The organism is Geminicoccus sp., assembly GCF_035556675.1.
Taxonomy (GTDB): Bacteria; Pseudomonadota; Alphaproteobacteria; order Geminicoccales; family Geminicoccaceae; genus Geminicoccus.
Map to the genome: position 1 here is coordinate 1 of NZ_DATMFZ010000054.1, position 45654 is coordinate 45654.

Genomic DNA, 45654 nt, shown 5'->3' on the forward strand with positions numbered 1-45654 from the left:
CCGGACGGGCAGCTGCTCGGCAAGATCCTGGTGCCCGAGGTGGTGGCGAATGTCTGCTTCGGCGGGTTCAAGCGCAACCGGCTCTATATCTGCGGCACGACCTCGCTCTATGCGGTGCATGTCACCGTCACCGGAGCGCAGGTGCCTTGATCGGGCGGGGGGCCGCGGCCAGGCCGGCCGCAGGCCTCCTCTTGGCGGCCGTCCTGCTGGGCGGCTGCCAGGGCCAGATCGAGGGCGTGAACCGTCACGTTCCGCCGAGCGGGAGCACGCTCGCCTATGGCTGTGACGATGGCACCCAGCTGCAGGTGACCTTCACGGGGCTGGAAGCGGCGACGATCGAGCATGCCGGCGTGTCCCGCGAGTTGCACGGCGTATTCTCCGAGCAGGGCGCCAAGTACAAGGCCGGCGACACCATCCTGCGGATCGAAGGCGACCAAGCGATCCTCGAGAACGTGGACGGCACCCGCCACTGCACACGAGGCGGGTGACAGCACTCCACCGGTCCCGGTGGGGCGTGCAGCACCGGTTGACGGCGATGGTATGACAGGTTCACATTCATACCAAGAGATCACCGTCATGCCGGGCAGCATCCGGATGGCAGGCAGATGACCCCGCCTGGGCGGGGCCACCAGGGAGGCAGACAGTGGCAAGCGCTCGGGCCACCGAGATCGCGCCCGTCGAATCACGGGCGGATCATGCCCCGATCAGGACGCGGCGGCTGCACGAGGAAGTGGCGGCCAGGATCGAGGCGACCATTAATGCCGGGGCGCTCGGGCCGGGCGACAGCCTGCCGTCCGAGCGCGAGCTCATGGGCCGCTATGGCGTGGGCCGACCTGCTGTGCGCGAGGCCCTTTTGTCCTTGCAGCAGCGCGGGCTGATCGAGCGGCGCAACGGCGAGCGGGCGCGGGTGGCCTCGCCCAGCGCTGCGGACGTGGTCTCGCAGATGACCTTGCCGGTGCGGCGGATGCTGGCCCGGCCCGAGAATGTCCGGCACTTCCAGGAGGCGCGCTGGCTGTTCGAGACCGGGGTCGCCCGGCAGGCGGCGCTGCGCGCTACGCCGGAACAGGTCGCCACGCTGGAGGCGGCCCTGGAAGCCAACCGTGCGGTGTTGGGCGATCCGGTCGAGTTCGCCCGTACCGACGTGCTGTTCCACCTGCGCCTCGCCGAGATCCCGGACAATCCGATCTTCACCGCACTGCACGAGGCCCTGGTCGGCTGGCTCACCGAGCAGCGCCGGGTGACCCTCACCAGCCCGAAGGCATTCGAGGTGGCATTCGCGGCGCACGAGCGGATCTTCAAGGCGGTGGCAGCGCACCAGCCGGACGAGGCGGCCCAGGCGATGGCCGATCATCTGACCGAGGTGGCCGGCCTCTACTGGAACAAGGCAGGAAGGAAACGATGAGCGACGGGTTGGTGGTGATGGTCGAGTTTCGCCTGAAACCGGTCGCAGTCGACGAGTTCCGTGCGCTCGTCACCGCGAATGCCCGGGCCTCGGTCGCGGACGAGCCCGGCTGTCGCCGTTTCGATGTGGTCACTTCGCCTGAGGATCCTACCGAATTGCTGCTCTACGAGATCTATGACGACCGCGCGGCGTTCGAGCGTCACCTGGAGACGCCGCACTTTCTGACCTTCAAGGAGCGCTCCGCCGACCTGGTCGAGCGTTCGACGGTACGGCTTCTGGAGCTTGCCGAGCATTGCAAGCCGAGTTCGGGAGCCCCGCGATGAGCCATGCGACCATGCGCGAGATGTGCGAGGATGCCGGGCCGAAGTTCGGCCATTTCGTCGTCGAGTTCGCGACCCCCGGGATCGGCCACATCCTGAAGAATGCCGGCTGCGACTTCGTCCTGTTCGACTGCGAGCATTCCGGCTTCGGCTTCGAGACGGTGAAGTCGGCGGTCCGATACCTGGAGGCGGCCCGCCTGCCGGCCATCGTCCGGGTGCCGTCGCGCGAGTACCAGCACATCGCGCGCGCGATGGACATGGGCGCGGAGGGCATCATGCTGCCGATGGTGTCCACGCCCGAGGAGGCGCAGAGCATCATCGACGCGGTGAAATACGTGCCGGAAGGCAAGCGCGGCGTGGCGCTCGGCATTGCTCATGACGCCTATCGTGGCGGCGACGTGCTGGCCAAGCTGGCCGCCCAGAACCGGCGCTCGGTGGTGTTCGCCCAGATCGAGACCAAGGAGGGCGTCGACAACGCCGACGCGCTCGCCGCCATGCCCGGGATCGACTGCCTGTGGGTCGGCCATTTCGACCTGTCCTGCTCGCTGGGCGAGCCCGGCCAGTTCCAGAGCCGCACCTTCCTGGACGCGATCGACACGGTCGCGCAGGCCTGCCGGCGGCACGGCAAGCGGCTCGGCCGGCTGGTGCCGGACGTCGCGACCGGAATCGAGTATCACGGCAAGGGCTTCGACTTCCTCTGCTATGCCGGTGACGTCTGGACCTATCAGGCGGCGGTGAAGAGCGGGATCGACGGGCTGCGCGCGGGCTGCGTTTCGGCGTCTGCAGCGGAAAAGCCCCAGAAGAAGAACGCCGAGAAGGGCAAGTGAGCATGGCCGACAAGTTCAGGGTGGCGCTTTCCTCCGACTTCCGGAAGGCGGACGGCTCGCCCACCTATCCCTCCTTCGATCTGTCGCCGCTGGTCTCCGATCCACGGATCGAGATCGGCTATGTCGATCCGGTGGACGGCGTGATGCCGGCCGAGGGGCTGGCGGGCTATGACGTCCTGATCCTGCTGGTGCCGAAGTTCACCCGCGCCAGCGTGCCGAAGGACGGCAGGCTGGCCGCCGTCTGCCGGTTCGGCGTGGGCTATGACAGCGTCGACGTCGCGGCCTGCACGGATAATGGCATCGCCCTGGTGATCACCCCGGACGGCATCCGCCGCCCGGTCGCGGTATCGATCGTCACCTTCGTCCTCGCACTGTCGCAAAAGCTCCTGATCAAGGACAAGATGACCCGCGAGGGGCGCTGGAACGACCGCTCCGAACACATGGGCATGGGCATCGTCGGGCGGACCTTCGGCCAGCTCGGCATCGGCAATATCGGGGCCGAGGCGATCCGGCTGCTCAAGCCGTTCGAGATGAAGCTCATCGCCCACGACCCCTATGCCGACCCGAAGGTCGCGGCCGAGCTGGGTGTGGAGCTGGTGGGCTTCGACGAGCTGTTCCAGCGCTCGGACTTCGTGTCGGTATCGGTGCCGCTGTCGGAGGCGACCCACCACATCGTGGGCGAGCGGGCACTCAAGCTGATGAAGCCCAGCGCCTATCTGATCAACACCTCGCGTGGCCCCACCGTCGACCAGAAGGCGCTCTACCAGGCGCTGGTGGACGGTACCATTGCCGGGGCCGGGCTGGACGTGTTCGAGGTCGAGCCGGTCCCGGCCGACGAGCCGATCCTCCAGCTCGACAACGTGATCGTCTCGCCGCACGCCCTGTGCTGGACCGACCAGTGCTTCGCCGGCAATGGCGCCGGCGATGTGGCGGGGGCGCTCGCGATCCTGAACGGCCAGAACCCCAGGGGCGTGGTCAACCGGGAAGTACTGGAGGACCCGCGCTTCAAGGAGAAGCTCGCGAAGGCGAAGGCGCGGTCGGCTTGACATAAGCGGCGGCCCAGACGGGCCGCATGATTTTCAGGGAGGCAGAACAAGATGATGCAACGTCGTCGTTTCCTCGAAGCCACCGCCATGGCCGGCGCGCTCGTCGCCCTGGCGCGGCCGTCGCTCGCCGCCGAATCGGCAGCGCAGAAGGCGGTCGAGGCCGCCAAGCAATATGCCGGCACCGAGATCTCGATCGTCTGGGAAGCCGGCCTGCAGGCGCTGGACCCGCTCAACTTCAGCGGGCCGCTCTGGGAGAAGGAGACCGGGATCAAGGTGAAGGTCGTCGAGGTGCCGACCTCGGAGATGTTCACCAAGATCCTGCAGGAGCACCGGGCCGGTACTGGCGCCTATGACGCGTTGAACGTCATCCCGGCCTGGATGCCCGACCTGGTCCGCGCCGGTGCGCTGGAACAGCTCGACGAATATGTCGACAAGTACGGCTATCGCGACGAGTTGCAGGACATCGCCCCGGTCTACCGGGACAACCAGATGACCGTGGACGGCAAGATCTACGGCCTGCCGGACGACGGCGACGTCTTCATCATGTACTATCGCACCGACATCCTGGGCGATCCGAAGATCCAGGAGGCGTTCAAGGCCAAGTATGGCTACGACCTGCCGGTGCCGCCCAAGACCTGGAAGGAGTTCGACGAGGTCGGCGCGCTGATCACCGAGGTGACCGGTGGCAAGCCCTATGGCGCCGCGTTCATCCGCGACCCTGCCCAGGGCCAGTTCATGTTCCAGGAGCGGTTCCGCAACGAGGGCGGCATCTTCTTCGACGCCGAGACCATGAAGGCCCAGGTGAACTCTCCGGCCGGCGTCAAGGTGTTCTCCGACTGGGTCGCCGAAAACAAGTGGATGCCGCCCGGCATCGAGAATTTCGGCTTCGTCGAGAATCTGGCCGCCTTCCTGCAGGGCGACACGGCGATGACCCTGTCCTGGCCGCCGTATGGGCGCTGGGCCGCGGGCTATGGCACCGACGAGGCTGCGCTGAACTGGGTGCCGAAGAGCACGATCGCCGGCAAGGTCGGCTATGCGGTGACGCCGGGCGGCCATCCGGAGCTGGCGTCGGGCTTCGCCCTCTCGGTCTCGGCCTCCTCGGCCAACAAGGATGCGGCCTATCTGTTCATCCAATGGCTGAACTCGCGCGACATCTCGATCCAGCGCGTCCAGCTGCCGTTCGCCCTGCGCGACCCGTTCCGCGAGGACCACTTCACCAGCGAGGAGTACAAGAGCCGCTGGCCGGAAGCGCCGCAGTACCTGGCGGCCCTGCAGGAGGCGGCGAACACCGGCATCCTCGACCTGTCGATCCTGCAGACCGACCGGTACGAGGAGGCGATCCGCCAGGGCATCTCCCGGCTCTGGTCTGGCGAGGATCCGCAGGCGATCCTGGACGACGTCGCGGCGCAATGGGACGCGACTACCGAGCGGGTCGGCGTCGACAAGCAGAAGGCGGCCTATGCCGATTGGGCGTCCAAGCCCAACGCCTATCCGCCGAAAGCCTGAACGGATAAGGGATGCCGCCCGGCCCGCCGGCCGGGCGGCATCTTGCCGTTTCTTGATGCTTTTCCGGATTCTTCATGACGCAGCCTTTGGCCAGCCTGGCGGCCCTGACGCTTGCCTATATCCTCAGCCAGTTCTTCCGCACCTCGCTGGCCGTCATTGCGCCCGAGCTGTCGCGCGACCTGGATCTCACCACCCAGGACCTGGGCTTTCTGTCCAGCGTCTGGTTCATCGCGTTCGCCGTGATGCAGATCCCGGTCGGCATCGCGCTCGACAAGTACGGCATCCGCAAGCTGGTGGCGCCGATGGTGCTGGTTGCGGCCCTGGGTGCCCTGCTGCTCGCGATGGCGCCCAACCTCGAGGTCGGCATCGCCGCCCAGGTGGTGATCGGGATCGGTTGCGCGCCGGTCTACATGGGCACGCTGGTGCTGCTGACCCGCTGGTACGAACCGGCGCGCTTCGCCAGCCTGGCCTCGCTGGTCCTGGCGCTGGGGAGCCTCGGCAACCTGATGGGCACGGCACCGCTGGCCTGGCTGGCCGGCCTGATCGGCTGGCGCCTGGCGCTGGTGGCGGTGGCCGCGATCGTGGGCCTGTCCGCCCTGCTCGTCTGGCTGTTCGTCCAGGACACGCGCGACGGCAGCCCGGCCCCGGCCTCGGGCGAGCATCCGCTGCGGGCGCTGATCGGCACGTTCAAGGTCGCCCGCAAGCGCGAGCTCTGGCCGCTCATGCCGATGGCCCTGATCGGCTACGGCGTGATGGTCACGGTGCGCGGCCTGTGGGGTGGGCCCTATCTGGCCGACATGTTCGGCCTGGATGCGATCGAGCGCGGCAACGTGCTGCTGCTCATGTCGATCGGCATGATCGCAGGCCCCTTGCTCTATGCCTCGATCGAGCGCCGTACCGACCGGCGCAAGCTGCCGGTGCTGGCGGGATCCTGCATCACCCTGGCGGCACTGGTCGCCCTCATGGTCACCGGCAGCCTGCTGGTGGCGACCATCGCCCTGGTGCTGGTCGGCTGCTTTGGCAGCGTGTTCAACATGGTCATGGCCCAGGGGCGCCGGTTCTTCGCACCGCAGGAAATGGGGCGCGGCCTGACCCTCCTGAACGGCGCCTGCTTTGCCGGGGCCGCCCTGCTGCAGGCGCTGACCGGCCAAGTCGCGGCCAGTGCTGCGCCGCCCGTCTGGACCGCAGTGTTCCTCAGCCTGGCGGCGCTCCTGGCGATCGCCACGGGCTTTCTCGCCTTCAGCCGTGACCGCCGGCTCGCGGAGCTTCGATGACCCAGCCAAACGTCCACCGCCACGACCGCCGGTTCGGCTACGCGATGATCGCGCCGGCCGTGGCGATCATCCTGTTCATCGGCCTGTTCCCGCTGATCTGGACCCTGCTGGTCAGCGTCCAGAACATCTCGATGATCGACGAGGACACGAGCTTCCAGGGCCTGCTGAACTACCAGCGCCTGATGTCCGACACGCGGTTCTGGGAAGCGCTGGGCCACACCCTCCTGTTCACCGCGGTGGCGCTGCCGCTGGAACTGATCCTGGGCCTGGCGCTGGCATTGCTGTTCCTGGAGGAACTGCCCGGCCGGCCGGTCTTCGTGGCGCTGCTGGTGCTGCCCACGGTGATCTCGCCGATCGTGGCGGGTGCCGCCTGGCGGCTTCTGTTCGACAACCGGTTCGGGCCGATCAACCAGGTGATCTCCTGGGTGGCCGGCGAGCCCGTGACGATCCTCTGGCTGAACGACCCGAATTTCGTCTACGCGGCGATCCTGATCGCCGAGGTCTGGCAGTGGACGCCGTTCATGTTCCTCCTGCTGTTCGCCTCGCTGACCAATGTCGACCCCTCGCTCGGCGAGGCTGCACGGATCGACGGGGCCGGCTTCTGGCGTACGCTCTGGTCGATCACCCTGCCGGTGATCCGCCCGGTGATCGTGATCGCGCTGCTGATCCGCGGCCTCGACCTGTTCCGGATCTTCGACGTGATCTGGGCGCTCACCAAGGGCGGGCCGGGCACGCGGACCGAGACGATCTCGATCTATGCCTATGTCCAGGGCTTCCAGCAGTTCGAGACCAGCTACACCGCCGCCATGGCCTTCGTGATCATCGTGATCCTGACGATGCTGGTGATGGCGGCGCTCAAGCGCGTGGAGATCGCCCGATGAGGACGGCCATCCGCTTCACCGTCGCCATGATCGTGACGGTCCTGTTCCTGTTCCCGATCTACTGGCTGTTCACGATCTCCTTCAAGACGCCGGACGAGATCTTCAGCTATCCTCCAGTCTGGTGGCCGTCGAGCCTCCAGCTCTCGAACTACACCGTCCTGTTCCGCGACGGCGACGTAATGACGATCTGGAACAGCCTGGTGGTGGCCTCGGTCTCGACCGTGGCGGCCATGCTGATCGGCACGATGTGCGCCTATGCGATTGCGCGCTTCCGGACGGGCGGCGACCATTTTTCGATCTGGGTGCTGTCCCAGCGCATGGTGCCGCCGATCGTGGTCGTGTTCCCGATCTTCCTGCTCTACGTCAAGCTCGGCTTAGTCGACACTTATCTCGGGCTGATCATCCTCTACACCGCATTCAACCTGCCCTACGTGGTCTGGATGATGCGCGGCTACCTGCAGGAGATCCCGCGCGAGATCGAGGAGTCGGCACTGGTCGACGGCTGTACCCGGCTGCAGGTGTTCACCAAGATCGTGCTGCCGCTGGCCCGCACCGGCCTGTTCGCCACCGCCGTGTTCACCTTCGTGTTCGCCTGGAACGAGTTCCTGTTCGCGCTGGTCCTGACCCGCAGCGCGGTCACGACCTTCCCGGTGCAGCTCACCCATTATTTCGGCGGCCAGTCGAACTTCTGGGCGAAGATCTCGGCGATGAGCGTGCTGGGCACCGTGCCCATCTTCCTCGCGGTGGCGTTCCTGCAGCGCTACCTGGTCCGCGGGATCTCGCTGGGTGCCGTCAAGGGTTGAGGGGAAAGACGCATGACGAGCAGCACTGTCAGCCGGGCGGTCGCCCTGTTCGGCACCGAGGAGCCGGTCGCGGCCACCCGGACGCTGAGGGCCGGCCCGCTCGCCTGCACTCTGGACGCCGGCAACCTGCGCCATGTCAGGCTCGGCAGCCGCGAGGCGATCCGCGCCATCTCCATGATCGTGCGCGACCGCAACTGGGGCACCTATGGGCCCGAGATCGCCGATCTCGAGGTCCAGGAGGACCCGGACGGCTTCCGGGTCACCTACCGCGCCACCTGCTCGGACGGCACGCAGACCTTCGCCTATGATGCGGAGATCACCGGTCGGGCTGATGGCTCGCTGACTTTCCGGGTGCTGGGCGAGGCGCTGACCGACTTCGTCACCAATCGGGCCGGCTTCGTGGTGCTGCACGGAGTGGAGGGCATCGCCGGCGAGCCGGTCCGGGTCGAGCATGTGGATGGCAGTATCGAGGAGAGCCGCTTTCCCGACCTGATCGACCCGATCCAGCCGTTCAAGGACATCCGCGCGCTCAGCCACGAGGTCTACCCGGGCGTGCGCGTCACCTGCCGCATGGAGGGTGACGCCTACGAGATGGAGGACCAGCGCAACTGGCTGGATGCCTCCTACAAGACCTATATCCGCCCGCTAGCTCTGCCCTGGCCCTACACGTTGGAGAAGGGCGAGCGGCTCGACCTGCAGGTGACGCTCTCGGTGGAAGGCACGCTGCCGGCTTTAGAGGCTGCGGCCCAGGACGAGGCGATCCAGGTCCAGGTCGAGCCCGAAGTGATCGGCCAGATGCCGAAGCTGGCGCTGGTGGTGCCGGCCAATCTGGCGCCGCTGGCGCTGAACCATGCGGAACTGCTCGGCCGTGCCGCCTTCCCGGTCCATGCCTGCTCGCTTCTGGAAGGCGTCACCGTCGATTCGCTGGACATGGTGGTTCATCAGCTGGAAGCGTTCGGTGCGCTGGGCGAGCCGGAGGAGCGCCTACTGGAGGCGGTCCTGCCTTGCCGGGATGCGCTCGGCCGGCCGATCGACGACCCGACCACGCTCGCCCGCGACCTCGACCTGCTGGCGACCGCGGTGCGCCGCTCGGGCGTGGACTTCCGTCGGATCGCACTTTCGCCCGCCTGCGACCTGAAGTCGACCACGCCGGGCGGCATCTGGCCGGCGGCACCCTCCTTCGAGGCGATCCTGGCCGGCGCCAGGGCGGCCTTTCCCGGCTGCGAGATCGGCGGCGGCTTCTTCGGCAGCTTCACCGAACTCAACCGCAAGCGGCCGCCGCAGGGCCTGTTCGACTTCCTGGGCCACGCCATCTTCCCGACCGTGCATGCCGGCGACGACCTTTCGGTGACCGAGGGGCTGGAGGCCCTGCCCTCGCTGCTGCGCTCCGCGCGCGCGATCCTTGGCGAGACAACACCCTATGTACTCTACCCGACCGCCGTCTCGATGCGGCACAACCCCTATGGCGCGACACCAGCCGAGAACCCGGAGCAGGGCCGCACCGCCATGGCCAGGGTCGACCCGCGCGATCGGGCGCTGCTGGGGGCTGCCTGGTATGCGGGCCTGCTCGCCCATGCCGCGCAAGGCGGCCTGGACACGCTGTGTCTGGCCGCGGCGGTAGGCCCGTCCGGGCTCGTCATCACGCGCCAGCCCTACCCGCAGCCCTGGTTCGACGCGCACCGGGGGGCGATCACCCCTGCCTGGCACGTGCTGACCGGTCATGCCGCCCTGGCCGGGGCCAGCCTGCGGCAGGCCCGTTCCGCGGCACCCTCGGCCATCCAGGTCCTGGCAGCGGAGAGCGCCGCAGGACTGACGGTCTGGCTGTGCAACCTGACCGGCGCGCCGCGTCAGGTCCGGCTGGACGGGCTGGATGCCGGCCTGGCGGAGCTGGCGGTTCTGGATGCGGCCGATTTCGAGCGGGCCTGCCAGGACGCGGATTTCCTGGTCGACAGCGCCGTGCCGCTGCCACCGGGCGACCTCTCCCTGGATGCTTATGCCGTGGTCAGGATCCTGGTCAGGCGCTGAGCCGGCGGGCATTGGCCCGGGCCCGGCGTCGGAACGGCGTCTGCATCGCGTGTGCGGTACGGGCCATGACCCGCTGGATCTCGCGCGTGAGCTCGTGATCGGCGCGCTGTGCGGCACCGAGGTCGAAGCTGAGCGCGCGCTGCCACCACCAGCGCTGCCAGGCCATGGTGAGCGCCGGGGTCGCGAGCATCGCCTTGCCTGCGGCCTCGGTGATGGCGGCCAGCTTCTCCGTGACCATCAGCGTGGTCTCCGGGTCTTTTGCGACGCCATGCGGATCGGCGGCCATCCGGCCGAGCCTGGCCATGATCGTCGTCCCGGACGCGGTCAGCAGCGCTGTCAGATTGGAAAGGTCGCGCATCCGACCGGCCATGCCTGGAACTCCTGTGGTGGTGTGCTAACGCCTCAGCACGACGCCGGAACGCGCGGCTCCGGAACCGCGGGATCGACCCCGAGTTCCCGACGGTACCCCGGTAGGATTCAAGGACGGAGGGAGCGGATGAGGCGGAGAGCGGGTGCTGTCCTGGCTGCCGCAGCCATGCTGGCAAGCGTTGCCGCCATCGGGGCGGCAGCGTGGCGGATACCGCCGAACGCCCCTGCCCGGCAAGCCACCGTGCCACCCCCGCCGGCACTCAAGGCCGAGCGCTACCTGGCCCTCACCATGTACCACGAGGCGCGCGGCCAGAGCCGGGACGCGATGCGTGCGGTCGGCTGGGTGGTCCTGAACCGGGCGCGCGACGCGGAGTTTCCCGACGGAATCCGCGAGGTCGTGGTCGAGCCGACCCGGTCGGGCAAGTGCCAGTTCGGCTGGGCCTGCGGCGATCTCAGCGTGGACCCGGCCGAGCCGGAGGCTTGGCGGCAGGCGGAAGAGCTCGCGGGCGAACTCCTGTTCCAGCCCAGCCACGACCCGACGGCGGGGGCACTCTGGTTCTGGGAATCCTGGCGCGAGCGGCCGGGCTGGCTGGGGCCGGACGTACGCGAGACGCTGCAAGTGGGCGGCCACAGCTTCTTCGCGCCAGGCGACATGAGCTGATCCGAGGAGGACTGGCCGGCCGCCTTGCCGGCCCGGCATTGCCATCCTAGGCTTTGCCGCATCTGCTCATCGCATCCGGGCTGCCATCGATGACCCCCATCCGCTCCGGCTTCACCGACCTGATCGGCAACACGCCGCTGGTCCGGCTGCGGGGTCCCTCCGAGCGCACCGGCTGCGAGATCCTGGGCAAGTGCGAGTTCATGAACCCGGGCGGTTCGATCAAGGACCGCGCAGCGCTCGCGATCATCGAGGACGCCGAGGCCAGGGGCCAGATCCGCCCGGGCGGGATCATCGTCGAGGGTACGGCCGGCAACACCGGGATCGGTCTCGCCCACGTCGCCTCGGCGCGCGGCTACCGGACCGTGATCGTGATCCCGGAGACCCAGAGCCAGGAGAAGATGGACGCGCTGCGGCTGGCGGGTGCCGACCTGCGCCCGGTGCCGGCGGTGCCCTACAAGGACCCGAACAACTATGTGAAGCTGTCCGGGCGCCTCGCCGAGGAACTGGCGGCCTCGCATCCTGAGGGCGCGCTCTGGGCCAACCAGTTCGACAATGTCGCAAACCGGCAGGGACATTATCGCACGACCGGCCCGGAAATCTGGCAGCAGACCGGCGGCCGGATCGACGCCTTCACCTGCGCGGTCGGCACGGGCGGCACGCTCGCCGGGGTCGCGGACTATCTGAAGGAGCAGAAGCCGGACGTCCGGATCGTGCTGGCCGATCCGATGGGTGCGGCCCTGTATTCCTGGATCAAGACCGGCGAGCTCAAGAGCAGCGGCAGCTCGATCACGGAGGGGATTGGCCAGGGCCGGGTGACCAGGAACCTGGAAAATGCGCGCATCGACGACGCCCTGCAGATCACCGACGAGGAGGCCCTGCCGATCCTGTTCGCGCTGGCCCAGGAGGAAGGGCTGGTGCTGGGCGGCTCCTCGGCGATCAACGTCACCGCAGCGATCCGGGTCGCCGAGGCGCTGGGGCCCGGCCACACGGTGGTGACGGTGCTGTGCGATGGTGGCGCACGCTACCAGTCGAAGCTCTACAACCCGGCATTCCTGCGGGCGAAGAACCTGCCGGTGCCGCCATGGATACCCGAAGGAACGGATCGATGAGCCCCCTTCCCGCCCTGGTATCGGTGGACTGGCTGATCCGGCACCAGGGCGACCCGGATGTCCGCATCCTGGACGCGACGTTCTATTTGCCGAACCTGAACCGCGACGCCCACGCCGAGTATCTCGAACGGCATCTGCCGGGGGCGGTGTTCTTCGATGTCGAGGTCATCGCGGATCATTCCAGCGGCCTGCCCCACATGCTGCCCTCCCCTGAGCAGTTCGGCCGGCAGGTGGGCGAGCTCGGCATCGACAATGCGGACCGGGTGGTGGTCTATGACTCCAACCGGTTCCTGGCCGCGGCCCGGGCCTGGTGGATGTTCCGGACGATGGGCCACCAGGACGTGATGGTGCTGGATGGCGGCCTCGCTGCCTGGCAGGCGGCGGGCCAGAAGCTGGAGTCCGGCGAGGTCCGCCCCCCGGCCAGGCGCTTCGTGGCGCATTTCCGGCCGGCGCTGGTCCTGGACCTGGACGGGGTGCGCACAGCACTGGACGAAGGCAGCAGCCAGGTCGTCGATGTCCGCTCGCCCGGCCGGTTCCGCGGAACCGATCCCGAGCCGCGGGCCGGGCTGCGCTCGGGCCACATGCCCGGTGCCGTGAACCTGCCCTACGGCGAGCTGATCGACACGGATGGCCGCCTCTTGCCGAACGACCGGCTGCAGATGGCGCTGGACGGTGCCGGGATCGACCTGCGCCTGCCGGTCGCCGCCAGCTGCGGCTCGGGCGTGTCGGCGGCAGTGCTGGCACTGGCCGCCTACCAGCTCGGCAAGGAGGACCTCGCCGTCTATGACGGGTCATGGACGGAATGGGGCGGCCGGCAGGATACTCCGGTCGTCAGGGAATGATCGGGGCCTGGGGAGCCGCGTCCATCGGCAGGTGACCGGTCAGGCGCGGGTCCGGGTCCAGGTCGAGGGCGAAACGGTAGGGTACGAAGCCCGAGCGCCGGTAGAAGGCCAGTGCGGAGCGGTGGTCGTAGTTGCAGGTATGCACCCAGAAGCGGCGGATCGGCTGGCGATAGGCCAAGGTGATGGCGTTCTCCATCAGCCAGCGACCGGCGCGCGTGCCGATCAGGGCGTCGGTCAGGCCGAAATAGCTGAGCTCCACCTCCCCTTCCTTGCGGAAGTCCAGCTCCAGCATGCCTTCCGGGCTGCCGTTCAGCTCGACCACCCGCACCTCGACCTTCGGGTCGTGGACGATCGCGGCCAGCTCCGCATCCGCCAGGAGCCGCCGGCCGTACCAGAGCCAGGGCTCGCCTACCTTCGCGAACAAAGCGCGGTACCAGTCCAGGTCCGGGCGCTCGACATGGCGCAGGACCGCGCCGTCGGGCGGCGCTACCTCGCGCGGCGCGGGCCGCTCGGTCATCTCCAGGCACACCACCACCGAGGGCAGCATGCCCTTGGGCAGCAGGTAGAAACCGGCTTCCAGCTCCAGCTCGGTCACGACGCCTCCAGCTCGATCACCTGCCCGTCATAGGCCGGGCGGACATGCTCCGGCAGCCGGGCGCACCAGGTGGCATAGTCAACCTCGTGGTTCATGTGGGTGAACCAGGCCCGCTCCGGCCGGAGCCGGTCGATCCAGCCCATGGTCCGCTCCAGATGGGCATGGGTCGGATGCGGGCGCTCGCGCAGGCAGTCGACGATCCAGTAGCGCACGCCCGACAGCGCGGCAAAGGCCGTATCGTCCAGCCAGTCCACGTCGGTGGAATAGGCGAAGTCACCAATCCTGAAGCCCCAGCTCTCCCCCTGGCCGTGACGCTGGCGGAACGGCACCAGCGTGGTGGCACCGATCCGGAACGGTCCGTCGAACGGGCGCGGGTCCATGGACGGCCTCCAGAAGCCGCCGTTCGGATGGCGGTCCGGATAAAAGGCATAGTCGAACCGGGCGCGGATCTGCGCCAGGACATCGGGGGCGCCATAGGCCGGCAGCTGGGCGTCCATGGCGTTGTTGACGCCGCGGATGTCGTCGATGCCGTGGGTGTGGTCGGCATGGGCGTGGGTGAAGACCAGCGCGTCCAGCCGGTCGACATCGGCACTCAGGAGCTGCATGCGCAGGTCCGGCCCGCAGTCGAACAGGATCAGGCTGCCCCGGTCCTCCACCAGGATCGAAGCGCGCAGCCGCTTGTTCCTGGGATCGGTGGACAGGCAGACCGGGCAGCGGCAGCCGATCTGCGGCACGCCCGACGAGGTGCCGCAGCCGAGCACGGTGATCCTCATGCGGCGGGCTTGATCCGCGGGAACAGGCGCTCGGCATTGGCGCTGGTCACCCGCTCCACCTCGGCCACGCTCAGGCCCAGCACCTCGGCGAGCTTCGCCGCCACATGGGCGACATAGGCCGGCTCGTTCGGCTTGCCGCGCTTGGGCACCGGGGCCAGGTAGGGCGCGTCAGTCTCCAGCACCAGGGAATCCAGCGGCATCTGCCGGATCGTGTCGCGGATCAGATCGCTCCTGGGGAAGGTCAGGATCCCGCCGATGCCCAGATGCAGGCCCATGGTCACCGCGCGCTCGGCCAGCCGCCGCGACGACGAGTAGCAGTGGATCACGCCGGTAAACGGCTGGCGGCGCATCGCCTCCTCCAGCAGGTCCATCGTGTCGTCGTCGGCATCGCGGGTATGCACCACCAGCGGCAGGCCGGTCGCCTGGGCGACATGGATGTGCAGGAGGAAGGAGCGGCGCTGCGCGTCGCGCGGGGCGTTGTCGTAGAAATAGTCCAGCCCGCTTTCGCCGATCCCGACCACGCGCGGATTCTCGGCGGCCTTCAGCAGCAGGTCAGGGTCCGGGAAGCCCTCCTTGCCGGCCTCGTGCGGATGGACCCCGATCGTGCAGAACACGTTCGGGTGGTCATGCGCGATCGCGCGGATCTTCTCGAAGGCGGAGAGCTTCGTGCCGATCGTGATCATCCGGTCGACACCGGCCGCTGCGGCGCGCTCCAGCACCGCCGGCAACTGCTCGGTCAGTCCGGGATAGTCCAGGTGGCAGTGGGTATCGACGATCGTCATGCCGGTTCCTGCCACTTCGGGAACACGCCCTCCGGCTTGGGCAGCTTCGTGCCCGGGACGAGCGCCGCGCCCGGATCGGTGACGTGGACCAGCAGCCGCCGCTCCGCCGGCACCGCCAGCTGGTCCAGAACCTTGGTCGAGGCCGTCGGCATGAAGGCCTGGGTGAGGATCGCGATCCGGCGGATCGTCTCGACCAGCACCCAGAGCACCGTGTTCATCCGGTCGGGATCGGTCTTGCGCAGGGTCCAGGGCGCCTGGGTGTCGATCCAGCGGTTGGCGTCCGCGATCACCGCGAAGATCGACTCCAGTGCCTTGTGCGGTGCCTGCACGTCCATGTCCGCGCGCACCCTCGCCACCAGCCCGGCCGCGGCATCGAGCAGCTCATGGTCGGCCGCGGTCAGTACGCCCCTGGCCGGTACCGCGGCGCCGGCGTTCTTCTGGATGAAGGACAGGACGCGCAGGCCGAGATTGCCGTAGTCGTTGGCCAGGTCGGCGTTCATCCGCCGGATCATCGCCGCGCGACTGTAGTCGCCGTCCGCACCGAACGGCACCTCGCGCAGCAGGAAGTAGCGGGTCTGGTCCAGGCCGAACGTCTCGATCAGCTGGAGCGGGTCGATCACGTTGCCGACCGATTTCGAGATCTTCTGCCCCTCGTTGGTCCACCAGCCATGGGCGAACACGCGCCTGGGCGGCGGCAGGTCGGCGGCCATCAGGAAGGCCGGCCAGTAGATCGCGTGGAAGCGCAGGATGTCCTTGCCGACCACATGGACATCGGCCGGCCAGAAGGTCCGCCAGGCCTCGGTATCGTCGGGGTAGCCGACCGCGGTCAGGTAGTTGGTGAGCGCGTCCAGCCAGACATACATGACATGGTCGGGGTCGTTCGGGACCGGCACGCCCCACTTGAAGGTCGTCCTGGAGACCGAGAGGTCGCGCAGGTTCGACTTCACGAAGCTGATCACTTCGTTGCGCCGCGACGGCGGCAGGATGAAGTCCGGGTTCGTTTCGTAGAACTGGAGCAGCCGGTCCTGCCAGGCGGACAGGCGGAAGAAGTAGGACGGCTCCTCGACCCACTCGACCGGTGCACCGGTGGGCGCCTTGCCGTCGGTGATCTCGCTCTCGTCGAAGAACGCCTCGTCGCGCACCGAGTACCAGCCGGCATACTTGCCCAGATAGATCTCGCCCTTCTCCACCAGCACGTTCCACAGATGCTGGACGGCACGGTAGTGGCGCTTCTCGGTGGTGCGGATGAAGTCGTCGTGGGAGAAGCCCATCGCGTCGGCCAGGCGACGGAAGCGCTGGCTGACCTCGTCGGTGAAGGTCTGCGGGTCCTTGCCGGCGGCCTGGGCGGCCTTCTCGACCTTCTGGCCGTGCTCGTCCGTGCCGGTCAGGAACCACACCTTCTTGCCGTCGAGCCGGGCGAACCTCGCGAATGCGTCGCAGGCGAGCGTGGTGTAGGCGTGGCCGATATGCGGGCTGTCGTTGACGTAGTAGATCGGCGTGGTGATGTAGAAACGCTCGCCCGCGCTCATGTCGATCGGATCCTTCGGAAGGCTCGCCGCTGCCGCGCTCACCAGGGCTCCGGCAGGACCAGATGCTCGGCCGTCTCACCCGCCAGCACTGCCGCCGCCGCCAGGGATGCGGCATCGGAAGAAAGGCTGAGCGGCTCGAACCGGGCCGCCAGCCGGGCGAGGTTGTCCCACGGCGTACCCCAGTCATCAAGCGGTCGCCGCGCCGCCACGGCGGAAAGTGCGGCGCGTTCCCCCTCGTCGCTGCCCGCCGGAATTGTGCCCGCGGCGGTCTGCAGGGCGCGGTAGAGGATGGCCTGCGGCACCTCGAACGGGGCCTGGGCGCCGGTCGCCTGCAGCGCCTGGGCGATCCGCTCGGCGAGCCCGCTCAATGACCCGCCCCGGGCCGTGGCCGCGCAGGCGGCCAGGACGTCGTGATAGCGCTCCAGGAAGCCCACTTCGTCCAGCCACAGGGCGCGGCCGATCGAGCCGCGGGCGAATGGCAGGAGTGCCCGTCGCGCGTCGGCCGGCCGGTCGGGCAGTGCCTGGCCCAGCAGGCGCTCCACGACCGCGTCGTCCAGCCGCTTCAGGCGCAGGCGCACGCAGCGAGACGCGATGGTCGGCAGGATCCGGCCCGGGACATGGTTGATCAGGAGGATGACCGTGCCGGAGGGCGGCTCCTCCAGCAGCTTCAGGATCGCGTTGGCGCTCTGCGGGTTCAGGTCGTCGGCGGCATCGACGATCAGCACCCGGCGCCCGCCCAGGCCGGCGGTCGCCCCGAATTCCTCCTTCAGGTCGCGCGCCTGGTCGACCTTGATCACCGCCCGACGGCCGCGTGAAGCCTCGACCTCCAGGACATGCAGGTCCGGGTGGCTGCCGCCGGCCAGCATCCGGAACACCCGGTCGGCCGGCTCGCTGCGCAGCAGCTCGTCATGGGTGGCGCCCAGCAGGGCGCGGGCGAACCGCCAGGCCAGGGTCGCCTTGCCGATGCCGCGCGATCCGCTCAGCAGCCAGCCATGGGCAACGCGTCCGGATGCCAATACCCTCGCCAGCTGCCGGGCCGGCTCGTCCTGGCCCAGCAGCTCGACCGCAAGGCGCGGCTCGGGCAGGCTCATGTCCGCTCCCCCAGACGCGTGCCGATCTCCTGCCAGATCCGCTCCGCCACCTCGTCCGGCGGCAGGCTGGCGTCGATCACTGCCACCCTGGCCGGCTCGGCCCGGGCGATCGCCTGGAAGCCCGCACGGACCTTCTCGTGAAAGGCCGTGCCCTTGGCCTCGAAGCGCCCACTACCGCCGGCCGCGGCGCGGCGCGCGGCCGCTGCCGGCACGGGCAGGTCGAGCAGGAGGGTGAGGTCGGGACGCGGCTTTGGCAGCAGCAGGTCGTGCAGGCGGTCGACCAGCTCGATGCCGAGCCCCCCGGCCACGCCCTGATAGACGCGTGTGCTGTCCAGGAACCGGTCGCAGAGCACCCAGGCGCCCGCCTGCAGGGCCGGCATGATCACCCGCTCGACATGGTCGGTGCGTGCCGCGGTCATCAGCAGGAGCTCGGTCCGCGCCGACCAGCGGTCGGCCGTGCCGGCCACGGCCAGGTCGCGGATCCGCTCGGCCCCCTCGGTGCCGCCGGGTTCGCGGGTGGTGACCACGCGATGTCCCTGCGCTTCCAGCCGGCGCGCCAGGAGAGGCAGCTGGCTGGACTTGCCGACGCCCTCGCCGCCTTCGAAGGTGATGAAGCAGCTCACGGGATCAGACCAAGCTCCCCACATAGAACATGCCGAGGCTCCAGATCCGGCGGAACCAGGAGGCCTCGGGCACGTCGTCGCCGGCGACCAGCGGGACCACGACCGGCTCCTGGCCAGGTGCGGAGACGGTCAGGTTGGCCAGCGGCTGGCCTTTGGTGACCGGCGCCGGCACCGGATCGTCCCAGGCGGCCTTCATGGCGAGCCCGGGTGCGGCGCCTCGCGGGACGGTCATGGCGACGTCCTCCGCCGGGACCAGAGGCACGGTCGGCTGCTCGCCGAGCCAGACCCTGGCCTGCTCGACGGTCTGGCCCGCACGGAACAGGACCTGCTCCTCGAATTCGCGGAAGCCGAACTCCAGCATCCTGGCACTTTCCTGGGCGCGCTCCTTTTCCGAGCCCAGCCCCGCCATGACCAGGATGATCCGCCGTCCGTCGCGTTGCGCCGAGGCGACCAGCCCATAGCCCGCCTCCTCGGTATGACCGGTCTTGAGGCCGTCGACCCCGGGCACGCCGCTGCGCAGGAGCGGGTTGCGCGAGAACTGGCGGATGTTCTGGTAGGTGAACTCCTCCTCCGAGTAGATCGAGTAATAGTCCGGGAATTCCACGATCAGCCGCCGTGCCAGGATGGCGAGGTCGCGGACCGTCATCCAGTGGTCCGGGTCGGGCAGGCCGTTCGAGTTGGCGAAGTTCGAGCCGGTCAGGCCGATCGCCCTCGCCTTCTCGGTCATCTGCCGGGCGAACGCCGCCTCGCTGCCCGCCAGCCCCTCCGCGATCACGACGCAGGCATCGTTGCCGGACTGGATGATCACGCCGCGGATCAGGTCGCCGACGCGGATCCGGTCACCGACCTTGACGAACATCTTGGAGCCGCCGGTGCGCCAGGCCGCTTCGCTGACCGGCAGTTCGTCCTCCTCGCTGAGCCGCCCGGCCCGGATCGCGTCGAACACCATGTAGGCGGTCATGAGCTTGCTCATCGATGCCGGCGGCAGGCGCAGGTCGGGCTCCTTGGCGAACAGGACGCTGCCGGTGCGGTAGTCGAGCAGGATCGCCGCGCGCGCCTTGGTCTCGAACGCGATCGGCTGTGCGGTGGCCGGTGGCACCAGTCCCGGTGCTGCGGAGACCAGCAGGGCCAGGCCCAGCAGGATCAGGCTCCGCAGGGCGAGCAACGGCAGGAGACGACGCGCCAGCACGAGATGGGTCATGAAGCCTGCCCTCCGCAGGATCGGTAAGCCAGCTCAGGTCCCGCAGATCGTGGCCGGCCGGGACGGACCGGTGTTTTCGGTGAGGAAGGCCTGGGGATGGCCGGCCGCCTGCACACGGGCCAGCAGCCGCCGGGCACTCGCGGGATCGGTCTCCGGCCCGACCCGCAGCCGCAGCAGCGCCTCGCCCCGCACGAACACCGGTTCCAGCAGGACGTCACCCAGCGCCGCCATCTGCCGCTTCACGCGGTCCGCCCGGCTGGGGTCGGAGAACGCGCCCACCTGGACGAACAGGGGATCCCCCCGCGATGCGCAGGTCGGGGGCACCGATTCGGCTTCCACCGCTTCGCGCACCTCGATCGTGCTCGCGCGAAACGGTGCCGCCTCCGCCCGGCGCGCCCGGGTCACCGCCGGAGCGCTCGCCTCCTGGTAGAGTTTGCCGTCTTCTGCGGCGGATGCGACCTGGGCCGGTTCTGGCGGCGCACCCACCGCATCCGGGGCGATCCGGACGAACTGGACCCTGACCGGGGCCAGGCCCTTGCCATGAAAGCCCAGTGCCCGGGCAGCCGCCTCCGACAGGTCGATCTCACGGCCATCCACGAATGGGCCGCGGTCGTTCACCCGGACCTCGATGGTCCGGCCATTCTCGAGATTGGTCACCCGCACGATCGAGGGCAGCGGCAGGGTCGGATGGGCCGCGGAGATGACTTCCTTGTCGAAAACCTCGCCGTTCGCGGTCGGCCGTCCGTGGAACTGCTCGCCATACCAGGAACCGGTACCCGTGCGGTCGTAGGACGGATCATAGGCCGGGTAGTACCATCGTCCCGCGACCTTGTACGGCTTGCCGATCTTGTAGGTGCCGGCAGGTCCCGCGACCTTCGGGCCAGGCGCCGGCGGCGGCGGCTCACTACCGGAGCAGGCCGCCAGCAGCAGGAGCAGGCCGGCGGCCAGCCAGTTCCGCGACGAGGACCGGCCGGTCGCCAGGTGCGGCATGCGCCGGCTGATGGTTGCCTTACGGGTCACGACGATCAGGCAGCCTTCAACTGGTCGGAGAGAAGCCCGACGGACAGAGCGAAATAGTCCGAGCGGTTCCAGATCTTGATCACCTGGAAGTTGTGGTAGGTCAAGAAGGCCCGGCCGCCCGGGCCGTCCATCCGCAGCAAAACCGCCGGGATGTCGGAGTTGGGCAACGGGCCGCCCGCGATGGTGCGCACGCCCGCTTTGGCGAACGCGGCCAGGGTATCACGGCGCCCGTCCGGCAGATCGGCGGGTGCCTGCACCTCGCGGCCCCAGAGTTCGCCCTGACGCCAGCCCGAGCGCGCCAGCAGGTTGGACATGGACGCGAGCACGTCGGGTACCGACGTCCAGATGTCGCGCCGGCCGTCGCCGTCCCAGTCCAGCGCATGGCGCAAGTAGGTGGACGGCATGAACTGGGCCTGGCCCATGGCGCCAGCCCAGGACCCCTTGAGATCGTCCAGGTCGACATCGCCCGAGTCCAAGATCCGCAGGGCCGCCATCAGCTCGCCACGAAAGAACTCGGAGCGCCGGCCGTCATGCGCCAGGGTGGCGAGTGTCGAGATCACCGACCAGCCGCCGGTATTGCGCCCGTAGGAGCTCTCCAGCCCCCAGAGCGCCACCAGGGTCGGGTTGGGCACGCCGAAGCGGAAGCGGATCTGCTCCAGGAGATCCCAATGGGTCGCCAGCATTTCCTGGCCGCGCCGCACCCGGTTCGCGTCGATCACCCGGCCGATATAGCCGGCAAAGGTCATCTGGCCCTCCGGCTGGCGCCGGTCCAGCTCGATGACCTGCTCCAGCCGCTCGGCCCGGGCGAGCGCTGCCCGGGTGGTGGCGGGCGCGATGCCGAGCCTACGCGCCTCGCGTGCGATCTGGTCCAGAAAATCCGGCCATGACTGCTGGGCAGCCGGGACCGGCCGGGACCGGCCTGCTGCCAGGAGCAGCGCAAGGGTGCCGATCCCGCCTTGCCAGACCGTGCGGCGGCTGCAGGCCAGGTCATCGCTTGTCGCCACGTGATCTCCCTCGTCCACGGTCGCTCTCCAACTCGGAGGACCTGCGGTGCATCGTCGGATTTCCGGCTTCTAGGGGCGAAGCCGGAGCGATGCCAGAGGTTGAAGATCAGTAGACGATGGTCACCATGCCGGTCACTTCGTCGCGCAGGATCGCGATCGGCGGTGCCGGCGATGCCGCGGCGGGTGTGCTGGCTACGGCGGCACCTGACGCGGAGGCGGGCGGAGCACAGGGCCGGCCGCTGCCGGGCGGGCAGGCCGCCAGCACGGTGACGCTGACGCCCAGGGTCGCGGTGGCCTGGCCGGCCAGGATGGACAGCGGGGCCGCCGGTACGGCCGCCGCTGCCACGGCCGCCGCTGCTAGAATGGTGCGCAAGGTCGTTTCCTCGTCGGCCCTTCGGGCGGGGCCACGGGAAGATGCTAGCGCAGCTCGTCGGGGATTTCCTCAACGGGTCCTAACCATGGCCGGCCGCCCTCCAGCTCCGGCGAGGCCGACCGCCAATGATTGCGATGGGTTAGCAGACGTTTCTCAGAAGATGATCGTGACCAGCAACGAATCGGCATAGGTACCGGGCTGCGTGCCCGGTACCGGGGGGATCACGCCATAGGCCGGCAGGTCGACCGCAGCACTGCCGTCCAGGGTCGCCGCGACCGGCGGGCCGATCACGGCGCCGTCGCCCCAGGGCAGCATGCCGCCCGGCGCCGCGAACACGAAATAAGGGATGACATCGCGGCCAGGCCCGGCGAGACGGCGCTCCACGCCGCCACCGCCCGCGGACAGCCCGACCTGGACGGTCTGCGGCTCGTCGCAGCGAATGGTCACCTTGCCGGTGGCCTGATTGGTGCGCGCCGTGTCGATCACGCCGAACGACAGAGCGGCGATCTGGACCCCGCAGCCGGCGCGGGCCGGACCACCGCCCGCCAGCAGCACGGCCACCCCGAGCATGATCGGCCACGGCCAGTTCATCGGCACCGCACCTCGCCAAGGAAGGGCATCGGATCGTCGCCGGCGTCCTCCGGCAGCACGCAGGTGACCGTTTCGCCCGCCACGGCCGCCGAAACCGCCACCTCGCCAGCACCGATCCCGGTGACATGCGCCAGCCCGTCCCGCCCGACCAGGGCCAGCACCGCGCCCGCCGGGCCGGCCAGCTCCAGGCCGCCCGGGAGCGGCTGGCCCTTCCCGACGACCAGCCGCACCGTCGCCTGCCGTTCGCGGCGAATGCCGAAATCGACGGTCATGCCACTGCGGTCGGCCGGTACCGCGTCCACCTGCGGGTCGCTCACCTGGGCGTCCAGCGGCAGGTCTTCGACCTCGACCCGCAGCCGGTTGGGCTGGTAGGGCAGCAGCCCCGGCAGGAGCAGCCGGCCGTCCGCATCGGTCCGGCCGACCTCCCGGTTCTCCAGGTAGACCCGTACGTCCGGCATGTCCGGCAGGTACACCATGCCGAACGCCCGGCCCAGGCGGCGCGACGCGTCGAACCGGCCGTCCACCACGGCGAGCGAACCCGACAGGTTCGGGCGGATGGCGCTGTTTTCCTTGCCAAGTTCCGCATCGATCCGCGTCGAGAGCTTGCTCCAGTCGTAGCCGAGGCTGCCCGCAAGGCGCGAGGAATCGTCGTTGCCGGCCCGGGCGGCGACCTGCCAGTCCACGCCCAGGTCGCTGTCGCCCTTGTTGCGCCGGTACTGGACTTCCGCGGACGTGCCGGACGCATCGCGGGCCGAGCCAGCGATGGCACTGTCGCGCCGGTTGATCGGCAGGACATAGTTCAGGAAGAACACCGCCTCGTCCGACGGGTCGATCAGCTTGGCCGCGGTGAGCACGAGCGAACCGGGGCCGAGCCTGGAGGACCAGGAGGCGCTGGCCGACAATGTGTCCTCGGCCGTGCGCTCGTCGCGATGCACCAGGAAGAGGCCGAGATTGCCGAGCGTGCCCAGGTCCAGGCCGACCCGTGCCTGATCGATCCGGCTGGGCTGGGCACCGTTCTCGGCATCGCCCAGCTCCTGCCAGTCGTCGCTCGCAAAGCGCGTGCCGATGCCGAAGCTGAACGGGCGGCCGAGATATTCGTAGTCGAGCTGCCCCAGCCAGCCCGTGCCGCCGTCCTCGGCCAAGCCGATGCCGACCCCGCCGCTCAACGTGCCGAACCGGCCGATCGCCACCGTGCCTCCGGCAGCGGCGTTCTGCAGGTCGGGCGATGCCTCAAGATGGAACTCGCCGGTGAAGCGGTCGGAAAAGCCGTAGCGATGGGTCAGGGAAACGAACGGGTCGCCGTATTCGAAGCTCTCCAGTCCGTAGTCCTCGCGCACCAGACCGGCCTCGTAGGCATAGTCGTGCAGGCCCGCGCGCAGCATCCGCGCGCTGACGTAATAGGGCTGGGTGACCACGCGCTGCCGGCCGAGCAGGTCGGTGACGGTGACCTGGAGCTCGCCTGCCCCGGTGATCACCGGCAGCTGGTCGATCTGGAACGGACCTGCCGGTACCTCCCCGGAAAAGCGCTGGAGGTCGTCGACATAGACATCGACCACCGATGGATTGTCGGCGAGCCCGCCGATGGTCGGGAGCGGAAAGGTGATGAAGGACGGGTCGGTGCCGAAATTGCTGGCCCACTGGATGCCACCATAGCGGAAGGGACGGCTGAACGCGCCGCCCACGGCCAGCGCGTCACCCAAGCGGAGCGATGCGCGCCGCTCCAGAAAGTCGCGCGAGTAGCCGGTTTCCAGGCGCACGAACTCGCCATCGGAGGAGAAGGCATCGGCCGCCAGCAGGCTGGAGGTGAGCACGCCCCCTGCCCCGAACAAGCCGGCCTCGAACAGGCCGTCCAGGCGGCTGCGGATGCCATCCCCCGCGAGATACTGCACGTCATAGTCCAGGAAGCCGCCAAAGCCGGTCACCACCGGCGGGCGCTCCGCGCCCTCACCTGCGAGCCGCACCGGGTCCAGGGCCACCGGCGGCACGGACAGGGCAAGCTCCAGGTCGACCTCGTCGATCTGGAGCTCCCCACCCGGGATCGCGTCGATCGGATAGAAGGACTGGCCATTCAGGGTGAGCACCAGGTCCTGGTCTACCACAAGGCGCCAGCGCAGTGCTTCGGCCAGCTCGACCACGAGCCGGCCGGTCGCGGTCTCGCGGGCGAAGATCGCGGCATCGCTCACCTTCTGGCCGTTCACCGTGACCGCATAGAGCTGCTCGACCCAGGCGCGCTCCGGCTCGATCGGCGGCAGGATCGGGGCGCGGTGCAGTTCGGCAGGCGGCGGTCCCGGCCGTTCCGGTGTGGCCGGCGGCATGTCCACCCGGGTGGGTGGCACGGCAGCAGTGGTACGGCGCACCGCGAACTGGTCGAGCGTACGGCGCTGATCCGCCGGCTCGACCGGTGCCGCCGCGGGGCCGGCTGCCGGCGCCCACGGCGCGGATGGCGGAGGCGGCGGTTCTGCCGCCAGCACCTCCAGGGGCGGCAGCTCGGCAGCGGCGGGCAGCGAAGCGGGTGCCGGCCCGCGCAGGGGAACGATGAAGACATTGCGTCCGGGCTCGACCGGCCGGCGCGCGGGCGAAGCTGGCAGGAGCGGGACCGGCTCCTGCGCATTCAGTCCCGACCAGACGGTCGCGAGCAGGATCGCCGCCCAGACCTTACTGGCCCGGCGCGGCCAAGCGTTCTTCGAGCGTGCCAAGATTGGTTTCCGCGACCACCGTCAGGGAACTGCCGGAAGCGGTGCCGGGCAGCGGCCAGCTGCGTGCACGGCCGGGCAGCAGGTAGAAGGGCTCGTTCATTTCGACCACCGATGCCCCGGTCGCGGTGCGGACCTGGATCGTGCTCACCTGGACATGGGCCTGGCCGGCATTGCGCAGGCCGAGCAGCGGCCCATCCCGCCCGGCATCGATGCTCCAGACCGGCGCCGCCAGCGCGCCCGCAGGCTTCTGGAAGACCGGGACGTTGAACCCCAGCGCGAACTGGACCCCGCCCAGCGCAGCACTGCCGGCCGCGGGTGTCGGCACTTCGGAGATCAGCAGGCGGAAGCTGCGCTCCGTGGTCGGCCGGGAGCGGTCGCGCAGGGCGAGACGGATCACCTGCTGGCCACCCGCCTTCAGGCTGAAGACCGGCGGCACGGCCAGCAGCTCCGGGGCCGGCTCCAGGGCGGAAGCCATCGGCGAATCCAGCCAGCGCATGGCGCTGACCTGCAGGACGCTCGCCGCCATACCGTCGTTGCGCACCACGATCGTGGCCGTGCCGGTCTGGCCGAGCTCCAGCCGGGTGGGCGAGACCGACAGGTCGCCGGCCTGCGCCGGCATCGCCGGGGCCATCACCACCAGACCCAGCAGCCCTGCGGTCAGGCGGCGACGGAGGCTGCGGGAGCCGAGTTCCGGGTTCGCCATCACACTCACGGGAAGGTGAGCGTCACGTTCACGGTATCGGCGTAGTTGCCGGCCGGGAGCGTCTGGTTGCCGGGGATGCGGCCGTAGACCGGGATGGTCCCGCCACCCGCCACCAGCCGGATCTCGGTATAGGCGTTGGTGCCGGTGCCGAACAGCGCCGTGCGGTTGGAGTTGCGGTAGAGCTGGTAGTTCAGCTCGTTGCTCCCCGACTTCATGCGCCGGGCGGTGATGCTGCCGCTGCCACCGCCGTCCAGCTCGAAGACCAGGTTGCCGACCGGGCAGTTGGCGAACCCGATCTGGCCGTCCGTGTCGAGATTGGCGGTCTGGCCCGAGGTGTAGGTGCCAAAGCTCATAGTGCCGCCGGTGAGCGAGCAGCTGGTCTGCACGACTGCCGAGACCGCGAGCGTTCCGGTGGTGGTCGGAGCCGGAGCCGGCCTGGGAGCCAGGGCTAGGCCGACACCCAACAGGCCCGCGGCCAGGCAAGCTGCACGCGTCATGGTCCGATCTCCTTGAACCGCAATCGAACACGGACAATCATTAATTCAACCTGGAGTTATATCCTGCCGGAAAGCGTGCGCTGGCAAGCGACTTGCCGTGGGCGGATTCAAGCCATGCAGGAATGATCGTCCTGACGCGCCCCGCCGGCCCGCTCGCCCCAGAAGCGCACGGTCGAGAGCAGCTTTGGCCGGTCGATCGGCTTGGTGAGATAGGCATCCATGCCGGCGGCACGGCCGGCGGCCTCGTCGCCGGCCAGGGCATCGGCGCTGAGCGCCACCACCGGCGTGGACCGCAGGCAAGGGTCGGCGAGCTCCCGGATCTGCCGGGTCGCGGTCAGCCCGTCCATGCCCGGCATCTGCACGTCCATCAGGACCAGATCGACGCCGCCCGACGCCACCATGGCGACCGCCGCCGCACCGTCACCGACGCTGCTCACCCGATGCCCGGCCCTGCCGAGCACGATCGAGGCCAGCTTGACGTTCACCGGATTGTCGTCCGCGACCAGGACATGCATGGGCCGGCCGTCATGTTCCTGCACATCGTGCCGGGTCCAGAATCCCGGCCGTGCAGGTGGCTGGACCAGCCGGATCAGGATCTGCATCAGCTCATCGTCGCTGAACGGCTGGGCGAGATAGGCGTCGAACCCCTGCTCACGGGCCTGGGCGGCATCGCCGCGCAGGCCGGAGCCGGCGATCCGCAGGGTCCGCACCGTCTGGCCGGCCTGAGCCCGCAACCGTTCCAGAAGCGCCCGGGCATCGCCGGTCTCGACCATCTCGCTGACGATCGCCAGGTCGAAGCGGGCGCCGCGGGTGCCGGCCTCCTGGATCTCGCGCAGCGCATCGGCCATGCCCGCAGCACCACGCACCGCCAGCCCCCAGCCAGCGGCAACCATTCGCAGCCGTTCCCGCAATGCCGCCTGCGGCTCCACCACCAGCAGCTCGAGGCCGGCCAGGCTGACGGGCTCCGGGCCAGCCGGTGCGTCGGGGGCGAGCCTTGCCGGCAGCTCGATGCGGAAGCTGGCACCACGCCCGGGTGCTGCATCCACCGCGAGCCGGCCGCCCATCGCGCGGATCAGGCGCAGGGTCACCATCAGGCCCAGGCCGCTGCCGCCGAACTGCCGGACAGTGGCGGCACCGTCCTGGCCGAAACCGCTGAACAGCACGCCCATCCCGGCCGGATCGAAGCCCCGCCCGGTATCGCTGACCGTCAGGAGCAGCCGGTCGCCCGCCGTCGCCGGCGCGTGGTCGAGCACCACGGCGACTTGGCCGGCATCGGTGAACTTCACCGCATTGCCGATCAGGTTGACCAGGATCTGGCGCAGCCGCCCGGGGTCGCCCCGCAACCGTTTCGGCACGGCAGGGTCGATGGCGAGCGCCAGGCCGATGCCCTTGGCCGCCGCCTTCGGCCGGAAGGGAGCAACTGCCCGGTCCAGGATCAGGCGAGGGTCATAGGCGGTGTCGAGGAATGGCAGCCGGCCCGCCTCGGCCCGCGCCAGGTCGAGCATGTCGTTGATCACGGTCAGCAGCGATTCGGCCGAGCCGGTGATCGCCTCCACGCAACTGCGCTGCTCCGGGCTGAGCTCGGTGTCGGCCAGGAGCCGGGTCATCCCGAGCACGCCGTTCATCGGCTCGCGCAGCTCGTGGCTGAGTGCCGCCAGCACGGTCAGCGGCCGCCTAGCTCGCCGGCAGCGCCGCCGCCGGCTGCCGACATGACCCGCCATCCTGCCGTCGCCCCACCCAGTGCCCATGCCGCCCTCCGGTGCTCCATCTGGAACCGGCATAGCGGTTATCGCGTAAAAGTTGAACATTCTGCAAACGCAGTGATTGAAATCACTGCTTTATAGGATTATGTTCATAAAGCCGGGGATGGCCCGGTCAATAAGGACCAGCAAGATGGCCAAGCAGAAGCGGAACGCCCAGGTCGATCCCGCCAACCCCAATTCCAACCAGACTGTCGTGCGCCGGTCGGGGCTGAGGAAGCCCAGGTTCGCGTTCGACGATCTGGAGGCCCGTCAGGAGTGGCTGTGGAAGCTGGCGTTCAACGCGTTCGAGCAGCGCGTCGCCAGCGCCGACAAGCCGGCCGACACCCGGTTCATGCTCCACCTGAGCGAATTGCTGGGCCTGGGTTCGGCCGCGAACGACAACGGCAAGGGGCGTAGCGGGCTCGGCGACTTCCTCGATGCCATGTCACCGGAGGAGTTCGCCGAGTACAAGCAGCAGGATCGGCCCGGCTGAGACTTCCACACGGGCTTTCCTGCCGACGGCGCCGCGGATGGCAGCATCCGCGGCGCCGTCGCCGGTTCAGGCGGGACGCACGATCAGGTCCAACCCATCCTGGTAGTAGAGGGTCAATCCGTTGGCGAAGCTCACGAACTTGAACCCGGTCACGTCCGCGCCCGACGCGGTGACATGGGGACCGGCCTCGCCCTCGCCGACGATCGCCTCGTGGGCGACCAGGCCCATGGCTCGCAGGCCGCTGTCATTATAGAGGACTACCTCGCCCCCGATGTCCTGGACGAGATCGCTCAGCGCCAGTTCGACTACCGGCAGGCTGTCCAGGTCGGCACCAGGATCGCCGGCAACGTCCATCGGCCCCAGGTCCACCTCGTCCGCAAGCCATTTGATCGCCGTGTCGCTCATCGTCTGACGCCCTGTCCAACCATACCCGAACCCGGGCGGCCGGCGGATCGACCGCCGCGGCCCGGCCTGCGCCTGTTGTCGCACTGATATGGTTAACGAAACGTTGCCACAAGCCGACGGACCCCGGCTCGGTGGCCAAAGCCGCCGCTAACAATGTCTACACATACTCGAATATGCCCGGATCCGGATACACCTAGGATTGTCTCGGCCGGCGACGCACCCGGGCGGGCAGGTGGCGAAACGGCAGCAGGCCGGGATCGGCGGTGTTGACGCCCGGTGCCGCCACCACCAGCACCTCCGCCGCGATCGGCTCGAACTCCGCCCGGAAATGCACGGAACTCTTCAGGGCCAGGATGCGCTGCGCCGCCGGCTCGACGCCCAGATGGCGGAAGATCGCCGCGTCCGCCGCCTGGACGCGCCTGGTCGAGACCAGCACGCCCGGCCCGTCCGGGCTGCCGGCGCGCAGGAGCGCCATCGGCCCCAGATCCATCCGGCTGCCCCGATACATGGGCCCGGTCGCGGTGAAGCGGCCATTGCCCAGGCGCTGCACGTACCAGTCGCCGGTGACCGGAGTCACGCCGCTGGGGCCGAAGCGCCCGCCCAGCGGCAGGCCGCGCAGCCAGGCACCCGCACCCGCCGCATGTGCGGCCCGGGCCGCCTGCGGATCGGCCAGCAGCGCCAGCATCGCGTCCTCCGCCCGTGCCGCGATCAGGGCCGCGAGCAGGCCGGTCGTGTCGGAGGTGCCGCCGCCGCCTGGATTGTCCTGCGTGTCCGCCAGCACCACCGGCCGGCTGCGTCGCTCCCCGTCCAGCGCCGCCGCCACCGCCGCCTCCGGGGTCCACAGCCGGCCAGCGAAGTCCGGCTCTACCGAGGCGAAGGCCGCCGCGAGCTCGGCCACGGCCGCCTCGGCGTCCTCGGCCCGTTCGGCGTAGGCCAGCAGCGAGGGCCCGCCGCAGGCCGTGTCGCCCGGCGGGAATCCCATGGCGATCGAGACGAAGCCGTCCAGCCGCGCCGCCAGCCGGTCGGCCAGGCGGTAGAGACCGCCGGACGGCTCGATCATCGTGCACTGCCAGGGCAGTCCGATCAGGAAGTCCAGCTTGCGGTGCGCCTTGGCCAGTTTCTGGCCGCCGATCAGCCGCTCCAGGAGCGGCAGGCAGCGGGCACCGGTCTCGGCGATGTCGACATGCGGGTAGGTACGATACGCCACCAGCCCGTCGGCATGCCGCACCATGGCATCCGACACGTTGGCATGGAGGTCCAGGGCCGCCACCAGCGGCGTGGCGGGGTGGAGGGCGCGGATCCGCGCCAGGAGCTCGCCCTCGCCGTCCCCCAGTGCGTCGGTGATCATCGCCCCGTGCAGGTCGAGGAAGATGCCGTCCAGCGGGCCGGCCGCCGCCAGCTCCGCCAGCATCTCGTCGGCCAGACGCTCGAACGCGTCGCTGGTCACCGGTCCGGACGGCCCGGCATTGGCCCAGACCAGCGGCACCAGCGTGTGGCCGTGCGCCGTGGCTGCGTCGATGAAGCCGGTGATCGCCAGGTTGATCCCGGCGACGTTCCCGAACATCTCCGCGCCGCGCTGGTGGGCCGGCCAGCCGTCGCTCTGGTCGAACGCGATCCAGTCGGCGGGATGGGGCGCGAAACTGTTGGTCTCGTGGTGCAGCCCGCCCACCGCGATCCGTGCCATCCGGCCGGCTCCCACGAGCCTAGTAGCCGACCCGGCGGATCATCCAGGCCGGATGAGCGAAGGCCGCGCGGTGGATCTCGGGCGTGTAATAGCGCAGTCCCCCGGGCACTTGGCGCGCGGCCAGCGTCTGGGCGTCGACCAGGCGCAGCGCCGGGTCATCACTGGCAAAACCCAGCGCCATGCTGCCGCCGATATAGGTGGGCACCGCCGCGAAATAATAGGTGACGTCGGCAAAGCCCGCGGCGCGCTGTCGGCTCTGGGTGAACTCCAGCTCGTCCGGGTGGATCGACGGGTTGCCGCACTGGGTCACCATCACCCCGCCCGGCTTCAGCATCCGCCGGCAGTCGCGGTAGAACTCCTCGGTGAACAGGACGGCCCCCGGCCCCTGCGGGTCGGTGGAATCGACGATGATCACGTCGAACCGGTCGTCGGTCTCCTTCGCGTATTTCGCACCGTCCGCGATCGTCACCCGCGCCTTGGGATGCTCGAACGCGCCGTCGGAGAGGGTCGGCAGGTACTGCTTGCAGAACTCGATCACCCCGGCGTCGATCTCGACCTGGGTGATCCGCTTCACGCCCGGATGCTTGATCGCCTCGCGCAGGCAGCCGCCGTCGCCGCCGCCGATGATCAGCACCTCTTCCGCCCGGCCGTGGGCCAGGATCGGGGTGTGCACCAGCATCTCGTGATAGACGAACTCGTCGGCCGTGGTGGTCTGCACCACGCCGTCCAGCGCCAGCACCCGGCCCCAGGCCTCGCTCTCGAACACGATCAGGTCCTGGTGCTCGGTCTGGTCGTGGTAGAGCACCTCCTTCACCTTGATCTTCTGCGCCCAGTGCGGCCAGAGCGTCTCGGTGAACCAGTCCATCGGCCATCTTCCCAAACGGTGTCCCTTGCGGTCGGCGCGGGTCTAGCAGAGCCGGGCGCGCCCCGCCATGCCGGCCATAGTACGGCTGCAAGATCCGGAACCGGAGCCACAGGCGCCGGGTTCTACCGCCGCAAGAACCTCGGTGACCGGCGGCGATGCCGGTCCGTTTCACCGGCAAGGGAGACAGTTGATGACCAAGCCTTTGGTCGCTCTTACGGCCACGGTGCTGCTCGCGTCCTCGCTCGCAGCTTGCGGATACTCGACCGAGATGCGGTCGGACACGGCCACTGACATCGTGACGCCCGCGAGCGCGGATCTGCCCCCGGTCGAAACCTCGCCGGAGATCTTCCAGATCATCAACGCCGACTCGATCCCCGCCAAGGTGTTCGTGGAACAGGCCGGGGTCGGCAACATGTTCGAGATCCAGGCCGGCCAGCTCGCCGCCGAGAAGGCCAGCAATCCGCTGGTGCGCACCTATGGCGAGCAGATGGTCCGCGACCATACCGCCCTCGGGCTGGCCATGAACAGCAAGGCCAGCATCGCCGGCAACACCTTCACCGTGCCGGTGACCCTGGATACCAAGCACCAGGCGATGATCGACCAGCTCAACGCCGCCTCGGGCGATCAGTTCGACCAGCTCTACATCCAGATGATGCGCCAGTCGCATAAAGACACGTACGAGCTGTTCAATGCGATGGCCAATCGGGGCTCACTGTCCAACTTCAACGAACTTGCGGCCGACAACAAGGAAATGATCCTGCATCACCTGGAGCAGGTCGACGCGATCGCGCAGCAGATCATGATGTGAACCGGAAGCGGCCCGGCCACGGGCCGCTTCACTCAGCCCACGTCGCGATCAAATGTCGGCGTAGACGTGCGCCTCTGCCGCACCGCCCGGATGGGTCACGGCCCCTTTCTCCGCCGAGCCCACCGTCTGCGCATATTTCCACAACGTGCCGGACGTGTAGTACGAGGCGCGCGGCTGCCAGGCCGCCCGCCGGCTGTCCAGCTCCGCCTGGCTCAGCTCCACGTCCAGCGTCCCGGCCTCTGCATCGATCACGATGATGTCGCCGTCCCGGATCAGGCCGATCGGCCCGCCCACCTGCGCTTCCGGCCCGACATGGCCGATGCAGAACCCGCGCGTGGCGCCGGAGAAGCGGCCATCGGTGATCAGCGCCACGGCGTCGCCCTTGCCCTGGCCATAGAGGGCCGCGGTGACGCCCAGCATCTCGCGCATGCCGGGCCCGCCCTTAGGACCCTCATAGCGGATCACCAGCACCTCGCCGTCCTGGTACTTGCGCTCCTGGACCGCCTGCATGCAGTCCTCCTCGGAATCGAAGCAGCGTGCCGGCCCGCGGAACCGGAGATTGGCCAGGCCCGCGACCTTCACGATCGCACCTTCCGGCGCCAGCGTGCCCCTCAGCCCAACCACGCCGCCCATGGGGCTGATCGGGTCGCTCACCGGCCGCACCACCACCTGCTGCGGCCGCCAGGGGAAGTCGGCCAGGTTTTCGGCGATCGTCTTGCCGGTGACGGTGATGCAGTCACCGTGCAACAACCCGCCATCCAGCAATGCCCGCATGATCAGCGGCACGCCGCCGACATCGGCCAGGTCCTTCATCACGTACTGACCGGCGGGCTTCAGGTCGGCGATGTAGGGCGTGGAGCGGAAGATCTCGGCGACGTCGTGGAGGTCGAAGGCGATGCCCGCCTCGTGCGCCAGGGCCGGCAGATGCAAGGCACCGTTGGTGGACCCGCCCGAGCAGGCGACCACGCGTGCGGCGTTCTCGAGCGACTTCAGGGTCACGATGTCGCGCGGGCGGACCCGGCTCGCCAGCAGCGCCATCACCGCCTCGCCGGACTGCTCCGCCCAGGCATCGCGCGCCTCGTACGGTGCAGGGGTGCCGGCCGAGCCCGGCAGGGCCAAGCCGATCGCCTCGGAGACGCAGGCCATGGTGTTGGCGGTGAACTGCCCGCCGCACGAGCCGGCCGACGGGCAGGCGACCCGCTCCAGCTCGTCCAGGTCGGCATCGCTGATCGCGCCCACGGCGTGCTTGCCCACCGCCTCGAACACGTCCTGCACGGTGACGTCGCGCCCCCGGTAGCGCCCGGGCAGGATCGAGCCGCCATACATGAACACGGACGGGACGTTCAGGCGGACCATCGCCATCATCAGCCCGGGCAGCGACTTGTCGCAGCCGGCCAGGCCCACCAGCGCGTCATAGGCATGGCCGCGCACGGTGAGCTCGGTGGAATCCGCGATCACCTCGCGCGACACCAGCGAGGACTTCATGCCCTGGTGGCCCATGGCGATCCCGTCCGTGACGGTGATCGTGGTGAACTCGCGCGGCGTGCCGCCGGCCTTGGCGACCCCGCGCTTGACCGCCTGGGCCTGGCGGCCCAGCGCGATGTTGCAGGGTGCCGCCTCGTTCCAGGTGGTGACCACGCCCACGAACGGCTTGCCGATGTCGTCCGCGGTCAGACCCATCGCGTAGTAGTAGGAACGGTGCGGTGCCCGCTGCGGGCCGCTCGTGGAGTAGCGCGACGGCAGGTCCGACTTGTTGAAGATCGTCACGCGCGCCACGGCGGCTGCCTCCCCTGGTACCGGCCGAGACGTGTGCCGGCCTCTTCTTCGGTCATGTCACCAAAACGATAGTCCCGGCACCCACGCGTGGCCAGCCACGACCCCGTGGCGTAGGGCGAAGCTGCGGCCGCTTGTTCCCTGGTGCCGGCAGTGCGACTTCACCCCCATGGAACTCGCGCACGATCTCGCACCCCGGCCGCCCATCTCGCTGCGCAAGATCGTGCAGCGGGCATTCACCCGCTTCATCTACGACGACGGGCTGACCCATGCCGCGGCGATCGCGTTCGACACGCTGTTCGCCCTGGTGCCGTTCCTGATCTTCCTGCTCACCCTGGCCGGCTGGATCGGACAGAGCGAAGCCGCCACCCAGTCGATCGACCTGGCCCTGGCATTGCTGCCGCCCGAGGTCGCCGACTGGGTGAAGCCCCTGATCAACGAGGTCCGTCGGGTGGCGCATCCGACCATCCTCACCGTGTCGATGATCGGCACGCTCTGGGTGGCCTCCAGTGCGATCGAGGCGGTCCGCAACGCGCTGAACCGTATCTTCGATGCCACAGTCAGTGCCAAAGACTGGCCGATGCGCCGTCTCCAGGGACTGCTGCTGACCTGCTTTGCCGGGGTCTGCGCGATCGCGCTGACCACCATGACGCTGATCCTGCCGCTGGGCCTGCAGGTCGCCGCACGGCTCCTGCACGATCCCGAGCTGACCAGGCTAGTGGGCGCCTGGTCCACCCATCTGGCCGGGGTCGTCATCCTGTTCGCGGTGTCCCTGACCCTCTTCCGGCTGCTGCCAGGGAGGAAGATCCCGCTCACCCGGCTGGCGACCGGGGCGATGTTCGTCGCGGTGTCGTGGAACGGCTTCGTGTTCGGCTTCTCCTACTACATGCGCAACATCAGCAGCATGAGCGTCACCTATGGCAGCCTCGGTGGCGTCGTGGTGACGATGTTCTTCTTCTGGCTCTCGGCGGTCATCTTCCTGCTGGGCGCGCAGATCGCCGCCGCGGTCGACCGGGCCAGCACGCCCAGCCCTCTTTCGGCCCCGCTGGCGCACGGTTAAGAACCGGTCCACCCAGCGCTTTTATCCATCGGAGATCTCTGCTCATGAGCGCTATCAAGCCCGCCTCGGCCGGGCCGTTGTTCGCCGGCAAGCGCGGCCTGATCATGGGCATCGCCAACGACCGCTCGCTGGCTTGGGGCATCGCCGCGGCGGTCGCGGCGCACGGTGCCGAGTTGGCGGTGACCTATCAGGGCGAAGCCTTGAAGAAGCGGGTGATGCCGCTCGCCGAGAAGCTGGGGGCACCTCTGGTGCTGCCGGCCGACGTCACCGATGCCGCCTCGATGGACGCGCTGTTCGCCCAGATCCAGGAGCAGTGGGGCCGGCTCGACTTCGTGGTCCACGCGATCGCCTACTCCGACAAGGAGGAACTGAAGGGCCGCTACGTCAACACGACCTTCGAGAACTTCCAGAACACCATGAACGTCTCGGTGTTCAGCTTCACCGACCTCGCCCGGCGCGCGGCGCCGCTGATGACCGAGGGCGGCTCCCTGCTCACGCTCACCTATCTGGGGGCCGAGCGGGTGGTGCCCCACTACAACGTGATGGGGGTGGCCAAGGCGGCGCTGGAAGCCTCGGTGCGCTTTTTGGCGGTGGACCTGGGCAGCCAGCGCATCCGGGTCAACGCCATCTCGGCGGGGCCGGTCAAGACGCTCGCCGCCTCCGGCATCGGCGACTTCCGCTACATCCTGAAGTGGAACGAATACAACTCACCGCTCAAGCGCAACACCACCATCGAGGACGTGGGCGGCGCCGCGGTGTACCTGCTGTCCGACCTGGGCGGCGGCACCACCGGCGAGGTGTTGCATGTCGACAGCGGCTACCACGTCGTCGGCATGAAGGCGGCCGACGCGCCGGACATATCGGTGGTCTGAGGCCACCCGGCGCGGAACCACACAGCCGGTCCCGCGCTTTCCTCCCATGTGCCTCGAGTGCCCAGGCGCGTCCCTTCGGGCCTGGGCTGCATCATCGATCGCTTGGCTGCCGAACCGGCAGGGAGGAGGAAGCCCGTGGACCGCAGAACCTGGTACATCATCATCGTGGTGATCATCGTGATCCTGCTGGCCTGGATCTTCTGGCCGAGGACCGCGACCACGCCGGTGGCGCCCGAGGCCACGCCGCCTGCCACCACGGACCCGGCGACGCCGCCTGCCGGTGGCACGACCACGCCTTGACCTGAGCAGCCTGCCCGGCCGGACCCGGTGGCCAGCGCCCGGCCGGGCAATGCCCCCTTGACCGCCCCCCATCGTTCCGCGCACCTGCCGCCCGCACCATCGCGGCAGGGCTTGGGGAGCCATGGCAGGCAGCAGTTTCGGCGAACTCTTCCGCTTCACCACCTGGGGCGAAAGCCATGGGCCGGCGATCGGCTGCGTGGTCGACGGGGTGCCGTCGCTTCTGCCGCTCGCCGAGGCGGACATCCAGGTCTGGCTGGACCGGCGCCGGCCGGGCCAGTCGCGCTACACCACCCAGCGCCAGGAACCCGACCAGGTCGAGATCCTGTCCGGCGTGTTCGAGGGCAAAACCACCGGCACGCCGATCCAGCTCCTGATCCGCAACCAGGACCAGCGGTCCAGGGACTACGGCGAGATCCAGGACAAGTACCGTCCGGGCCACGCCGACTACGCCTATGACCAAAAATACGGCATCCGCGACTATCGCGGTGGCGGCCGCTCCTCGGCCCGCGAAACGGCCTCGCGGGTCGCCGCGGGCGCGGTGGCGCGCAAGGTGCTGGGCGACGGGGTGCGGATCCGCGGCTGCCTGGTGCAGATGGGACCGGACCGGATCGACCGGGCGGCGTTCGACGACGCGGAAATCGACCGCAACCCGTTCTACTGCCCGGACCCGCAGGCGGCCGCCCGCTGGGCGGAGCAGTTGTCCGCGATCCGCAAGGCCGGCTCGTCGGTGGGTGCGGTGATCGAGGTGACGGCTAGCGGCGTGCCGGCCGGCCTGGGCGAGCCGGTCTACGACAAGCTGGATGCCGACCTCGCCAAGGCGATGATGAGCATCAACGCGGTCAAGGCGGTGGAGATCGGCGACGGCATGGCCGCCGCGGCGCTCAGCGGCGAGGCCAATGCCGACGAGATGCGCATGGGCAATGACGGCCCGCGCTTTTTGTCCAACCATGCCGGCGGGATCCTGGGCGGGATCTCCACCGGTCAGGACGTGGTGGTGCGCTTCGCGGTGAAGCCCACCTCCTCGATCCTCACCCCCAGGCGCACGATCGACCGGTTCGGCAACGAGACCGAGATCCTGACCAAGGGGCGCCACGACCCTTGCGTCGGCATCCGCGCGGTGCCGGTGGGCGAGGCGATGATGGCGGTGGTGCTGGCCGACCACCTGCTCCGCCAACGCGGGATCTACGGCCTCCGCTAGCTGCGCAGCGGCCGGCTCAGCCCCCGGTAACGCTCATGTGCCGCGCCACCGCAGGGGCCTTGCGGCGCCGGTCGATGATGAAGTCGTGGCCCTTGGGCTTACGGGCGATGCCGTCGCGGATCGCCTGCTCCAGGGCCTGGTTGCCCTCGGAGGAGCGCAGCGGCGTGCGCAGGTCGACCGCGTCCTCCTGGCCCAGGCACATGTACATGGTGCCGGTGCAGGTCACCCGGACCCGGTTGCAGCTCTCGCAGAAATTATGGGTCATGGGCGTGATGAAGCCGAGCCGGCCGCCGGTCTCGGCGACCCGGACATAGCGCGCAGGCCCGCCCGTGCGGTAGTCTAGGTCCTCCAGCGTCCAGCGCCGCTCCAGCCGGGCGCGCACCAGCGAGAGCGGCAGGTACTGGTCGGTGCGGTCGCCGTCGATGTCGCCCAGCGGCATGGTCTCGATCAGCGTCAGGTCGAAGCCGCGCTCGCCGCACCACTCGACCATCCGGTCGATCTCGTCCTCGTTGACCCCTTTCAGCGCCACCGCGTTGATCTTGACCGCCAGGCCCGCCGCCTTGGCCGCCTCGATTCCGCCCATCACCTGGGCGAAGCGGCCCCAGCGGGTGATCGCCTGGAACCGGTCGGGATCCAGCGTGTCGAGCGAGACGTTGACCCGCCGGACCCCGGCCTCGACCAGGCCTTCGGCGTGCTTGGCGAGCTGGCTGCCATTGGTGGTGACGGTCAGCTCGTCGAGGGCACCAGTGCGCAGGTGCCGGCCGACCTGGCGGATCAGCCACATCACGTCCCGCCTGACCAAGGGCTCGCCGCCGGTCAGGCGGAGCTTGCGCACCCCCATCTCGACCAGCGTGCTGCACAGCCGGTCGAGCTCCTCCAGGGTCAGCAGCTCCGCCTTGGGCAGGAACGTCATGTTCTCCGCCATGCAATAGACGCAGCGGAAGTCGCATCGGTCGGTCACCGAGACGCGCACGTAGGAGATCTTGCGCGCAAACGGATCGATCAGCATCGCTTGTCCTGCATCCGGGCGGACCCCTTGGGCTGCGGGGCCGCTGGTAAGCGGCCGGGGGCCTGTCTATGCTCCGCCCCCAGAACTTAGGCACTCGGCCGCCGGAAGTGAACCGGCTCCGCCGAAACTGCCGAAACGACAGGCTATTGCCACTACGCCCGACCAGGCGTCCTGCAGGGAATCCGGACCTTCGCCATGGCCAGCCCCGCCCTGCCCAAGCTGGCATTCGTCGCCGCCGCCACCCCTGAGGCCGAGGCGGCCATGGAGGTGCTGGCGCGGCGCTGGCCGCCCGTCGATCTCGACGATGCCGAGATCGTGGTGGCGCTCGGCGGCGACGGCTTCATGCTGGAAACCCTGCACGGCCAGATGAAGCGCGCCGTGCCGATCTACGGCATGAATCTGGGCACGGTCGGCTTCCTCCTGAACGCGTTCGGCATCGACGACCTGGCCGAGCGGCTGGCCGGTGCGCGCGAGGTGGTGCTGCATCCCTTGCGGATGGAGGCGACGGCGACGGACGGCAGCCGGGTGTCCGGCATGGCGATCAACGACGTGTCGATCTACCGGGAGACGCGGCAGGCGGCCAGGCTCGCCGTCGAGATCGACGGGGTGGCACGCCTGCCCGAGCTGGTCTGCGACGGCGTGCTGGTCGCCACGCCTGCCGGCAGCACCGCTTACAACCTGTCGGCCCACGGGCCGATCCTCCCGCTGGGCGCCAACCTCCTGGCACTCACGCCGATCAGCCCGTTCCGCCCGCGCCGCTGGCGCGGGGCGCTGCTGCCCAACGAGGCGCGCTTCACGATCCGGGTACTGGATCCGCTCAAGCGGCCGGCCAGCGCGGTCGCCGACTATACCGAGGTCCGCGACGTCACGACCGTGGAGATCTGGGAGGACCGCAGCATCGAGCTGCGCTTGCTGTTCGATCCCGAGCATCATCTGGAAGAGCGCATTCTCAAGGAACAGTTCGTGCCCTAAGAAGACAGGTCAGGCGCAGGCTCAGGCGTTCGCCGCAAGCATGGCTGCCGGGCGAACGGAGCTGATTGCGCTGGCTCGCGGCTGGTGTATGAGCGCGCGCCTCTATCCATCTGAAAGGCGCCGTACTTGGCCAACCATTCGGCCGCCGCCACTTCCGGTCAGCATCTCCCGATCGTGCCGAAGCTGCGCGCCAGCCTGGTCCTGGCGGCACTGGGCGTGGTGTTCGGCGACATCGGCACCAGCCCGCTCTACACGATGCGCGAGGCGTTCGGCCATGCCGGCGGACTGGTCCTGGACGAGCTCCATGTCCTGGGCGTCCTGTCGCTCGTGTTCTGGTCGCTCACCCTGATCGTGGCGCTCAAATACGTCGTCCTGATCATGCGCGCCGACAACAAGGGCGAGGGCGGCGTCCTGGCGCTGGCCGCCCTGGCCCTGGGCAGCGGGGGTGCCCGGGGCGATAAGCGCAAGTTCGTGGTGCTGGCCCTCGCCATGATCGGCGTGGGCCTGTTCTATGGCGACGCGGTCATCACCCCGGCGATCACCGTCCTGTCGGCGGTCGAGGGCCTGCAGACGCTGGACCCGCGGCTGGACAGCTATGTCGTCCCGATCTCCATCCTGATCCTGGTAGCGCTGTTCCTGATCCAGCGCCGGGGCACGGCCCTGGTCGGCCGCCTGTTCGGGCCGGTCATGCTGATCTGGTTCGGCATCCTGGCCGTGCTGGGGCTGGTCCAGATCGTGCAGAGCCCCGACGTGCTGCGCGCGGTCTGGCCGGGCTGGGCCATCCTGTTCCTGCAGGAGGAGGGCTTTCACGCCTTCGTGGCGATGGGCTCGGTCGTCCTGTGCGTCACCGGTGCCGAGGCCCTCTACGCCGACATGGGCCATTTCGGCAGCCGAGCGATCCGGATGTCCTGGTTCGGCGCGGTGATGCCCGCCCTGATGCTCAACTATTTCGGCCAGGGCGCCCTCATCCTCGACCATCCCGAGGTGATCGATTCGCCCTTCTACCACCTGGTGCCGGGCTGGGGCCTGGTCCCGCTGATCCTGCTGGCCACGCTCGCCACGATCGTCGCCAGCCAGGCGGTGATCTCGGGCGTGTTCTCCCTCACCTCCCAGGCCATCCGGCTGGGCTACCTGCCCCGCATGGCGATGCACCACACCTCGGAGCACGAGATCGGCCAGATCTACATCCCGCGGGTCAACTGGCTGCTGATGGCCGGCGTGCTGGCCCTGGTGGTCGCCTTCGAGAGCTCGTCCGACCTGGCAGCCGCCTATGGCATCGCGGTGACCAGCGCCATGGGGATCGACGCCATCCTGGCCTGCCTGGTCGCGATCTGGCTGTGGCGCTGGCCCCGGCCCTGGGCGATCCTCCTGTTCGGCAGCCTGCTCTGCCTGGACGCCGCCTATATCGTCGCCAACAGCCTGAAGATCCCGGCGGGCGGCTGGCTGCCCCTGCTGATGGCCGGGATCATCTTCCTGATGCTGCGTACCTGGGTCCGGGGCCGGCGCGTGCTGGCCGATCTGCGCACCCAGCAGTCGATGGGCATCGAGCTGTTCATCCGCTCGGTCACCGCCAGTTCGCGCTGCCAGCGGGTCGCCGGCACCGCCGTCGTGCTGTGCAGCGACGTGTCCGTCGTACCGAACACGCTCCTGCACAACCTGAAGCACAACCATGTCCTCCATGAGCAGGTCGTGCTGCTCACCGTGCGCACCGACGACGTGCCACGCGTGCCGCTGGAGCAGGGCATCAGCGTCCGCCACCTGAGCGACGGCTTCTGGTCGGTGGTGGTGCGCTTCGGCTTCATGGACCAGCCGGACATCCAGGCGGCCCTGCGCACCGCAGCCGGGGCCGGCCTGGCCGTGGACCCGGCCCGGGCCTCCTACTTTCTCGGCCGCGAGACGCTGGTGCCGTCGACCCGCGATTACCTGAACCCGGTCCAGGAGCGGCTGTTCATCAGCATGTCGGCGACCGCGACCGATCCCACGGCCTACTTCAACCTGCCGCCCGACCGGGTGATCGAGGTCGGCACCCAGATCGAGATCTGAACCAGGCATCCCCTTCCATCGGGGCTGGTCCGCGCGCAGCCCAGCCGGCACGATGGCCGCACCGGCCGGTCCTGGCCGGACAGGCATAGGAGACCATGCAGGTGAGGCTCGAGGGGATCTTCGCGGCGGCGGTGACCGCGGCCAGGACGGATGGCCAGGTGGACCGGGCGCGCACGCGGGCGCATGTGGAGCGCCTGCTGGCAGGCGGCTGCCACGGCGTGGCGCTGTTCGGCACCACGGGCGAGGCGGCATCGTTCACGATCGCCGAGCGCAAGGCGATGCTGGAGGAACTGGTCGGGGCCGGCATCCCGGCGGAGCGGATCCTGCCGGGTGTCGGCCTGTGCGCGCGGGACGATACGCTGACGCTCGCCCGCCATGCCCTGGAGCTCGGCTGCCGGCACCTGCTGATGCTGCCGCCGTTCTTCTACAAGGGCGTGTCCGATGCGGGCGTGGCGGCGGCGTTCGCCGAGGTGATGGAGCGCCTGCCGGCCGAGGCCAGGGTGATCCTCTACCATTTCCCCAAGGTCTCGGCGGTCCCGATCACGCCCGAGGTGGTGACGTCCCTGCGGGAGCGGTTCGGCCCGATGGTAACCGGCATCAAGGACAGCTCGGCCGATCTGGAGCATACGCTGAGCCTGGTGCGCGCATTTCCGGACCTGGCCGTGTTCCCGGGTGCGGACCACCATCTGCTGACCGTGCTGCAGGCCGGTGGCGCCGGCTCGATCTCGGCTGCCGCCAACCTGAACGGTGCCGGCAGCCGGAAGGTGTTCGACCTGTTCAAGGCGGGCGATGCGGCCGCGGCCGAGGCGGCGCAGGTCCAGGTCACCGCGGTGCGCAAGGCGGTGGAAGGCGGCCCGCTGATCCCGTCGATCAAGGCATTGCTGGCGCTCCGGCTGGATGATCCGGAGTGGCGGCGGGTGCGCCCGCCGCTGGTCGAACTCGCCGATGATTCGGGGCTGGCGGAGGCGAAGGCGGCCCTGGCCAAGGTCGAAACAAAGGTATAAAGATATTTTTATGCGCTCGGGACGGCGCTTCGTCGCGAACCGGTCAGGACCGGTCGTACCGCGAGAAGCGCCCCCGGCCGTAGCTCCGCTATGGAAGCGATAAGTAGCAACGCCCTCACGGGACGGGATGATGAGCGACGCCGGCGACGAACTGGACCTTCGCGAGCTCGATGACGACGAGCTGGTCAAGCAGATCCAGGACGATCTCTATGACGGGCTCAAGGAAGAGGTCGTCGAGGGCACCAACATCCTGCTGGAGCGGGGCTGGACGCCATATCGCGTGCTCACCGAGGCGCTGGTCGGCGGGATGACCGTCGTGGGCATCGACTTCCGCGACGGCATCCTGTTCGTGCCCGAGGTGCTGCTCGCCGCCAATGCCATGAAGGCCGGCATGGCGATCCTGCGCCCGCTGCTCGCCGAGACCGGGGCGCCGCCGGTCGGCAAGATGGTGGTCGCCACCGTCAAGGGCGACATCCATGACATCGGCAAGAACCTGGTCGGGATGATGATGGAGGGTGCCGGGTTCGAGGTGATCGACCTCGGCATCAATTGCGACGTCGACAAGTTCTTCGCGGCCCTGGACGAGCACAAGCCGGACATCCTCGGCATGTCCGCCCTGCTCACCACCACCATGCCCTACATGAAGGTGGTGATCGACACGCTGATCGAGCGCGGCCGCCGCGACGACTACATCGTGCTGGTGGGCGGTGCTCCGCTCAACGAGGCCTTCGCCAAGGCGATCGGCGCCGACGCCTATTGCCGCGATGCCGCGGTGGCGGTCGAGACCGCCAAGGAGTTCATGGCGCGCAAGCACAACCAGCGCGGCCTGGTGAGCTGACGGAACGCAGCGTGCCCCAGCCCGCGCCCACCCTGATCCTCGCCTGCGGGGCGCTCGCCCGCGAGATCCTGGCGCTGACCCGGGCAAACGGCCTGGCCCATGTGAAGCTGCAATGCCTGCCGGCACAGCTGCACAACCAGCCGCAGCTCATCCCGCAGGCGGTACGCGACGCGATCCGGCGCCACCGTCCGGACTACGCGCGGATCCTGGTCGCCTATGGCGACTGCGGCACCGGGGGCGAGCTGGACCGGGTGCTGGCCGAGGAAGGAGTCCGGCGGATCGAGGGCGCGCACTGCTACGCCTTCTTCACGGGCTTCGACCGGTTCGAGCAGCTGGCGGAGGAGGAGGTCGGCACGTTCTGGCTGACCGACTTCCTGGCGCGCCAGTTCGACACGCTGGTCTGGCAGGGCCTGGGGCTGGACCGGCATCCGGACCTCCTGCCCCTCTATTTCGGCAACTATCGCCGGATCGTCTATCTCGCCCAGACCGACGACCCGGTCTGCCTGGAGCGGGCGCAGGCGGCGGCGGTGCGGCTGGGTCTGGAGTTCCGGCATGTCCCGGTGGGCTTCGGGGTGCTGGACGATTTCGTGAAGGCCGCCGCTGGCGGAGAGGATGATGGCAGATCGCATCGTGGTGTTCTGGCGGGACATCCCCGCCCAGGTGATCGTCAAGCAGGGCCGCAAGACCGCCAAGCGGGAGCTGCCGGCCCGTTTCTCGGAGGCGATCGACCGGGCGGCGATGCGGGCGAAGCTCACCGGTACCGACGCCTATCTGGAGCAGTGGCGCCGGGCCGCACCGGTCGCCTGCGGCGACGATCTGGAGGCGGAAGCGCAGCGCGCGCATGACGAGCTGGACGCCGCCTACCCGCAGGAGCGCGTCCGCGCGCTCGTGAACAATGGCGGCAACGAGCCCCCGCCGGCCTGACCTGCCGCCCCTTCCCTTTTTGCATCGGACGTGAAGATGACCACCCGCACCGTCGTGTCCTCCCGCACCAAGACCGTCACGATCGGCTTCGACCAGCCGTTCTGCGTGATCGGCGAGCGGATCAACCCGACCGGACGCAAGAAGCTGGCGGCCGAGATGGCGGCCGGCGACTTCTCCACGGTGGAGCGCGACGCCCTGGCCCAGGTCGCGGCCGGCGCGCACATGCTGGACGTGAATGCCGGCATCCCGCTGGCCGACGAGCCGGCGATCCTGGCCGAGACCATCAAGCTGGTGCAGTCGCTCACCGACGTGCCGCTCTCGATCGACAGCTCGATCGTGGCGGCGCTGGAGGCGGGCCTGGCGGTCTACCAGGGCCGTCCCCTGCTGAATTCGGTGACCGGCGAGGAGGAGCGGCTGGAGGCGGTGCTGCCGCTGGTCAAGAAATACGACTGCGCGGTGGTCGCGATCTCCAACGACGAGACCGGCATTTCCGAGGATCCGGACGTCCGCTTCGAGGTGGCGAAGAAGATCGTCCAGCACGCCGCCGACTACGGGATCAAGCCGCACGACATTGTGGTCGATCCGCTGGTCATGCCGATCGGCGCCCTGGGCAATGCCGGCGTGGCCGCCTTCCGGCTGATCCGCCGGCTGCGCGAGGAATTGAAGGTCAACACGACCTGCGGCGCCTCCAATGTCAGCTTCGGCCTGCCGAACCGGCACGGGCTGAACGCCCACTTCCTGGCCATGGCGGCTGGTGCCGGCATGACCTCGGCGATCATGAACCCGCTGCACGAGCCCGAGATGCACGCGATCATGGGTGCCGACGTGATGCTCGGCAACGACCCGCACTGCGCCAAGTGGCTGGCCAAGTTCCGTGAACCGGCGCCGGAAGGCGGCAATGGCGGCCGGGGCGAGCGCGGCGAGCGCCGTCGCCGCCGTAGCGCCGCCGCCGAAGCCCCCGCTGCCTCCGCCGACCCCAACGAGATCCTGCCATCGTGACCGACGCCCTCGTCGTCTTCACGCCGTCCGGCAAGCGCGGCCGCTTCCCGATCGGCACCAGGCTGCTCGAAGCCGCGCGCAAGCTGGGCGTCGACATCGATTCGGTCTGCGGCGGCCGGGCC

The 45654-nt window shown here is 69.2% G+C and carries 46 protein-coding genes and 2 pseudogenes; 27 read left to right on the plus strand and 21 right to left on the minus strand.

The window, feature by feature from the left end; genetic code table 11:
* The 11 genes and pseudogenes from VNS22_RS28210 to VNS22_RS04030 form a co-directional block, all read left to right on the plus strand.
* Window positions 1-150, plus strand: a pseudogene (locus VNS22_RS28210) (SMP-30/gluconolactonase/LRE family protein); the annotation flags it as partial.
* A gap of 41 nt (window positions 151-191) precedes the next feature.
* Window positions 192-488: an MliC family protein gene (locus VNS22_RS03985; protein ID WP_325729841.1), complete on the plus strand. Its 297-nt coding sequence runs from the start codon at window positions 192-194 to the stop codon at window positions 486-488.
* A gap of 155 nt (window positions 489-643) precedes the next feature.
* The gene (nanR, locus tag VNS22_RS03990) at window positions 644-1402 is read left to right on the plus strand and encodes a transcriptional regulator NanR (protein WP_325729843.1); all 759 of its coding nucleotides are present in this window, start codon (window positions 644-646) and stop codon (window positions 1400-1402) included.
* Window positions 1399-1725: a putative quinol monooxygenase gene (locus VNS22_RS03995; protein ID WP_325729844.1), complete on the plus strand. Its 327-nt coding sequence runs from the start codon at window positions 1399-1401 to the stop codon at window positions 1723-1725. Before nanR ends, VNS22_RS03995 begins: the two co-directional genes overlap by 4 nt.
* Window positions 1722-2549 carry an HpcH/HpaI aldolase family protein gene (locus VNS22_RS04000; RefSeq protein ID WP_325729846.1) on the plus strand — a complete coding sequence of 276 codons (828 nt, stop codon included), beginning with the start codon at window positions 1722-1724 and terminating at the stop codon, window positions 2547-2549. The genes VNS22_RS03995 and VNS22_RS04000 overlap by 4 nt, the downstream gene beginning before the upstream one ends.
* Window positions 2550-2551: 2 nt before the next feature.
* Window positions 2552-3595 carry an NAD(P)-dependent oxidoreductase gene (locus VNS22_RS04005; RefSeq protein ID WP_325729848.1) on the plus strand — a complete coding sequence of 348 codons (1044 nt, stop codon included), beginning with the start codon at window positions 2552-2554 and terminating at the stop codon, window positions 3593-3595.
* A 51-nt stretch (window positions 3596-3646) separates the two neighbouring features.
* Entirely contained in the window at window positions 3647-5101 is a 1455-nt protein-coding gene (locus VNS22_RS04010; RefSeq protein WP_325729850.1) for a sugar ABC transporter substrate-binding protein, read from the plus strand.
* Window positions 5102-5175: 74 nt separating this feature from the next.
* Window positions 5176-6375, plus strand: a complete 1200-nt coding sequence (locus VNS22_RS04015; RefSeq protein ID WP_325729852.1) for an MFS transporter — start codon at window positions 5176-5178, stop codon at window positions 6373-6375.
* Complete coding sequence (locus tag VNS22_RS04020; RefSeq protein ID WP_325729854.1) at window positions 6372-7256, plus strand: sugar ABC transporter permease; 885 nt, start codon at window positions 6372-6374, stop codon at window positions 7254-7256. The genes VNS22_RS04015 and VNS22_RS04020 overlap by 4 nt, the downstream gene beginning before the upstream one ends.
* Window positions 7253-8059, plus strand: a complete 807-nt coding sequence (locus VNS22_RS04025; protein ID WP_325729855.1) for a carbohydrate ABC transporter permease — start codon at window positions 7253-7255, stop codon at window positions 8057-8059. Before VNS22_RS04020 ends, VNS22_RS04025 begins: the two co-directional genes overlap by 4 nt.
* 12 nt (window positions 8060-8071) lie before the next feature.
* Window positions 8072-10084 carry a hypothetical protein gene (locus tag VNS22_RS04030; RefSeq protein WP_325729857.1) on the plus strand — a complete coding sequence of 671 codons (2013 nt, stop codon included), beginning with the start codon at window positions 8072-8074 and terminating at the stop codon, window positions 10082-10084.
* Here the strand turns inward: VNS22_RS04030 and VNS22_RS04035 are convergent.
* Complete coding sequence (locus tag VNS22_RS04035) at window positions 10074-10454, minus strand: hypothetical protein (protein WP_325729859.1); 381 nt, start codon at window positions 10452-10454, stop codon at window positions 10074-10076. The two genes, VNS22_RS04030 and VNS22_RS04035, sit on opposite strands and share 11 nt — an antisense overlap.
* Window positions 10455-10580: 126 nt before the next feature.
* On the opposite strand from VNS22_RS04035, the gene VNS22_RS04040 reads away from it, so the two are divergent.
* The 3 genes from VNS22_RS04040 (at window position 10581) to sseA (ending at window position 13065) form a co-directional block, all read left to right on the plus strand.
* On the plus strand, window positions 10581-11114 hold the full coding sequence (locus tag VNS22_RS04040) for a cell wall hydrolase (protein ID WP_325729861.1): 534 nt from the start codon (window positions 10581-10583) through the stop codon (window positions 11112-11114).
* An 89-nt stretch (window positions 11115-11203) separates the two neighbouring features.
* Complete coding sequence (locus tag VNS22_RS04045) at window positions 11204-12223, plus strand: cysteine synthase A (protein WP_325729863.1); 1020 nt, start codon at window positions 11204-11206, stop codon at window positions 12221-12223.
* The gene (gene sseA / locus VNS22_RS04050) at window positions 12220-13065 is read left to right on the plus strand and encodes a 3-mercaptopyruvate sulfurtransferase (RefSeq protein ID WP_325729865.1); all 846 of its coding nucleotides are present in this window, start codon (window positions 12220-12222) and stop codon (window positions 13063-13065) included. Before VNS22_RS04045 ends, sseA begins: the two co-directional genes overlap by 4 nt.
* On the opposite strand, the gene VNS22_RS04055 is transcribed toward sseA, so the two are convergent.
* The 15 genes from VNS22_RS04055 to VNS22_RS04125 all read right to left on the minus strand — a co-directional run bounded on the left by VNS22_RS04055 (window position 13055) and on the right by VNS22_RS04125 (window position 28291).
* Window positions 13055-13660 carry a GNAT family N-acetyltransferase gene (locus VNS22_RS04055; protein ID WP_325729867.1) on the minus strand — a complete coding sequence of 202 codons (606 nt, stop codon included), beginning with the start codon at window positions 13658-13660 and terminating at the stop codon, window positions 13055-13057. The two genes, sseA and VNS22_RS04055, sit on opposite strands and share 11 nt — an antisense overlap.
* The gene (locus VNS22_RS04060) at window positions 13657-14433 is read right to left on the minus strand and encodes an MBL fold metallo-hydrolase (protein ID WP_325729869.1); all 777 of its coding nucleotides are present in this window, start codon (window positions 14431-14433) and stop codon (window positions 13657-13659) included. Before VNS22_RS04060 ends, VNS22_RS04055 begins: the two co-directional genes overlap by 4 nt.
* On the minus strand, window positions 14430-15215 hold the full coding sequence (locus VNS22_RS04065; RefSeq protein WP_325729871.1) for a TatD family hydrolase: 786 nt from the start codon (window positions 15213-15215) through the stop codon (window positions 14430-14432). The genes VNS22_RS04060 and VNS22_RS04065 overlap by 4 nt, the downstream gene beginning before the upstream one ends.
* The gene (gene metG / locus VNS22_RS04070; protein ID WP_325729872.1) at window positions 15212-16744 is read right to left on the minus strand and encodes a methionine--tRNA ligase; all 1533 of its coding nucleotides are present in this window, start codon (window positions 16742-16744) and stop codon (window positions 15212-15214) included. Before metG ends, VNS22_RS04065 begins: the two co-directional genes overlap by 4 nt.
* Before the next feature lie 38 nt (window positions 16745-16782).
* The gene (locus VNS22_RS04075; protein ID WP_325729874.1) at window positions 16783-17835 is read right to left on the minus strand and encodes a DNA polymerase III subunit delta'; all 1053 of its coding nucleotides are present in this window, start codon (window positions 17833-17835) and stop codon (window positions 16783-16785) included.
* The gene (gene tmk, locus VNS22_RS04080; protein WP_325729875.1) at window positions 17832-18458 is read right to left on the minus strand and encodes a dTMP kinase; all 627 of its coding nucleotides are present in this window, start codon (window positions 18456-18458) and stop codon (window positions 17832-17834) included. Before tmk ends, VNS22_RS04075 begins: the two co-directional genes overlap by 4 nt.
* 4 nt (window positions 18459-18462) lie before the next feature.
* Entirely contained in the window at window positions 18463-19659 is a 1197-nt protein-coding gene (locus tag VNS22_RS04085) for a D-alanyl-D-alanine carboxypeptidase family protein (protein WP_325729876.1), read from the minus strand.
* Between the two features lie 33 nt (window positions 19660-19692).
* Window positions 19693-20679 (minus strand): septal ring lytic transglycosylase RlpA family protein, encoded by a 987-nt coding sequence (locus VNS22_RS04090; RefSeq protein WP_325729877.1) that lies wholly within the window; start codon window positions 20677-20679, stop codon window positions 19693-19695.
* A 5-nt stretch (window positions 20680-20684) separates the two neighbouring features.
* Window positions 20685-21683: a lytic murein transglycosylase gene (locus VNS22_RS04095; RefSeq protein WP_325729878.1), complete on the minus strand. Its 999-nt coding sequence runs from the start codon at window positions 21681-21683 to the stop codon at window positions 20685-20687.
* A 106-nt stretch (window positions 21684-21789) separates the two neighbouring features.
* Window positions 21790-22056, minus strand: a complete 267-nt coding sequence (locus VNS22_RS04100; protein WP_325729880.1) for a hypothetical protein — start codon at window positions 22054-22056, stop codon at window positions 21790-21792.
* 153 nt (window positions 22057-22209) lie between these two features.
* On the minus strand, window positions 22210-22647 hold the full coding sequence (locus tag VNS22_RS04105; protein WP_325729882.1) for a spore coat U domain-containing protein: 438 nt from the start codon (window positions 22645-22647) through the stop codon (window positions 22210-22212).
* Entirely contained in the window at window positions 22644-25343 is a 2700-nt protein-coding gene (locus tag VNS22_RS04110; RefSeq protein ID WP_325729884.1) for a fimbria/pilus outer membrane usher protein, read from the minus strand. Before VNS22_RS04110 ends, VNS22_RS04105 begins: the two co-directional genes overlap by 4 nt.
* Complete coding sequence (locus VNS22_RS04115; protein WP_325729923.1) at window positions 25303-26046, minus strand: fimbrial biogenesis chaperone; 744 nt, start codon at window positions 26044-26046, stop codon at window positions 25303-25305. Before VNS22_RS04115 ends, VNS22_RS04110 begins: the two co-directional genes overlap by 41 nt.
* A gap of 5 nt (window positions 26047-26051) precedes the next feature.
* A complete protein-coding gene (locus tag VNS22_RS04120; protein WP_325729886.1) occupies window positions 26052-26543 on the minus strand; it encodes a spore coat U domain-containing protein in 492 nt (163 codons plus the stop codon).
* Between the two features lie 107 nt (window positions 26544-26650).
* Window positions 26651-28291 (minus strand): response regulator, encoded by a 1641-nt coding sequence (locus VNS22_RS04125; protein WP_325729888.1) that lies wholly within the window; start codon window positions 28289-28291, stop codon window positions 26651-26653.
* Window positions 28292-28436: 145 nt separating this feature from the next.
* Here VNS22_RS04125 and VNS22_RS04130 point away from each other — a divergent pair, with 145 nt between their 5' ends.
* Window positions 28437-28778, plus strand: a complete 342-nt coding sequence (locus VNS22_RS04130) for a hypothetical protein (protein WP_325729890.1) — start codon at window positions 28437-28439, stop codon at window positions 28776-28778.
* 66 nt (window positions 28779-28844) lie between these two features.
* On the opposite strand, the gene VNS22_RS04135 is transcribed toward VNS22_RS04130, so the two are convergent.
* The 3 genes from VNS22_RS04135 to speE all read right to left on the minus strand — a co-directional run bounded on the left by VNS22_RS04135 (window position 28845) and on the right by speE (window position 31732).
* Window positions 28845-29183, minus strand: a complete 339-nt coding sequence (locus VNS22_RS04135; protein ID WP_325729892.1) for a hypothetical protein — start codon at window positions 29181-29183, stop codon at window positions 28845-28847.
* Between the two features lie 193 nt (window positions 29184-29376).
* Window positions 29377-30867, minus strand: a complete 1491-nt coding sequence (locus tag VNS22_RS04140) for a M81 family metallopeptidase (RefSeq protein WP_325729894.1) — start codon at window positions 30865-30867, stop codon at window positions 29377-29379.
* Between the two features lie 19 nt (window positions 30868-30886).
* Window positions 30887-31732, minus strand: coding sequence for a polyamine aminopropyltransferase (gene speE, locus VNS22_RS04145; protein WP_325729896.1), 846 nt, complete (start codon window positions 31730-31732; stop codon window positions 30887-30889).
* Window positions 31733-31799: 67 nt separating this feature from the next.
* Between speE and VNS22_RS04150 the strand changes: the two genes are divergently transcribed.
* The gene (locus tag VNS22_RS04150; RefSeq protein WP_325729898.1) at window positions 31800-32540 is read left to right on the plus strand and encodes a DUF4142 domain-containing protein; all 741 of its coding nucleotides are present in this window, start codon (window positions 31800-31802) and stop codon (window positions 32538-32540) included.
* Window positions 32541-32588: 48 nt separating this feature from the next.
* Here VNS22_RS04150 and ilvD read toward each other — a convergent pair whose 3' ends face one another.
* Window positions 32589-34316, minus strand: a complete 1728-nt coding sequence (ilvD, locus tag VNS22_RS04155) for a dihydroxy-acid dehydratase (RefSeq protein WP_325729900.1) — start codon at window positions 34314-34316, stop codon at window positions 32589-32591.
* Window positions 34317-34482: 166 nt separating this feature from the next.
* Here ilvD and VNS22_RS04160 point away from each other — a divergent pair, with 166 nt between their 5' ends.
* The 4 genes from VNS22_RS04160 to aroC all read left to right on the plus strand — a co-directional run bounded on the left by VNS22_RS04160 (window position 34483) and on the right by aroC (window position 37743).
* Entirely contained in the window at window positions 34483-35373 is an 891-nt protein-coding gene (locus tag VNS22_RS04160) for a YihY/virulence factor BrkB family protein (RefSeq protein WP_325729902.1), read from the plus strand.
* Window positions 35374-35417: 44 nt separating this feature from the next.
* On the plus strand, window positions 35418-36245 hold the full coding sequence (fabI, locus tag VNS22_RS04165) for an enoyl-ACP reductase FabI (RefSeq protein WP_325729904.1): 828 nt from the start codon (window positions 35418-35420) through the stop codon (window positions 36243-36245).
* A 135-nt stretch (window positions 36246-36380) separates the two neighbouring features.
* Window positions 36381-36545: a hypothetical protein gene (locus tag VNS22_RS04170; protein WP_325729906.1), complete on the plus strand. Its 165-nt coding sequence runs from the start codon at window positions 36381-36383 to the stop codon at window positions 36543-36545.
* 121 nt (window positions 36546-36666) lie between these two features.
* Complete coding sequence (gene aroC, locus VNS22_RS04175) at window positions 36667-37743, plus strand: chorismate synthase (protein WP_325729908.1); 1077 nt, start codon at window positions 36667-36669, stop codon at window positions 37741-37743.
* A gap of 16 nt (window positions 37744-37759) precedes the next feature.
* On the opposite strand, the gene moaA is transcribed toward aroC, so the two are convergent.
* Window positions 37760-38752 (minus strand): GTP 3',8-cyclase MoaA, encoded by a 993-nt coding sequence (gene moaA, locus VNS22_RS04180; protein WP_325729910.1) that lies wholly within the window; start codon window positions 38750-38752, stop codon window positions 37760-37762.
* A gap of 195 nt (window positions 38753-38947) precedes the next feature.
* Here moaA and VNS22_RS04185 point away from each other — a divergent pair, with 195 nt between their 5' ends.
* From VNS22_RS04185 to VNS22_RS04210, 7 genes and pseudogenes are all read left to right on the plus strand, one after another.
* A complete protein-coding gene (locus VNS22_RS04185) occupies window positions 38948-39724 on the plus strand; it encodes an NAD kinase (protein ID WP_325729912.1) in 777 nt (258 codons plus the stop codon).
* A gap of 126 nt (window positions 39725-39850) precedes the next feature.
* Complete coding sequence (locus tag VNS22_RS04190) at window positions 39851-41767, plus strand: potassium transporter Kup (protein WP_325729913.1); 1917 nt, start codon at window positions 39851-39853, stop codon at window positions 41765-41767.
* 95 nt (window positions 41768-41862) lie between these two features.
* Window positions 41863-42771 (plus strand): dihydrodipicolinate synthase family protein, encoded by a 909-nt coding sequence (locus VNS22_RS04195; RefSeq protein ID WP_325729915.1) that lies wholly within the window; start codon window positions 41863-41865, stop codon window positions 42769-42771.
* Window positions 42772-42901: 130 nt separating this feature from the next.
* The gene (locus VNS22_RS04200) at window positions 42902-43609 is read left to right on the plus strand and encodes a B12-binding domain-containing protein (protein WP_325729917.1); all 708 of its coding nucleotides are present in this window, start codon (window positions 42902-42904) and stop codon (window positions 43607-43609) included.
* A 101-nt stretch (window positions 43610-43710) separates the two neighbouring features.
* A pseudogene (locus VNS22_RS28215) lies at window positions 43711-44181 on the plus strand (DUF1638 domain-containing protein); the annotation flags it as partial.
* A gap of 43 nt (window positions 44182-44224) precedes the next feature.
* Window positions 44225-44533 carry a virulence factor gene (locus VNS22_RS28220; RefSeq protein WP_349261703.1) on the plus strand — a complete coding sequence of 103 codons (309 nt, stop codon included), beginning with the start codon at window positions 44225-44227 and terminating at the stop codon, window positions 44531-44533.
* A gap of 36 nt (window positions 44534-44569) precedes the next feature.
* Window positions 44570-45532 (plus strand): methyltetrahydrofolate cobalamin methyltransferase, encoded by a 963-nt coding sequence (locus tag VNS22_RS04210; RefSeq protein ID WP_325729921.1) that lies wholly within the window; start codon window positions 44570-44572, stop codon window positions 45530-45532.
* The last annotated feature ends 122 nt before the right edge of the window (window positions 45533-45654 follow it).

What these genes read in the sequence shown, in the direction of transcription:
- VNS22_RS03995 (WP_325729844.1), top strand. Translation starts at nt 1,399, where the DNA reads ATGAGCGACGGGTTGGTGGTGATGGTCGAGTTTCGCCTGAAACCGGTC.
- VNS22_RS04000 (WP_325729846.1), top strand. Translation starts at nt 1,722, where the DNA reads ATGAGCCATGCGACCATGCGCGAGATGTGCGAGGATGCCGGGCCGAAG.
- VNS22_RS04005 (WP_325729848.1), top strand. Translation starts at nt 2,552, where the DNA reads ATGGCCGACAAGTTCAGGGTGGCGCTTTCCTCCGACTTCCGGAAGGCG.
- VNS22_RS04010 (WP_325729850.1), top strand. Translation starts at nt 3,647, where the DNA reads ATGATGCAACGTCGTCGTTTCCTCGAAGCCACCGCCATGGCCGGCGCG.
- VNS22_RS04015 (WP_325729852.1), top strand. Translation starts at nt 5,176, where the DNA reads ATGACGCAGCCTTTGGCCAGCCTGGCGGCCCTGACGCTTGCCTATATC.
- VNS22_RS04020 (WP_325729854.1), top strand. Translation starts at nt 6,372, where the DNA reads ATGACCCAGCCAAACGTCCACCGCCACGACCGCCGGTTCGGCTACGCG.
- VNS22_RS04025 (WP_325729855.1), top strand. Translation starts at nt 7,253, where the DNA reads ATGAGGACGGCCATCCGCTTCACCGTCGCCATGATCGTGACGGTCCTG.
- VNS22_RS04030 (WP_325729857.1), top strand. Translation starts at nt 8,072, where the DNA reads ATGACGAGCAGCACTGTCAGCCGGGCGGTCGCCCTGTTCGGCACCGAG.
- VNS22_RS04035 (WP_325729859.1), bottom strand. Translation starts at nt 10,454, where the DNA reads ATGGCCGGTCGGATGCGCGACCTTTCCAATCTGACAGCGCTGCTGACC.
- VNS22_RS04040 (WP_325729861.1), top strand. Translation starts at nt 10,581, where the DNA reads ATGAGGCGGAGAGCGGGTGCTGTCCTGGCTGCCGCAGCCATGCTGGCA.
- VNS22_RS04045 (WP_325729863.1), top strand. Translation starts at nt 11,204, where the DNA reads ATGACCCCCATCCGCTCCGGCTTCACCGACCTGATCGGCAACACGCCG.
- sseA (WP_325729865.1), top strand. Translation starts at nt 12,220, where the DNA reads ATGAGCCCCCTTCCCGCCCTGGTATCGGTGGACTGGCTGATCCGGCAC.
- VNS22_RS04060 (WP_325729869.1), bottom strand. Translation starts at nt 14,433, where the DNA reads ATGAGGATCACCGTGCTCGGCTGCGGCACCTCGTCGGGCGTGCCGCAG.
- VNS22_RS04065 (WP_325729871.1), bottom strand. Translation starts at nt 15,215, where the DNA reads ATGACGATCGTCGATACCCACTGCCACCTGGACTATCCCGGACTGACC.
- metG (WP_325729872.1), bottom strand. Translation starts at nt 16,744, where the DNA reads ATGAGCGCGGGCGAGCGTTTCTACATCACCACGCCGATCTACTACGTC.
- VNS22_RS04075 (WP_325729874.1), bottom strand. Translation starts at nt 17,835, where the DNA reads ATGAGCCTGCCCGAGCCGCGCCTTGCGGTCGAGCTGCTGGGCCAGGAC.
- VNS22_RS04085 (WP_325729876.1), bottom strand. Translation starts at nt 19,659, where the DNA reads ATGACCCATCTCGTGCTGGCGCGTCGTCTCCTGCCGTTGCTCGCCCTG.
- VNS22_RS04105 (WP_325729882.1), bottom strand. Translation starts at nt 22,647, where the DNA reads ATGAACTGGCCGTGGCCGATCATGCTCGGGGTGGCCGTGCTGCTGGCG.
- VNS22_RS04115 (WP_325729923.1), bottom strand. Translation starts at nt 26,046, where the DNA reads ATGGCGAACCCGGAACTCGGCTCCCGCAGCCTCCGTCGCCGCCTGACC.
- VNS22_RS04120 (WP_325729886.1), bottom strand. Translation starts at nt 26,543, where the DNA reads ATGACGCGTGCAGCTTGCCTGGCCGCGGGCCTGTTGGGTGTCGGCCTA.
- VNS22_RS04125 (WP_325729888.1), bottom strand. Translation starts at nt 28,291, where the DNA reads ATGGGCACTGGGTGGGGCGACGGCAGGATGGCGGGTCATGTCGGCAGC.
- VNS22_RS04130 (WP_325729890.1), top strand. Translation starts at nt 28,437, where the DNA reads ATGGCCAAGCAGAAGCGGAACGCCCAGGTCGATCCCGCCAACCCCAAT.
- VNS22_RS04135 (WP_325729892.1), bottom strand. Translation starts at nt 29,183, where the DNA reads ATGAGCGACACGGCGATCAAATGGCTTGCGGACGAGGTGGACCTGGGG.
- VNS22_RS04140 (WP_325729894.1), bottom strand. Translation starts at nt 30,867, where the DNA reads ATGGCACGGATCGCGGTGGGCGGGCTGCACCACGAGACCAACAGTTTC.
- speE (WP_325729896.1), bottom strand. Translation starts at nt 31,732, where the DNA reads ATGGACTGGTTCACCGAGACGCTCTGGCCGCACTGGGCGCAGAAGATC.
- VNS22_RS04150 (WP_325729898.1), top strand. Translation starts at nt 31,800, where the DNA reads ATGCCGGCCATAGTACGGCTGCAAGATCCGGAACCGGAGCCACAGGCG.
- VNS22_RS04160 (WP_325729902.1), top strand. Translation starts at nt 34,483, where the DNA reads ATGGAACTCGCGCACGATCTCGCACCCCGGCCGCCCATCTCGCTGCGC.
- fabI (WP_325729904.1), top strand. Translation starts at nt 35,418, where the DNA reads ATGAGCGCTATCAAGCCCGCCTCGGCCGGGCCGTTGTTCGCCGGCAAG.
- aroC (WP_325729908.1), top strand. Translation starts at nt 36,667, where the DNA reads ATGGCAGGCAGCAGTTTCGGCGAACTCTTCCGCTTCACCACCTGGGGC.
- moaA (WP_325729910.1), bottom strand. Translation starts at nt 38,752, where the DNA reads ATGCTGATCGATCCGTTTGCGCGCAAGATCTCCTACGTGCGCGTCTCG.
- VNS22_RS04185 (WP_325729912.1), top strand. Translation starts at nt 38,948, where the DNA reads ATGGCCAGCCCCGCCCTGCCCAAGCTGGCATTCGTCGCCGCCGCCACC.
- VNS22_RS04195 (WP_325729915.1), top strand. Translation starts at nt 41,863, where the DNA reads ATGCAGGTGAGGCTCGAGGGGATCTTCGCGGCGGCGGTGACCGCGGCC.
- VNS22_RS04200 (WP_325729917.1), top strand. Translation starts at nt 42,902, where the DNA reads ATGAGCGACGCCGGCGACGAACTGGACCTTCGCGAGCTCGATGACGAC.
- VNS22_RS28220 (WP_349261703.1), top strand. Translation starts at nt 44,225, where the DNA reads ATGGCAGATCGCATCGTGGTGTTCTGGCGGGACATCCCCGCCCAGGTG.
- VNS22_RS04210 (WP_325729921.1), top strand. Translation starts at nt 44,570, where the DNA reads ATGACCACCCGCACCGTCGTGTCCTCCCGCACCAAGACCGTCACGATC.